The organism is Achromobacter sp. K91, assembly GCF_003576205.1.
Classification (GTDB): domain Bacteria; phylum Pseudomonadota; class Gammaproteobacteria; order Burkholderiales; family Burkholderiaceae_B; genus Achromobacter; species Achromobacter aegrifaciens.
This window is the reverse complement of record NZ_QWFB01000048.1, coordinates 56,072-113,076: the sequence shown is the minus strand read 5'-3', so window position 1 is coordinate 113,076 and position 57,005 is coordinate 56,072. Positions and strand designations below refer to the sequence as shown.

General features: G+C 67.6%; 48 protein-coding genes (2 of these 48 running past the window's edge). 26 read left to right on the top strand and 22 right to left on the bottom strand.

The window, feature by feature from the left end; translation table 11 throughout:
• The 5 genes from DXK93_RS23530 to DXK93_RS23510 all read left to right on the top strand — a co-directional run.
• Nucleotides 1-436: the 3' portion of a hypothetical protein gene (locus DXK93_RS23530; RefSeq protein ID WP_119451278.1), read on the top strand. It extends 116 nt beyond the left edge of the window; the window shows 436 of its 552 coding nt (coding positions 117-552); the start codon falls outside the window, past its left edge; it ends in the stop codon at nt 434-436.
• Nucleotides 437-538: 102 nt separating this feature from the next.
• Nucleotides 539-1,024, top strand: coding sequence for a nucleoside deaminase (locus tag DXK93_RS23525; protein WP_119451324.1), 486 nt, complete (start codon nt 539-541; stop codon nt 1,022-1,024).
• Between the two features lie 96 nt (nt 1,025-1,120).
• Complete coding sequence (locus tag DXK93_RS23520) at nt 1,121-1,609, top strand: hypothetical protein (protein ID WP_119451277.1); 489 nt, start codon at nt 1,121-1,123, stop codon at nt 1,607-1,609.
• Nucleotides 1,610-1,696: 87 nt separating this feature from the next.
• Entirely contained in the window at nt 1,697-2,998 is a 1,302-nt protein-coding gene (locus DXK93_RS23515) for a UDP-N-acetylglucosamine 1-carboxyvinyltransferase (RefSeq protein ID WP_054456262.1), read from the top strand.
• A 205-nt stretch (nt 2,999-3,203) separates the two neighbouring features.
• Nucleotides 3,204-4,595, top strand: coding sequence for an FAD-binding oxidoreductase (locus DXK93_RS23510; protein WP_119451276.1), 1,392 nt, complete (start codon nt 3,204-3,206; stop codon nt 4,593-4,595).
• A 26-nt stretch (nt 4,596-4,621) separates the two neighbouring features.
• Here DXK93_RS23510 and DXK93_RS23505 read toward each other — a convergent pair whose 3' ends face one another.
• Nucleotides 4,622-5,038 carry a DUF1801 domain-containing protein gene (locus DXK93_RS23505; protein WP_119451275.1) on the bottom strand — a complete coding sequence of 139 codons (417 nt, stop codon included), beginning with the start codon at nt 5,036-5,038 and terminating at the stop codon, nt 4,622-4,624.
• A gap of 137 nt (nt 5,039-5,175) precedes the next feature.
• Between DXK93_RS23505 and DXK93_RS23500 the strand changes: the two genes are divergently transcribed.
• Together DXK93_RS23500 and DXK93_RS23495 are read left to right on the top strand one after the other, a co-directional pair.
• Entirely contained in the window at nt 5,176-6,573 is a 1,398-nt protein-coding gene (locus tag DXK93_RS23500; RefSeq protein WP_054456259.1) for an HdeD family acid-resistance protein, read from the top strand.
• Between the two features lie 27 nt (nt 6,574-6,600).
• Complete coding sequence (locus DXK93_RS23495; RefSeq protein ID WP_119451274.1) at nt 6,601-7,650, top strand: DUF4105 domain-containing protein; 1,050 nt, start codon at nt 6,601-6,603, stop codon at nt 7,648-7,650.
• Here the strand turns inward: DXK93_RS23495 and DXK93_RS23490 are convergent.
• Nucleotides 7,599-9,194 (bottom strand): FAD-dependent monooxygenase, encoded by a 1,596-nt coding sequence (locus tag DXK93_RS23490; protein WP_119451273.1) that lies wholly within the window; start codon nt 9,192-9,194, stop codon nt 7,599-7,601. The genes DXK93_RS23495 and DXK93_RS23490 overlap by 52 nt on opposite strands.
• Before the next feature lie 159 nt (nt 9,195-9,353).
• On the bottom strand, nt 9,354-10,259 hold the full coding sequence (locus DXK93_RS23485) for a LysR substrate-binding domain-containing protein (protein WP_119451272.1): 906 nt from the start codon (nt 10,257-10,259) through the stop codon (nt 9,354-9,356).
• Nucleotides 10,260-10,372: 113 nt separating this feature from the next.
• Here DXK93_RS23485 and DXK93_RS23480 point away from each other — a divergent pair, with 113 nt between their 5' ends.
• From DXK93_RS23480 to DXK93_RS23470, 3 genes are read left to right on the top strand one after another with little or no spacing between them, the layout of a single operon-like run.
• Nucleotides 10,373-12,055 (top strand): alkaline phosphatase family protein, encoded by a 1,683-nt coding sequence (locus DXK93_RS23480; RefSeq protein WP_054456255.1) that lies wholly within the window; start codon nt 10,373-10,375, stop codon nt 12,053-12,055.
• Between the two features lie 10 nt (nt 12,056-12,065).
• Entirely contained in the window at nt 12,066-12,518 is a 453-nt protein-coding gene (locus DXK93_RS23475) for a cupin domain-containing protein (protein ID WP_054456254.1), read from the top strand.
• Nucleotides 12,519-12,521: 3 nt separating this feature from the next.
• Complete coding sequence (locus tag DXK93_RS23470; protein ID WP_054456253.1) at nt 12,522-13,493, top strand: tripartite tricarboxylate transporter substrate binding protein; 972 nt, start codon at nt 12,522-12,524, stop codon at nt 13,491-13,493.
• Nucleotides 13,494-13,518: 25 nt separating this feature from the next.
• Here DXK93_RS23470 and DXK93_RS23465 read toward each other — a convergent pair whose 3' ends face one another.
• The 5 genes from DXK93_RS23465 to DXK93_RS23445 form a co-directional block, all read right to left on the bottom strand.
• Nucleotides 13,519-14,817, bottom strand: a complete 1,299-nt coding sequence (locus tag DXK93_RS23465; protein WP_054456252.1) for an acyl-CoA thioester hydrolase/BAAT C-terminal domain-containing protein — start codon at nt 14,815-14,817, stop codon at nt 13,519-13,521.
• A 9-nt stretch (nt 14,818-14,826) separates the two neighbouring features.
• Nucleotides 14,827-15,813: a tripartite tricarboxylate transporter substrate binding protein gene (locus tag DXK93_RS23460; RefSeq protein WP_054456251.1), complete on the bottom strand. Its 987-nt coding sequence runs from the start codon at nt 15,811-15,813 to the stop codon at nt 14,827-14,829.
• Between the two features lie 227 nt (nt 15,814-16,040).
• Nucleotides 16,041-16,598 (bottom strand): DUF1415 domain-containing protein, encoded by a 558-nt coding sequence (locus tag DXK93_RS23455; protein WP_054456250.1) that lies wholly within the window; start codon nt 16,596-16,598, stop codon nt 16,041-16,043.
• 69 nt (nt 16,599-16,667) lie between these two features.
• The gene (locus DXK93_RS23450) at nt 16,668-18,140 is read right to left on the bottom strand and encodes a M20 family metallopeptidase (RefSeq protein ID WP_054456249.1); all 1,473 of its coding nucleotides are present in this window, start codon (nt 18,138-18,140) and stop codon (nt 16,668-16,670) included.
• Between the two features lie 249 nt (nt 18,141-18,389).
• Nucleotides 18,390-20,015: a methyl-accepting chemotaxis protein gene (locus DXK93_RS23445; RefSeq protein ID WP_054456248.1), complete on the bottom strand. Its 1,626-nt coding sequence runs from the start codon at nt 20,013-20,015 to the stop codon at nt 18,390-18,392.
• A 169-nt stretch (nt 20,016-20,184) separates the two neighbouring features.
• Here DXK93_RS23445 and DXK93_RS23440 point away from each other — a divergent pair, with 169 nt between their 5' ends.
• The 3 genes from DXK93_RS23440 to DXK93_RS23430 all read left to right on the top strand — a co-directional run bounded on the left by DXK93_RS23440 (nt 20,185) and on the right by DXK93_RS23430 (nt 24,149).
• Nucleotides 20,185-20,691, top strand: coding sequence for a sigma-70 family RNA polymerase sigma factor (locus DXK93_RS23440; RefSeq protein WP_054456247.1), 507 nt, complete (start codon nt 20,185-20,187; stop codon nt 20,689-20,691).
• Entirely contained in the window at nt 20,688-21,650 is a 963-nt protein-coding gene (locus DXK93_RS23435; RefSeq protein WP_119451271.1) for a FecR domain-containing protein, read from the top strand. The genes DXK93_RS23440 and DXK93_RS23435 overlap by 4 nt, the downstream gene beginning before the upstream one ends.
• Before the next feature lie 102 nt (nt 21,651-21,752).
• Nucleotides 21,753-24,149 carry a TonB-dependent siderophore receptor gene (locus DXK93_RS23430; RefSeq protein WP_119451270.1) on the top strand — a complete coding sequence of 799 codons (2,397 nt, stop codon included), beginning with the start codon at nt 21,753-21,755 and terminating at the stop codon, nt 24,147-24,149.
• Nucleotides 24,150-24,231: 82 nt separating this feature from the next.
• Here DXK93_RS23430 and purL read toward each other — a convergent pair whose 3' ends face one another.
• Together purL and DXK93_RS32020 are read right to left on the bottom strand one after the other, a co-directional pair.
• On the bottom strand, nt 24,232-28,281 hold the full coding sequence (purL, locus tag DXK93_RS23425) for a phosphoribosylformylglycinamidine synthase (RefSeq protein WP_119451269.1): 4,050 nt from the start codon (nt 28,279-28,281) through the stop codon (nt 24,232-24,234).
• A 75-nt stretch (nt 28,282-28,356) separates the two neighbouring features.
• Complete coding sequence (locus DXK93_RS32020) at nt 28,357-28,521, bottom strand: hypothetical protein (RefSeq protein ID WP_158598570.1); 165 nt, start codon at nt 28,519-28,521, stop codon at nt 28,357-28,359.
• A gap of 117 nt (nt 28,522-28,638) precedes the next feature.
• Here DXK93_RS32020 and DXK93_RS23420 point away from each other — a divergent pair, with 117 nt between their 5' ends.
• The 3 genes from DXK93_RS23420 (at nt 28,639) to DXK93_RS23410 (ending at nt 31,605) form a co-directional block, all read left to right on the top strand.
• On the top strand, nt 28,639-29,187 hold the full coding sequence (locus DXK93_RS23420; RefSeq protein ID WP_054456244.1) for a TRAP transporter small permease: 549 nt from the start codon (nt 28,639-28,641) through the stop codon (nt 29,185-29,187).
• Entirely contained in the window at nt 29,184-30,482 is a 1,299-nt protein-coding gene (locus DXK93_RS23415) for a TRAP transporter large permease (RefSeq protein WP_054456243.1), read from the top strand. Before DXK93_RS23420 ends, DXK93_RS23415 begins: the two co-directional genes overlap by 4 nt.
• A gap of 94 nt (nt 30,483-30,576) precedes the next feature.
• Nucleotides 30,577-31,605, top strand: a complete 1,029-nt coding sequence (locus tag DXK93_RS23410) for a DctP family TRAP transporter solute-binding subunit (protein WP_119451268.1) — start codon at nt 30,577-30,579, stop codon at nt 31,603-31,605.
• 118 nt (nt 31,606-31,723) lie between these two features.
• On the opposite strand, the gene greB is transcribed toward DXK93_RS23410, so the two are convergent.
• From greB to DXK93_RS23395, 3 genes are all read right to left on the bottom strand, one after another.
• Nucleotides 31,724-32,275 (bottom strand): transcription elongation factor GreB, encoded by a 552-nt coding sequence (gene greB, locus DXK93_RS23405; RefSeq protein ID WP_119451267.1) that lies wholly within the window; start codon nt 32,273-32,275, stop codon nt 31,724-31,726.
• A gap of 71 nt (nt 32,276-32,346) precedes the next feature.
• Nucleotides 32,347-33,192: a 3',5'-nucleoside bisphosphate phosphatase gene (locus tag DXK93_RS23400; protein ID WP_054456240.1), complete on the bottom strand. Its 846-nt coding sequence runs from the start codon at nt 33,190-33,192 to the stop codon at nt 32,347-32,349.
• A gap of 65 nt (nt 33,193-33,257) precedes the next feature.
• The gene (locus DXK93_RS23395; protein WP_119451266.1) at nt 33,258-34,193 is read right to left on the bottom strand and encodes an alpha/beta fold hydrolase; all 936 of its coding nucleotides are present in this window, start codon (nt 34,191-34,193) and stop codon (nt 33,258-33,260) included.
• Between the two features lie 292 nt (nt 34,194-34,485).
• On the opposite strand from DXK93_RS23395, the gene cfa reads away from it, so the two are divergent.
• On the top strand, nt 34,486-35,667 hold the full coding sequence (cfa, locus tag DXK93_RS23390) for a cyclopropane fatty acyl phospholipid synthase (protein WP_119451265.1): 1,182 nt from the start codon (nt 34,486-34,488) through the stop codon (nt 35,665-35,667).
• A gap of 71 nt (nt 35,668-35,738) precedes the next feature.
• Here the strand turns inward: cfa and DXK93_RS23385 are convergent, their stop codons facing one another.
• Complete coding sequence (locus DXK93_RS23385; RefSeq protein ID WP_054456238.1) at nt 35,739-37,343, bottom strand: GMC family oxidoreductase; 1,605 nt, start codon at nt 37,341-37,343, stop codon at nt 35,739-35,741.
• A gap of 206 nt (nt 37,344-37,549) precedes the next feature.
• On the opposite strand from DXK93_RS23385, the gene DXK93_RS23380 reads away from it, so the two are divergent.
• The 3 genes from DXK93_RS23380 to nirD all read left to right on the top strand — a co-directional run bounded on the left by DXK93_RS23380 (nt 37,550) and on the right by nirD (nt 41,655).
• Nucleotides 37,550-38,437, top strand: a complete 888-nt coding sequence (locus DXK93_RS23380; protein ID WP_054456237.1) for a LysR family transcriptional regulator — start codon at nt 37,550-37,552, stop codon at nt 38,435-38,437.
• A 318-nt stretch (nt 38,438-38,755) separates the two neighbouring features.
• On the top strand, nt 38,756-41,305 hold the full coding sequence (gene nirB, locus DXK93_RS23375) for a nitrite reductase large subunit NirB (protein WP_119451264.1): 2,550 nt from the start codon (nt 38,756-38,758) through the stop codon (nt 41,303-41,305).
• Entirely contained in the window at nt 41,305-41,655 is a 351-nt protein-coding gene (nirD, locus tag DXK93_RS23370; protein ID WP_054456235.1) for a nitrite reductase small subunit NirD, read from the top strand. Before nirB ends, nirD begins: the two co-directional genes overlap by 1 nt.
• Nucleotides 41,656-41,672: 17 nt before the next feature.
• Here the strand turns inward: nirD and DXK93_RS23365 are convergent, their stop codons facing one another.
• On the bottom strand, nt 41,673-43,724 hold the full coding sequence (locus tag DXK93_RS23365; RefSeq protein ID WP_119451263.1) for a transcriptional regulator: 2,052 nt from the start codon (nt 43,722-43,724) through the stop codon (nt 41,673-41,675).
• A 125-nt stretch (nt 43,725-43,849) separates the two neighbouring features.
• Here DXK93_RS23365 and DXK93_RS23360 point away from each other — a divergent pair, with 125 nt between their 5' ends.
• Nucleotides 43,850-44,698 (top strand): class I SAM-dependent methyltransferase, encoded by an 849-nt coding sequence (locus tag DXK93_RS23360; protein WP_054456233.1) that lies wholly within the window; start codon nt 43,850-43,852, stop codon nt 44,696-44,698.
• 219 nt (nt 44,699-44,917) lie between these two features.
• Here DXK93_RS23360 and DXK93_RS23355 read toward each other — a convergent pair whose 3' ends face one another.
• The 7 genes from DXK93_RS23355 to DXK93_RS23325 all read right to left on the bottom strand — a co-directional run bounded on the left by DXK93_RS23355 (nt 44,918) and on the right by DXK93_RS23325 (nt 51,162).
• A complete protein-coding gene (locus tag DXK93_RS23355; RefSeq protein WP_119451262.1) occupies nt 44,918-45,778 on the bottom strand; it encodes a D-amino acid aminotransferase in 861 nt (286 codons plus the stop codon).
• A 24-nt stretch (nt 45,779-45,802) separates the two neighbouring features.
• A complete protein-coding gene (locus tag DXK93_RS23350) occupies nt 45,803-46,531 on the bottom strand; it encodes an amino acid ABC transporter ATP-binding protein (RefSeq protein ID WP_054456231.1) in 729 nt (242 codons plus the stop codon).
• Between the two features lie 27 nt (nt 46,532-46,558).
• A complete protein-coding gene (locus tag DXK93_RS23345) occupies nt 46,559-47,242 on the bottom strand; it encodes an amino acid ABC transporter permease (RefSeq protein ID WP_054456230.1) in 684 nt (227 codons plus the stop codon).
• Nucleotides 47,239-47,994, bottom strand: coding sequence for an amino acid ABC transporter permease (locus tag DXK93_RS23340; RefSeq protein WP_054456483.1), 756 nt, complete (start codon nt 47,992-47,994; stop codon nt 47,239-47,241). The genes DXK93_RS23345 and DXK93_RS23340 overlap by 4 nt, the downstream gene beginning before the upstream one ends.
• A gap of 82 nt (nt 47,995-48,076) precedes the next feature.
• Nucleotides 48,077-48,985: a transporter substrate-binding domain-containing protein gene (locus DXK93_RS23335; RefSeq protein ID WP_119451261.1), complete on the bottom strand. Its 909-nt coding sequence runs from the start codon at nt 48,983-48,985 to the stop codon at nt 48,077-48,079.
• Nucleotides 48,986-49,086: 101 nt separating this feature from the next.
• A complete protein-coding gene (locus tag DXK93_RS23330) occupies nt 49,087-49,986 on the bottom strand; it encodes a LysR family transcriptional regulator (RefSeq protein ID WP_119451260.1) in 900 nt (299 codons plus the stop codon).
• A 114-nt stretch (nt 49,987-50,100) separates the two neighbouring features.
• Nucleotides 50,101-51,162, bottom strand: coding sequence for a LacI family DNA-binding transcriptional regulator (locus DXK93_RS23325; RefSeq protein WP_054456227.1), 1,062 nt, complete (start codon nt 51,160-51,162; stop codon nt 50,101-50,103).
• A 112-nt stretch (nt 51,163-51,274) separates the two neighbouring features.
• Between DXK93_RS23325 and DXK93_RS23320 the strand changes: the two genes are divergently transcribed.
• The 5 genes from DXK93_RS23320 to DXK93_RS23300 form a co-directional block, all read left to right on the top strand.
• Nucleotides 51,275-52,294, top strand: coding sequence for a TRAP transporter substrate-binding protein (locus tag DXK93_RS23320; RefSeq protein WP_054456226.1), 1,020 nt, complete (start codon nt 51,275-51,277; stop codon nt 52,292-52,294).
• Nucleotides 52,295-52,303: 9 nt separating this feature from the next.
• Nucleotides 52,304-54,184 carry a TRAP transporter large permease subunit gene (locus tag DXK93_RS23315; RefSeq protein WP_119451259.1) on the top strand — a complete coding sequence of 627 codons (1,881 nt, stop codon included), beginning with the start codon at nt 52,304-52,306 and terminating at the stop codon, nt 54,182-54,184.
• A gap of 66 nt (nt 54,185-54,250) precedes the next feature.
• Nucleotides 54,251-54,790, top strand: a complete 540-nt coding sequence (locus DXK93_RS23310) for a VOC family protein (RefSeq protein ID WP_054456224.1) — start codon at nt 54,251-54,253, stop codon at nt 54,788-54,790.
• A 23-nt stretch (nt 54,791-54,813) separates the two neighbouring features.
• Entirely contained in the window at nt 54,814-56,091 is a 1,278-nt protein-coding gene (locus DXK93_RS23305; protein ID WP_119451258.1) for a ribulose-bisphosphate carboxylase large subunit family protein, read from the top strand.
• Nucleotides 56,088-57,005: the 5' portion of a four-carbon acid sugar kinase family protein gene (locus DXK93_RS23300; RefSeq protein ID WP_119451257.1), read on the top strand. The gene runs 432 nt beyond the window's last position; only the first 918 of its 1,350 coding nucleotides appear in the window; the start codon lies at nt 56,088-56,090; the stop codon falls past the right edge of the window. Before DXK93_RS23305 ends, DXK93_RS23300 begins: the two co-directional genes overlap by 4 nt.

Below are 57,005 nucleotides of genomic sequence, written 5' to 3'. Positions count from 1 at the left end.
GCCGATCAAGGCGCACGGCGCGCCTGCCGCTGCACCCGCCACGGCAGCGCCCTCGGGTTCAGTGCAGAAGACCGACATCCAGAACCAGGCCGCCTATGAGCGCCTGATGAACAACAGCGGCATCACCCTGCAATGGCTCTGGTCCGCGCAGCGCGGCCACCTGACCGCGACGGATGAAAACGACGTGGTCCGCATCGAGGGCACGCAGGCCAACCACGAAGGCACGCTGAAGATCAAGGGCGATATCGTCTCCATCGCCAGCGACCGCTTTATCTTCCGCGGCACGATCCTGATCCTGGACGCGCCGGACAAAGGCCGCCGCTGCGAACGCAATGGCGAGTTCGAGTTCCGCGCGACCGGCAAGCGCAAGTACTGGCGCCTGCAGCAGATGGAAGCCTGCGGCGGGCTGACGGACTACGTGGACGTGTACTACTGAGCCCAGCCTGCAAGAAGGCTATGCTTGCGCATCGATGCCGGCGGCCTCCTCATGCCGCAGTCCGCCGGCGCCACGGCGCGCGGCATATCTGAGGAGGTTTACATGATCACCGAAGTGGACAAGAAGCACCTGGCGCGCTGCGTCGAGCTGGCGAAACAGGCGCTGGAAGCGGGCGACGAACCCTTCGGCTCGGTGCTGGTTTCACCCGACGGCGTGGTCCTGTTCGAAGACCACAACCATGTCTCCAGCGGCGACCGCACGCGGCATCCGGAATTCGAGATCGCGCGCTGGGCCGCCAGCAATCTGCCGCCGGCCGAGCGCTCGGCCTGCACCGTCTATACCTCGGGCGAGCACTGCTCCATGTGCGCCTCCGCGCATGGCTGGGTGGGCCTGGGCCGGATCGTCTATGCCAGTTCTTCTGCCCAGTACCGGGAATGGCTGCGGGAATGGGGCGTCGCCCCCACGACCAAGGTGCGGCCGCTGGCCATCGCCGAAGTCGTGGACGGCATGCCGGTGGAAGGTCCCGTGCCGGAGTTCGCCGGACAGATCAAACTGCTGCACCAGGAAAGAATGCGCCGCCGCGGCTAGGCGGCGCCCTGCCCGGTTCGCCGTTACCGCCCGTCTCAATCGTCAGCAGCAATCCGCAGTATTCTCGCTGCACCGCACTATGAACAGGACTCCCGCATGCCCTCTGCCCTGACCAAATGGCTCACCAGCATCGCGTTCGGCCTGCTAGTCGCCTGGGCCAGCGGCGGCGTCGTCAATCCGGTCATGCAGCAGGCGCTCGGGCTGGCGGACTTGACTGGGCTTGCCTATATGGCGGCGCTGGACAGAATGCTGATCACGACGGGCGTCGTGTCGCTGCTGATAGGCGTGGCGCTAGTCGCAGCGCTGGTCCGCATTCCAAATTTTCGCCGCCTGATCGGCTGGGGCTGCGCCATGCTCGGCCTGGCCGTCCTGCTGAACCTGCTCGGCGCCGTGCTTGCAATGGAACCCGGCATCTTCAATCCGGCCAGCGGCGGCAAGCAGGCGGCCAACGACGCCTATACGGCGCTGTTTTTCTGGGCGCTGATTTTCGGCCTGCCTTATCTGGGGGCCGGCCTGGCGCTGACCATAGGCGGCTGGGTCCTGATCCGCAAGAATCCCGGCCCGGGCGCGGCCAGGCCGGCATGACACGGCCGCCGTGCGCCCTTAAAGTGTGAAATTAACCGGAGCTCCGCAAGCTCCCATCTCCCTGTTTTTTCTGGCCCTACTCGCTCCATGTCCAACCTCATCGTCCACGGCGGCACCCCTTTGCGCGGCCGCGTCATCCCTTCGGCCAACAAGAACGCGGTCCTGCCTGTGCTGTGCGCCACCCTGCTGACGGACCAGCCGCTGCGGCTGCACGGCGTGCCCGACATCACGGACGTGCGCAAGATCCTGGACATCTTCCGCACGCTGGGCAGCGAGGTGCGGCTGGACGAGTCCACCCGCACCCTGGACCTGCATCACCGCGACACCGCCTTCGACGCCGCCCGCCACCGGCTGCCCGAGGAAATGCGCTCTTCCATCATGCTGGTGCCGCCGCTGCTGGCGCGCTTCGGGGTCGCGCGCCTGGAAGACAACGTCAAGGGCTGCACCCTGGGCGTACGCGAGATCGATCCGCACGTGGACATCTTCCGCTCCTTCGGCGGCGAGGTGGAACGCGCCAGCGGCTCGCTGCTGGTCCGCAGCAGCGGCCCGTTGAAGCCGACCCACCACTGGCTGGACTACGCCTCGGTGACGACCACCGAGAACTTCGTGCTGTGCGCCGCCGCCGCGCAAGGCGAGTCGACGCTGACCAACGCCGCCTCCGAGCCGCACGTGCAGGAGTTCTGCCGCTTCATGGCGATGATGGGCGCGGACATCGACGGCATCGGCACCTCGCGGCTGACGGTGCGCGGCGGCGTCAGCCTGGGCGGCGGCGAATTCACCTTCGAGGAAGACTTCCACGAGATCACCACCTTTCTCGCGCTGGGCGCGATCACGGGCGGCGACGTGGTGGTGCGCAACAGCACGCCCGCGAACTTCCCGCTGATCGACCGCACCTTCGCCAAGTTCGGCGTGCAGATCGTGCACGAGAACGGCTGGTCGCGCGCGCTTCGCTCGGGCCCCTTGAAGGTACAGACGCCCTTCACCAGCAATGTGCTGACCAAGGTCGAAGCGGCGCCATGGCCCTATTTCCCGGTGGACCTGCTGCCCATCTTCATCGCGCTGGGCGTGTGCGCCGAGGGCAACGCCATGTTCTGGAACAAGGTCTACGACGGCGCGCTGGGCTGGACCGGTGAGCTGTCCAAGTTCGGCGCGCACGTGTTTTCGTCCGATCCGCACCGGCTGATCACGTTTGGCGGCCGGCCGCTGACGCCCGCGGTGGTCGAAAGCCCCTACATCATCCGCGTCGCCATCGCGCTCTTCATGATCGCCAGCAGCATCGACGGCCGCTCGGAAATCCGCAACGCCACGCCGATCCGCCGCGCGCATCCCCGCTTCGTCGAAAACCTGCGCAGCCTCGGCGTGCAGGTGGAATGGACCAGCGAGGAGTAAGCTTTCCAGATACGCACGCCACGGCGCGCATAACGGGAGCGGGCCGACCGGCTCCCGGCGCGGCGCGCCGCCCTCCTTAGGTCATGGCCTCTCACGCAGGAGGCGTACTCCATGCCGCGTCCGAACCCATAGGCGGCCAGGGCCTGCTTCGCAGGCCCCAGTTTCAAAGGTTGTTCACGAAGCAGCACCTTCAAGGAGGTGTGTGATGAGCCAACTTTCCGATAGCGCCCTGGATGATCTGAGAGCCTCAGCCCGAGGCCAGGTCCTCTGCCCGGGCGACCCCGGTTACGACGACGCCCGCAAGATCTGGAATGCGATGATAGACCGCCGGCCGGCGGTGATCTTCCGATGCGCCGGCGCCGCCGACGTGCGCCGCGCCGTGGATTTCGCGCGCGACAACGGCCTGGTCCTGTCCGTGCGCGGCGCAGGCCACAACATCGCGGGCACCGCGGTCTGCGAAGGCGGCATGATGATCGACCTGTCGCCGATGAAGTCGGTGCGCGTCGATCCCGTGCGCGCCCGAGCCTATGTGGAGCCCGGCGCGACGCTGGCCGATTTCGACCACGAGGCCCAGGCTTACGGCCTGGCGACGCCGCTGGGCGTGAATTCCACCACCGGCGTGGCCGGGTTGACGCTGGGCGGCGGTTTCGGCTGGCTGACCCGCAGGTTCGGCATGACCATCGACAACCTGCTCTCAGCCGATGTCGTCACCGCGGACGGCAAGCTGCTGCACGCCAGCGAACAGGACAACCCGGATCTGTTCTGGGCAATCCGGGGCGGCGGCGGCAATTTCGGCGTGGTCACCATGTTCGAATTCCAGCTGCATCCGGTCGGACCCGAGGTTTATGGCGGCCTGGTCGTGCTGCCGCTGGAACAGGGTAAAGAAGCGCTGTCGAAGTACCGCGATGCGCTGGCGACCCTGCCCCAGGAACTGACGGTCTGGGCCGTGCTGCGCCTGGCTCCGCCGCTGCCGTTCCTGCCGCAAGCGGTGCACGGCAAGCCCATGGTTGCCTTCGCCATGTGTTATTCGGGCGATCCGGCCAATGGCCCAGCCGCGGTGGAAGTGGTGCGCAGCTTCGGCACGCCTTATGGCGAGCACCTGGGCCCCATGCCCTACGCCGCCTGGCAAAAGGCCTTCGACCCGCTGCTTACACCCGGCGCCCGCAATTACTGGAAGTCGCACAATCTGGGCGGGCTGGAAGACGGGCTGATCGACGCCATAGTGGCGGCGGTGGAAAACATGCCTTCGCCGCAATGCGAGATCTTCCTGGGCTACATCGGCGGCGTAGCGGCGCAGGTGCCGGTGTCCGCCATGGCCTATCCGCACCGCTCGGCGCAATTCGCCATGAACGTGCACGGCCGCTGGGACTTTCCGGAAGAAGACGAGCGCTGCATCGCGTGGGCCCGGACGCTGTTCCGGACCACGGAGCCCTATGCGCAAGGAGGGGTGTACGTGAACTTCCTGACGCAGGACGAACCGGAGCGGCTGGGCGCGGCCTACGGCCCTAACTTCGACCGGCTGGTCCAGGCCAAGACCCGCTACGACCCGCAGAACCTGTTCCGGCATAACCAGAACATCAAGCCGGCGACGCCTTGAACCCTGCGGACGCGGCGGGGATCCGACTAGCGGGCGCCGGACTTCCCCGCCGCGTTCAGGGCCGCGGCCGCTCGGATCAGCGCCGCCAGGGCCGTTTCGTCCAGCGTTTCCCCCTCGCGGATATCGATGGCGCGCCGCGTGTTGCCGTCCAGGCTGGCGTTGAAGAGCCCGGAGGGATCCTCCAGCGCCGCCCCCTTGGCGAAGGTCAGTTTCACGGCGCTTTTGTAGGCTTCGCCGGTACAGATGATGCCGTCGTGCGACCACACCGGCACCCGCCATTTCCATTCCTCGACTACGCCGGGATCGGCCTGCCTGATGATGGCCCTGACCCGCGCGAGCGTCTGGCCGCGCCAGTCGTCCAATTCTCGTATCCTGGCGTCTATCAAGGCGGAGGCCGTCTCTTGCGTTGCCTCTTTGGTTGCGTTGCTCGTCTTGGTGTTCATGCCATGTCCCGGGAAAGATCGCAGACGGATGCGTCAGGAAGAATACCTGCATCGATCCCGGAAAATTTGTTAACTTGGTTAGCAAACCAAAATAGCTAGCACCGTAACGGGGTCACGGAAGAGGAGAATCAAGCGCAATGGCCAATCTGGTTTTGCTGCTGCTGGGCGTGGACTACCTGCGCAAGCGCGCCCGCGGGCTGTATGTCATCGGCGGCCTGCTTTTCATTACAGGCGTCACGCTGTTCATCGACGCGCTCGATAATGCCGTCTATTTCCCGCTGAATTTCTTCGCGGCGCTGCTGGTCCTCGAAGGCCTGGCCACGCTGGTGATCGCCAAGTCCGGCGTGGGGGGGCAGCGGGTGCTGCGCTATGCCAAGGGCGCCATCGTGCTGACGGCGGGCATCCTGGTCCTGATCGGCCACCATCACGGGCATTTCGCGCTGTCCATGCTGTTCGGCCTCATGTTCCTGGTGGACGGCCTGATCCAGTGCACCGCCGCCTACGTGGTGCGCTATGACCGCTGGCGCTATGTCTTTGCCTCGGGCGTGGCCGAAATACTGTTGGCCATCTTCTTTTTCCAGCCCTACCCGACCCATTACGTCGGCACGGTGCCGTACTGCCTGGGCCTGTTCCTGGCGTTTACAGGGCTGCGGCTGCTGTCGCTGGCGCGCCGCGTCCGCCACCTGGACTCCAACCCGGCGCTGGACGTCAATCCGCATCCGGACTTCATGCCCACGCGCGCCGACGCCCATGCGCAAAAGGTGTTCGACGGCCCGCCGCTGGAATCGGAGCGCGCGCTGACCGTGCACGTCTGGACGCCGTCGGGTTCGGCCAAGACCGAGACGCGCAACTATCCCGTGGTGAACCGCTACATCGCCGCCGTCGACATCAACGGCGTGGTGTCGACCGGCCACGCCGCGCTGGAATCACCGGAAGGCGTGTACATCAGCCTGTATCCGGCCCAGGAGATCGACCACTCTCCGGAACAGTTCGGCACCCTGCTGCGCGCCACGGCCGAAAACAACGTGCCCGGCGTGTACCAGCCCGACTACGCGACCGAATCCAAGGCCTGGACCCCGTCCACGATGCGGGTGCGCATCCGCAACTACGACGCAGCCAAGCTGCAGGCCTTCTGGGACGAATACCGCAAGACCGAGATCTACAACCTGACGCACCGCAACTGCTCCAGCTCCGTGTCCAGCGCGCTGGAGGCGGCGCTGGACGGCGTGGTTGGCCGCTTGCACGGCCCGGATGCCGGTTGGCGCGTGCTGCTGCGCCTTTTGCTGACGCCGGAACTGTGGGTGGCGGCGCAGATCCGCAAGCGCGCGCTGACCATGGCCTGGACCCCGGGCCTGACGCTGGACTATGCCCGTGCGCTCAGCATGCTGGCCGACCCGCGCCCGTTCGGCTGGTGGAAGATGTCGCAGGACGCGCTGCGCCAGATCGCGCGCATGCGCGCCGGCTGGCGCAAGCAGGACCGCAAGGCCCAGGCCCGCAATGCGGAGCAGGCCGAGTCCTCGCAAGGGGCGCAATGACGGCCCCGCAACGCGCGTGAAGACGCCATGATTGCGCAGATCGTGAGCGGCGTGGCCATCGTGGCCGGCGCGGCCTGGGGCGCGGCGGCGCTCTGGTTCCAATCGCCGTTCCCCGGCCGCGCGCGCGCCGTCCTGCCGGCGGCCTGGCTCGCGCTCGCGGCCGGCGCACTGATCGGCCTGTCTATCGGACAGCCCTTGATTGCCTGGCTGTTCGGCGCCCTGCTGCTGGCGCTCTTGGCCTGGTGGTGGCTGGGTGTGCGGCCGTCCAACGAGCGCCAGTGGATGCCCGAGGTGGCGCGCCAGACGCAAGGAACGGTCGAGGGCGACATCGTCACCCTGCGCAACGTGCGCAACTTCGACTGGCGGTCGCGCACCGATTACGACATACGCTGGGAGACCCACAGCTACGACCTGTCACGCCTGGAATCGGTAGACCTGGCGTTGTCCTACTGGGGCCGGCCCGCCATCGCGCACGCCTTGGTGTCGTTTGGTTTTGCGGATGGCCAGTACGTGGTGTTCTCGGTGGAAATACGCCGCAAGCTGCACGACGTGTTCTCGGAAATTGGCGGTTTCTTCCGCCAGTACGAGTTGTCGGTGCTGGCCTCGACCGAGGAAGACAGCCTGCGCGTGCGCACCAACGTGCGCGGCGAAGAAGGCTATCTGTACCGCGTGCACATGCCGGACGGCGCGGCCCGCAAGCTGTTCCTGGCCTATGTGGAGACCGCTACCCGGCTGGCGGACAAGCCGCGCTTCTACAACACGCTGACGGGCAACTGCACCACCATCGTGTACCGGCTCGCCGACCAGATCGTGCCGGGGTTGCCGCTGGATTACCGCGTGCTGTTCTCGGGTTATCTGCCCGAGTACCTGTACCGCCTGGATGCTCTGGAAGGAGCGGAGAGTCCGCTGGCGTATCGGCAGGCCGGCCATTACACGCAGCGTGCCCGCGCCACCGCGGACGCGGCCGAATTCTCGCGCAACATCCGGCGCGGCGTGCCAGGCGTGCCGCAGGCGCCCGCCCCCGCTCAGGATGGCGCGGCCGTGCCCGGCGCCGGTGCGCGCAGCCGCGCCAAGTAAGCGCCCAGTGTCTCCAGGTGGCTTTCTTCCGAGCGTAGCCCGACATGGCCATCCGCCCTGACGGCCAGCACGAGGATATGCCGCACGCCGAGCCTTCCGGCCACCGAGGGATCCACATAGCCGTCCACGCCATCGACATCCGCATTCGCCGTCAGCGCGACCACGGCCTCGATGATGGCGCCGTCCGATAGCGGCTCGATCGCGGCGCGAACCTGGGCAAGCGCGTCCGCAGACGTCCGCGGGCCGCCCAGGATGAAGACTGTATGGCCCTTGCGGTGGGCGCTCTCATGCAACATCCCCGCGCCGCCCGCCGCAAGGCGTATCGGGATCTGGTCGGGCAGCCGCTGGCCCGGCGAAACCGGGTCGTGCCGGTCTCCCATGACGATGGGCGAATCGCGGTAATCGATGTCCAGCTCCGCCTCGGCAACGGCCTCGTGGTGCTGCGAGGCGCCATCCTCGAAGGCTTTGCGGATGGCGGCATTGCGCTCGCGCAGCACGTCCGGGTCAGTGGCCAGCTGGGCGCTCTCGGCCTCGTCGCCCGACGCCAGCACGCGCTGCGCGGCCGGCCGGCGCTCCGCCTGGTAGCTGTCCAGCAGACTGTCCGAGCACTGGCCGCCGCAGACCAGCGCAAGCTTCCAGGCCAGGTTGACGGCGTCGTGCAGGCCGCTATTCATGCCATGGCCTTGGGCCGGACTGCAGGTGTGCGCGGCGTCTCCGGCCAGCAGGATGCGACCGGCCCGGAATTGCCGCGCGACTTTGGTGTAGCAACGGAAGCGCGCCGGATGGGCCACGTCCTCGAAATTCGCCTCGGGCAGATAGCGCCGCAGCGTGGACAAGGCATCGGCCACCAGATCGGAGTCTTCGGCAGTAGGCCGCAGATACACGCGCCAGCGCTGGCCCGGCAGCGCCGTCAGGATCACCGGGATCCTGTCCAGGTAGGCGTAATTGGCCTCGAAGATCTCGGGCCAGCCGCTGATCGCGGCGTCAAACACCGCCCAAGGCTGGCTGATGTCGTGGCCGTCCTGCTCGATGCCGGTCAGCTCGCGCACCGTGCTGTGGTGGCCGTCGCAGCCTATCACCCACTCGGCCAGCACTTCGATTGCGCCGCCCGGCTGCTCGATCCTGGCCAGCATGCCGTCCGGCCGTTCCTGCAGACCCACCAGCTTGCTGGCCCGCTGGACGGCGCCGCCGTGGCTGGCCAGATAGTCGGCGAGGATGGACTCCGTGACCTCTTCCGAAATCCCGATGTTGTAGGGGTAGCGGCTGCCGCAAAGGTCCAGATCGATCTCGCCCAGCACCTTGCCGTCGGCATGGATGCGCGCGCCGCGCTGCTTCACGCCCGCGGCCAGCAGCCGCTCGACGATGCCCAGCGAATCGAAGATCTCCAGCGAGTGGGGGTGGACCACCGTTGCGCGGTCCCATTCCAGCGGCCGCTCGTGCGCATCGATCAACAGGCACTGCACGCCGCGCCGTTGCAGCTCGGCGGCGGTGAGCAGGCCCGCCGGACCGGCGCCCACCACTAGGACTGTCGTTGCAATCACCATGATGTCGCCTCGAGAAATTTCGAGGCGACCTGGATTGCGCCTCGGCACGAACCAAAAAAAGTAAGGCCGCGCATCGCTGGCCGTCAAAGATATTGAGGCTTACGCCGCTGGCATGACGCCGCGGACGGACCTCAACCTTTTGGACCGATCCCTGGCGACTCAGCGGTGGCCGGCCAGCTGCGCGGCCTCGCCCAGCAGCGCGTCCAGCAGGCGGCGCGCCGGCACCGTCAGCGGCGCATCGGCGCGGTGCGTCACGTAGATGACGGTCTTGGGCAAGGGATCGATGATGTCCAGCCGCACCAGTCCCAACGCCGGCCCGTAACGGTCCAGGAACCCTTGCGGCATGATGCCGATCAGGTCCAGCTGCGGCATCAGCGCCAGCAGCGTGGAAAAGGACTCGCATTCCAGCTGCAGGTGCAGCGCGCGTGCCTGCGTTTCGTCGCTGTACAGCGCCCTGGGATCGCCGGGCCCCTGCGCCGGCCCGGTCAGCACCCAGGCGGCTCCGGCCAGTTCGCTCAGGCGCCGGGCGCCGGCCAGCGGATGCGACGCCCGCGCAACGATGACCGACTGGCTTTCGAACAGCGGCTGCACGGCCAGGTCGCCTCCCCCGCCCGCTTCGGGCAGCGGCCCCAGCGCCATGTCCAGTTCGCCCGAACGGATGCGCTCCAGCGCCTGCGGATACAGCGTGTCGCGCACCCGCAGCCGCACCTGCGGCCAGCGCGCGCCGTAGCGCGCCACCGCGCCCGGCGCCAGCAGGATGGCGGCGGCGGGCGATACGCCCAGGGTCACCTGGGCTTCGGCGCCGCGCAGGTGCCAAGCCAGGTCTTCATGAGCCTTCTCGATTTCTCGCATGACGACCGCGGCGCGCGCCGCGAGGATCTCGCCGGCCTGCGCCAGCCGCACGCCCTTGGGCGTGCGCACCACGAGTTCGGCGCCGACCTCTTCTTCCAGCTGGCGCAGCGACTTGGTCAGCGCCGGCTGCGACACGTTCAGGACCTGCGCGGCGGCGCGCATGCTGCCAGTCCGGGCCAGGGTGAGCAACAGGTTCAGATGCTGGAGTCGCAAGCCGCCTCTCCGGCCGATTACCTGGGGTAATCGACATCAAAACAATTCAAGGGATGCGCGCGCAGGCCGTCGATAGAATTCCTGCATGCCCCAATCGGAGACAGGAGCCTAGCATGACCCGAGGCGTGAAGAACATTCTCTTCATCATGTGCGACCAGCTGCGCTACGACCATCTTTCCTGTTTCGGCCACCCCAGGCTGAAGACCCCGAATCTGGACGCGCTGGCCGCGCGCGGCGTGATCTTTGACCGCGCCTTCGTGCAGTCGCCCGTTTGCGGCCCGTCGCGCATGAGCTACTACACCGGACGCTACGTGCATGCGCACGGGGCCAGCTGGAACTTCGTGCCGCTGAAGGCCGGCGAGATGACCATCGGCGACCATCTGCGGCCGCTGGGCGTGCGTTCCGTGCTGGTGGGCAAGACCCACATGCGCGCGGACATGGCCGGCATGTCGCGGCTGGGCATAGACCCGGCCTCCGTCATCGGCCGCCGCATTGCCGAATGCGGCTTCGACGCCTACGAGCGCGACGATGGCATCCATCCGTATTCTGGCCACGACCCGGACCCGCGCTACAACGACTATCTGCGCGCGCAGGGCTACGGCGGCGACAATCCCTGGGAAAGCTGGGCCAATTCCGCCGTGGACGCGGACGGCACGGTGCGCTCGGGCTGGTTCCTGAAGTACTCCAACCTGCCCGCGCGCGTGCCCGACGAGCATTCGGAGACGCCGTACATCACGCGCCGCGCGATGGACTTCATCAGCGAGGCGGGCGAGCAGCCCTGGTGCCTGCACCTGTCCTACATCAAGCCGCACTGGCCCTATCTGGCGCCTGCGCCCTACGCCGGCATGTACAACGCGCAGGACGCGCTGCCTGTGGTGCGATCGGAGGCCGAACGCGCCGACCCGCATCCGGTGTACGCCGCGATGATGCAGCATCGCGTGTCGGCGACCTTTTCCGAGCCCGGCGTGCGCGAAGCCGTCATGCCGGGCTACATGGGATTGATCAAGCAGATCGACGACCAGCTCGGCGCGCTGTTCCGCTTCATGGAGGCGCGCGGACTGTTCGACAACACCATGATCGTATTCACGTCCGATCACGGCGACTATCTGGGCGACCACTGGATGGGGGAAAAGGACCTGTTCCATGAACCCGTCATCCGCGCGCCGCTGATCGTCTACGACCCGGATCCGCGGGCTGACGCCGCCCGCGGCACGCGCTGCGCGGCCATGGTCGAAGCAATAGACCTGGCGCCGACCTTCCTGGAGGCCTGTGGCGGCGTGCCGGTGCCGCACATCATGGACGGGCGTTCGCTGCGGCCCCTGCTGTTCGGCCAGACGCCGCCGGATTGGCGTGACCACGTCATCTGCGAGTACGACTACGCCTTCCAGGATTCGCGCATCGCGCTGGGTACGCCCGCGCGCCAGGCCTGGCTGCGCATGGTGCGCGATGAACGCTGGAAGTACGTGCTGGCCGAAGGCTACCGGCCGATGCTGTACGACCTGCAGGAAGACCCGAACGAATTCGTCGACCTGGGCGCCTCGCCCGCGCATGAGGCGGTGCGCAAGCGCATGGAGGAATTGCTGTTCCGCTGGGCGCGCCAGCCGCGCCAACGCGCCACGGTGGCCGACGGCACCATCGAATCGATCGAAGTCCAGCCGCGCATTTCCGAGGGCGGCATCCTGATCGGCTATTGGGACGAAGCCGACCTGGCCCGCGCCAGGCAGACGTTCAAGCCCCGTTTCGCATCATCCAACCCGCTCGTGAAGCCGACGCTGGATCGGCTGTCGCAATCCTGAGGAGTGCAGCATGATTCTCGAAACCCCCGACATCACCCGCGCCCAGGCCGGCCTGGACGGCGTCTCCTGGAACATCCTGGGCCAGGTGTACGTGCCCAAGCAGGTCAGCCTGGACAGCATTTCCTGGCACGCCACGTTTCCGGAAGAGAGCTTCGTGCCGCCGCACGTGCACCCCAACCAGGACGAGTACATCTTCGTGCTGGACGGCCGCATCGACCTGCTGCTGGACGGCAAGAAGACCTCGGCCGGCCCCGGCGACCTCGTGCGCATGCCTCGTGGCGTGCCGCATGCCTTCTTCAACAATTCCGGCGTCGCCGCCACCGCGCTGTTCTGGGCCGCGCCCGCGGGCAAGCTGCTGGAGCTTTACCGGCGCATCCACAACATGTCGAGTCCGGCGGAGGTCGTTGCGGTGGCGCCGGAGTACGACGTGATCTTCATGCCGCCTGTCTCGTCAGCGGCCTGAACCATGCGCCGCCGCACGCTACTGAAGGGCCTGTCCGGCGCCCTGGCCTGTACCCTGCCCTGGGCCGCCCGCGCCGCGTACCCGGACAAGCCCGTACGCATCATCGTGCCGCTGCCGGCGGCCAGCCCGCCCGACGTGCTGGCGCGCGTGATCGGCGAAAGGCTGCAGCGCCTGTGGGGGCAGCCGGTGGTGGTGGAGAACCGGCCCGGCGCGACCGGCATGATAGGGCTGGACGCCGTCGCCCGCAGCGCCCCCGACGGTTACACCGTGGGCATCATGTTCCTGACGCATACCGTGCTGCCGGCGCTGTTCGGCAAGGTGTCGTACCGCACGGATGGCGACTTCGCGCCGATCGCGAACCTGGTCTGGCTGTATAACGCCCTGCTGGTGGCGCCAGGCAGCGAATACGCCGACGTCCGCGGCCTGGTCGAACAGGCGAAGCGCCAGCCCGGCAAGCTCAGCTACGGTTCCGGCGGCAACGGCTCGCCCGCCCATCTGCTGGGCGCGGCCTTCTGCCAGGCGGCCGGCATAGACATGCTGCACGTGCCGTTCAAGGGTCCTGCGGAAGCGGCGCAGGCACTGATGGGCGGCTACGTGCAGACCATGTTCGCCACCGCTTCCGTCGCCGTGCCGCTGGCGCAGTCCGGCAAGCTGCGCGCGCTCGCCGTCACGCGCGATGGCGGCATGGCCGCCTTGCCCGGCGTGCCCACGCTGGCCGAGGCCGGCGTGCCTGCGTTCAACCTGAAAGAATGGGAGGGAATCGTCGCTCCCGCAGGTACGCCGCCGGACCTGATCGCCAAATGGAACGGCGCCATGCAGACCATCCTGGCCGACGCCGAGGTGCGTGACAAACTAGCCGGCCTGGGCATGGAAGCCGCCCAGGCCAACACGCCGGCCGAGTTCGCCGGGCTGATACGCGGCGAGCTGCAACGCTGGTCGGCGTTCGTGTCGGAACAGAAGCTGCGCAACGGATGACGGGCGGGCGGCCAAGCCCGGCCGCCTACTTCGCCACGCCCCCCACCCTGCCCAGGAACTCCAGCACCGCCAGATAGGAGCCTTCGTTGCCCGCCGCGTTGGCGCTGGGCGTGCCGCCCGCGTCCAGCAGCAGGCCGGACATGGCGTGCGGCTTGCTGATCAGGGTCGCGGGCAGGCAGGGATAGTGCACGTGATGGCCGGCGCCCATGCAGACATGGTGGAAGGTGGGCAAGCCATGTTCCTGGCGCCGCCGCATGACGATTTCAGAGTACGCGGTGCTGGGCCAGAAGCCGTCGTCCGACGCGCTGACCAGCAGCACCGGACCAGGATAGTTCTCGACCGGAATGCGGGCGCGCTCGAACGCCGCGCTGTCGCGCGTGGCGCTGAGAAAGGCGTGCGTCTGGCGGTACGGCGGCTGGGACGCGTAGGCGGCGTCCCAATTGGCGCTGGCGTTGTCCTGCCACAGGTGCGGCAGCGGCTCGCCGCCCTTGGTCCAGACCTGCGCGTCGCGGCCGGTGCCGGGCGCGCCAGCGCTGACCACGCCGTGCATCACGGGCGAAGGCACATAGGCGACCACTGCGCTTACCAGGTCCGGGTAATGCGAGGCCACCAGCAGCGAGGTCTCGCCGCCGCGGCTGATGCCGGACAGGGCCACGAAGCCGTCGCGCGGCTTGAGCTCCGCGCGTGCCCAGCGCAGCGCATGCTCGAAATACTCCAGCGGCATGTCGTTCAGATACTTGGGGCGGCCCTCGTAGTTGAAGATGGCCAGCGCCAGGCACTGGTAGCCGCGGGACGCGAACAGCGCCGCGCGCGGCGCGTTGACGCCGCCGGACGAGCCGTTCATGTAGATCACCAGCGGATGCGGGCCCGGTCCGGCGGGGGTGTAAAGCTCGCCCGACAGCGTCATGCCGCCGACTTGCTCGCGCACGCTGCGGTGCGTGACGCCTTCGGCCTGGAATTCCTGCACCAGGGTCGCCGCGGCGGACTGGCGTCCGTCGCTGGCTTCGATGCGGATGACGAGCGGCTCGGTCCGGTCCGGCGGGAACACCACGCTGGCCACGTCCTCGCAGGTCATGGACCAGACGATGCCCATGGCCGCGGGTTCGGCGTAGCTGCCGGACACGGGGCAATCGCGGGACAGGTCCAGGCTGCCGTCATGGCCCGCCACGAATACCGCTTGCGAGCGCCATGGCGCGCCGCACATCGTCATGCTGGCCGTGACCGTGATGAAGGCGTAGGCCGGAAAGCCGCTCACGCGGATCTCGCGCGTCACGTCGATCAGGGCGCGTTCCGGGGTGACGGTGATGCTGGGTTGTTCTGCCACGGTGGCTCCTTAGCTCTTCAGGTCGGTCTTGGGCACGCCGTTGGCCTTGATGACCTGGGCCCACATGGCGGATTCATCGGCGATGACCTTGTCCAGGTCGGCCGACGAGGTGAACTCCACGGTCACGCCCTGGTCCGCGAACTGCTGCACCAGGCTGGGATCGCGCGTGCCTTCGCGCACGGCGTTCTCCAGCGCCGCGACCACGGGCGCCGGCATGGCGGCCGGACCCGAGATCATCATGCGGGTATAGAGCTCGAAGCCGTCCACGCCCGCTTCCTTCATGGTGGGAACGTCGGGCAAGCTGGACAGGCGCTTGTCGGAGGTGACCGCCAGCACCTGCAGCTTGCCAGACTTGATGTTGGGCAGCGCCGAGGTCGGGAAGTCGAAGGTGCTCTGCACCGTGCCTGCCATCAGGTCCAGCAGCGCGGGGCCGCTGCCCTTGTAGGGCACGTCCTGGAACTGCGTGCCGGTCTTGGACTGGAAATGCAGCAGCGCCAGGTGGTTGATCACGCCGCGGCCCGCATGCGCGCAAGTGATGTCGCCGGGCTTCTTCTTGGCCAGCGCAATGAATTCCTGCACGTTCTTCACGCCCAGGTCGGGATGCACGATCAGCAGCATCGGCGACTTGCCCATGGAGCCCAGCTGCTTGAAATCCGACTGCTGGTAAGGCAGGTTGTTGTAGAGCAAGGGATTCAGGATCATGCCGTTGGTGCCGGCGAAACCCAGCGTGTAGCCATCGGGCTCGGCGCGCGCCACCGCCACCGTGGCGATGATGGCCTGGCCGCCGGGACGGTTTTCCACCACTACGCTCTGCTTCAAGGTCTTGCCCATGCGCTCGGCCAGGGCGCGCGCCGCGATATCGGTCAGCCCGCCAGGGGCAAAGCCCACCAGCAGGCGCACGGGACGGGTCGGAAAGGTATTCTGGGCCCAGGCGGGGCGCGAGATCAGGGGCAGCGCGGCGAGCGCGCCCAGGGCATGGCGGCGGGTAAATCGCATACAACTCTCCAGGCAAGGACAACGCCCCCGCGCCCGGGAGAGGCCGCGGGGCAAAGCAATCGAAGGGAAAGGACGCGCGGGCCGCTCACCTTACGGCGAGCTGTCACGGCGTCAGTATGTTGTATGCAATACCACGGACGGGCTATCTAGGGATATCCCGAGGCTCTCCGTGGAGCAAGCGAGCGCTTTATTCCGAACAGCGGTATTTGGTATGCGATCTGAGGGCGCTATGCCTTGGTCATCAGCTTCTTCCAACCTTCCAGCCCCAGCCGCTTCATCGTATCGATGTTCTTCTCGTAGATTTCGGCGGCGTCCGGGAAGGACTCCACCGCGCGGTCGATGCTGTCTTCGCGCAACAGATGCAGGATCGGGTACGGCGACCGGTTGGTGTAGTTCTCGATGTCGTCCGGCTGCGTGTCGGCAAACTGGAACTGCGGATGGAAGGTGGCCACCTGCAGCTCGCCCACCAGACGCATGCGCTTGAGCAGACGGTCGGACAGGTCTTCGAAGTCATTGAAATCAATGAAATCGTCCAGCGCGTCGGGAATGATCAGCAGCGTGGTGTCGATCTTTTCCGGATCGGCTTCGGCCAGCAGCGCCAGTTCGTCCTGCAGGTCGGTCAGAACGCCTTCGGCGTCGGTGGCATCGCTGACGGCAAAGCGGATCTGGTCCTTGACCTGCACCGCCTTGGCGAAGGGACAGAGGTTCAGGCCGATCACGGCCTGGTTCAGCCAGTGCTTGGTCTCAGCGACCACGTTGGCGTAGGCGTCGGAAGTGGAAATCATGGGTGTCCGTCCTGGAAAAAAGAAAAGCGCGGGCGTTGCGGCCCGCGCTTTGAAGAGCGTCGCCGCCGCTTACGCGGTGGGCATGGCGGCCATGGTCTGGGCCACGGCTGCGGTCAGTTTCTTGCCGTAGGGCACGTGCAGGAATTCATTGGGGCCGTGGGCGTTGGACTTGGGGCCCAACACGCCGCAGACCATGAACTGGGCCTTGGGAAAGCCCTTCTGCAGGATGCTCATCAGCGGAATGGTGCCGCCCTGGCCAATGTAGCCGCAGGACGCGCCGTAGTATTGCTGCGAAGCCGCATCCAGCGCCTGGGTCAGCCAGGGCGCCGAGGCCGGGGCGTTCCAGCCGGTGGCGGCGCCTTCGTTGGCCTTGAAGATCACCTTGGCGTTATAGGGCGCGTCGGCTTCCAGCAGGGCCTTGATCTCTTGCGAGGCGGCCACGGCGTCGATCAGCGGCGGCAGGCGCAGCGACAGCTTGAATGCAGTGCGCGGGCGCAGCACGTTGCCGGCGCTGGACAGCGGCGGCAGGCCTTCGGCGCCGGTCACCGACAGCGTCGGACGCCAGGTGCGGTTCAGCAGCGCCTGCTCGGGTTCGGTCGTCATGGGCAGCACGAAGCCGCCGTCGGCACCGCAGCTCCAGGGGAAACGGCGCCAGACTTCGTCGCCCAGGATGCGCGCGGTGGCGTGCACTTGTTCCACGCGTTCGGCGGGGATCTCGCAATGCAGGCTCTGCGGCAGCAGGCGGCCGGTGCTGCTGTCTTCCAGGCGGTCCAGCAGATGGCGCAGGATGCGGAACGAGGACGGCACCACGCCGCTGGAGTCGCCCGAGTGCACGCCTTCGTCCAGCACCTGGACTTCCAGCGTGCCCGACACCATGCCGCGCAGCGAGGTCGTCATCCAGAGCTGGTCGTAGTTGCCGGCGCCGGAGTCCAGGCACACCACCAGGGCCACGTTGCCCAGACGGTCGCGCAGCGCGTCCACATAGGGCAGCAGGTCGTAGCTGCCGGATTCTTCACAGGTTTCGACGATGCCCACGCAGCGCGGACGCGGAATGCCCTGCTTGTCCAGCGCCATGATGGCGGTCAGCGAGGCGTACACGGCATAGCCGTCATCGGCGCCCCCGCGGCCGTAGAGCTTGCCGTCTTCGAGCTTGGGGGTCCAGGGGCCGAGGCCTGCGCGCCAGCCGGAGAATTCGGGCTGCTTGTCCAGGTGACCGTACAGCAGCACGGTGTCGCCGTTGTCGCTGCGGGTGGCGGGCGCGTCAAAGAAGATGACGGGCGTGCGGCCCGGCAGGCGCACCACTTCCAGCTTCAGGCCGGAGACCTTCTGCGCCTCGACCCACTGCGCGGCGTCGCGCACCACGCGCTCGATGAAAGCGTTCTTTTCCCAGTCCGCGTCGAACGCCGGGCTCTTGGCCGGGATGGCGATGTAGTCGGTCAGCGCCGGGATGATCTCGTTGTCCCATTTCTCGTCGACGAAAGCCTGCAGGGCCTTCGGGTCCAGGGTGGGAGGAAGAGCGTCTTCGGGGATGCGTGCGTTCATGGCGCGGGATCCTGTGTGCGGGAGGGGGTAGGCAATCCGCTATTTTATGCCTGTGTGGCGCGGCTGGCACCTTTTGTCCCTGGTTGTCGTCGGCGCCGGGAAATGGTGCCGCCATGTGGTGCCGCCCTGTGGGCCGCAGATCTGGCCCATGAACAAAGCCCCCAAGGCGCAAACACGCAGGGGGCTTTGGTTCAGTTCACGGCCAGCCCTCCGGGCCGGCCGCCTTATGGGCCAAGGTCAGCGACGCAATCAGGCGCCGAGCAAAGCCGGTTCGCCGTTGCGGCCCACGGCCGGCGCGTCGGCGTCGATCACGCGGCCGGTCTGCAGCTTGAACACGGCCACGGCTTCGCGCAGGCGCTGCGCCTGGGTTTCCAGCGAGGCTGCGGACGCCGCGGCCTCTTCGACCAGCGCGGCGTTCTGCTGCGTCACGCTGTCCATCTGCGACACGGCCTGGTTGACCTGCTGGATGCCCTGCGACTGTTCTTCAGATGCGCTGGAAATTTCGTTGATGATGTCCGTCACGCGACGCACCGAGACCACGATTTCCTGCATCGTGGCGCCGGCGGCTTCCACCTGGTCCGAACCGACCGATACCTTCTGCACGGAGTCGTCGATCAGGCCCTTGATTTCCTTGGCGGCGGCGGCGCTGCGCTGCGCCAGGGCGCGCACTTCGCTGGCCACGACGGCGAAGCCCTTGCCCTGCTCGCCGGCGCGCGCCGCTTCCACTGCGGCGTTCAGCGCCAGGATGTTGGTCTGGAAGGCGATGCCGTCGATCACGCCGACGATGTCGGCGATGCGGTTGGAGCTGTCGGCAATGCCGCGCATGGTGCCGACCACGTCGCCCACGGCCTGGCCGCCGCGCGTGGCCACTTCGGACGCCGCCACGGCCAGTTCCGAGGCGCTGCGCGAGCTTTCCGCGTTGTTGCGCACGGTGGAAGACAGTTCATCCATGCTGGCGGCGGTTTCTTCCAGCGAGGCGGCCTGCTGCTCGGTGCGCGAAGACAGGTCGATGTTGCCCGCGGCGATCTCGCGCGCGCCGGTGTGGATCTCTTCCACGCCTAGCCGCACAGCCGACACGGTACGCGCCAGGCTGTCCTGCATGCGCTTGACGGCGGCGTAGAGCACGCCGATTTCGTTGTTGCCGCGTTGCTCGATGCGGTTGGTCAGGTCGCCGCCGGCGATGCGGTCGAACAGGCGTCCGGCTTCATGCAGCGGACGGAACACCGCGCGGCCGAACACCGCGTACAGGCCCACCACCAGCGCGGCCACCACGACCAGCAGGCCGATCAGGACGGCGATCGCGCCGTTGATGCGGGTGGAGGCGTCGCGCGCCACGCGCTGGCCGACTTCGTCGGCGTAATCCACGTACTTCTGGATGGCGGCGGTAAAGGTCAGGCCCAGCGGCGTGACTTTTTCCAGGTTGAGGCGGTTGGAATCCTGTGCGTTGCCGGCACGGATGGCCGCGATCATGGGCACGATGGCGTCGCGGTGATAGACGTCGTAGGCCGCCAGCGCCGCGTCCAGCAGGGGCTTGCCCTGGGGCGAGGTTTCGGGTGTCTTGCGCGCTAGGTCGATCAGCTCGCCGGCCTTCTTGGTGTAGCCGTCCAGGCGCTGCATGCTGGCCAGGTTGTCCAGGCTTTTGCCTTCCATCAGCGCGGTCTGCGCGGCCAGCAGCACCAGGCGGGCGCGCAACAGTTCGGCGCCAGCGCCGTTCACCGCATTGGCGCGGACCAGGTTGGTGTCCAGCAGCACTTCGATGGAATTGCGGTTGGAGGTCAACTGCTGGTGGACGGCGATGCCGGTTAGCAGGAAAAGCGCGAAGAAAACGGCTAAAGCGGTCGTCAAGACCGCGCGAATACTGAGATTCTTGAACATTGGGGTCACTCCGGGTTGCGTGTAGCGGCTACCTATGCTTTACGACAGGTTGCAATGAAAAGTTAAACATCTCATTTGATTGCATGAGGCATTTCGTTCCGCGCCGCGCTTGTCCAACACAATTAACAACGATTATCATTTGCAGTTTTGGACCTGACGGGAACCCATCGTGACGGCGGCCACCCAGCCCACGGCGCACCATGCCTTGAACCTGCTCTACCGCGACCATCACGGATGGCTGGCGGGCTGGCTGCGGCGGCGGCTGGGTTGCGCCCACGATGCCGCGGACCTGTCGCACGACACCTACGAACGGCTGCTGAACTCGGGCCGGCTGCCCGAAGCCGGCCAGGCGCGCGCCTTTCTCACCCAGATCGCCCGGGGCCTGGTGGTGGACCTGTACCGCCGCCGCGCCCTGGAAAGCGCCTACCTGGACGCCCTGGCCAGCCTGCCCGAAGCGCACATGCCTTCGGCCGAGGCGCGCGCGCTGGCGCTGGAAACGCTGATGGCGGTGGACGCCGCGCTGGACGCCCTGCCCGCCCGCGCCCGCCAGGTCTTCATCCTGTCCCGGTTCGAGGGCCGGACCTATTCCGACATCGCGCAAAGCCTGGGCGTGTCGGTGGCGCTGGTGCGCAAGCACATGCTGCGCGCCGCCCAAGCCTGCCTGGCCGCGCTGTGAGCGCCCGGCACGGGGACATCCCCGAACCGATACTGGCTCAAGGACTGGAATGGCTGGTCATCCTGTGGTCCGGCGAAGCCAGCGCCGACGAACGCGCGGCCTGGCAGCGCTGGCGCGCCGCCCATCCGGACCATGAGCGCGCCTGGCAGCAAGTGCAGCGGATCGATACGCGACTGATGGACGTGTCGCCCGAGGCATCGGCCCAGGCTCTGGCCCGCTCGGGCCGGCAGGCGGGACGCCGCAAGGCCCTGCGCTTGATGGGCTGGGCGGTGCTGGGCGCCGGCGCCGCGGGCCTGGCGGCCCAACGCCTGCCTTGGCAGGCCTACGCCGCCGACTACCGCAGCGCCGTAGGCGAACGGCGCGAAATCACGCTGGCCGACGGCACCCGGCTCGTACTCAACGGCGACAGCGCCGTGGACATGGAATACACCGCCGACACACGCCGGCTGGTCCTGCGCCGCGGCGAGATCTACGTGCAAACCGGCCACGGCCCGGCCGCCGCGGGCCGCCCCTTTTTCGTCGCCACCGCCTTTGGCGACGTGCAGGCGCTGGGCACCCGGTTCACGGTGGAGCAGCAGCGCGACCGGATACGGGTCGGCGTCTATGAAGGCGCGGTGGAGATCCAGCCGTTCCGGGGCCGCCCCCTGCGCCTGGACGCGGGCCAATCCGCCGCGTTCACGCCGCTGGCGGCCGAGCCGATGCCGGACGCCTTGCAGCAGGCGCCAGCCTGGCTGCGCGGCCAACTGGTGGCCGAACGCCTGCGCCTGGCCGATTTCCTGGAGCAGGTCGGACGCTACCGGCGCGGCGTGATCCGCTGCGACCCGCGCGTGGCCGACCTGATCGTGTCGGGCGTGTACGCCCTGGACGACACGGACCAGATCCTGGCCTCGCTTGCAAGAGCCCTGCCGCTGCGCGTGTCGCGCTACACGAGCTACTGGGTGGTGGTGGAACCCAGATAGCCCTCCACAAAAAAATTTCGCGAAAACCGTAGCACTTTTTATTTCTCGTTCGGGATACCTGCATATCCGCAGCATTCACGTCCGCAACGAGGAACCCACTACATGCAAGCCCGCTCCACTCCCAAGCCCGCCCGCAGCACGCTGGCGCTGGCCCTGACCGCTTTGGCGCTGGCCGCGCCCCCCGCCGCCATGGCCGCGGAACCGGGCGTCCCCTCGCCCCAGGAGCGGGCCGCCAGAAGCTACGACATTCCCGCCGGCCCGTTGGACCAGGTGCTTAACGCCTATTCGCAGCAAGCGGGCGTGACCATCACCATCGACGGCGCCCTGACCGCGGGCCGGCGCAGTCCCGGCCTGCGCGGCGCCTATGGCCTGAACGCGGGCTATGCCGCGATCCTGGCCGGCAGCGGCCTGGCGGCGCGCCTGGAAGGCGGCGGCTACGTGCTGCGTCCGCTGCCGCCCGGCGCGGCCGGCGTCTCCACGCTGGAGCCGGTCACCGTGCGGGCCTCAAGCGTAGCGCCCGACAGCTACGTGGCCGAGGAAACCCGGGCCGGCACCAAGACCGACACGCCCATCCTGGAAGTCCCGCAGTCGATCTCGGTGGTAACGCGCGCGCAGATGGAAGCGCAGAACGCGCAAAGCGTGACCGAAGTGCTGCGCTACGTGCCTGGCGTAACGGTGGAAACCTACGGCGTGGACCCCAAGGGTTTCGACTGGGTCATGCTGCGCGGCTTCAACGCCCAGGCCACCAGCGACTATAAGGACGGCCTGCGCCAGGCGACCTCCGGCTACACCCTGTTCCGCAGCGAACCTTATGCGCTGGATCGCATCGAGGTGCTGCGCGGCCCCTCTTCCGTGCTGTACGGCCAGGGCGACGCGGGCGGGGTCATCAACCGAGTGAGCAAACTGCCCTCGGCCACGCCGCACTACGAGGCCGAGCTGGAGTACGGCAGCTTCCAGCGCAAGCAGGCGGCGGTCGACCTGACCGGCCCGGCGACCGAAGACGGCACGCTGATGTACCGCGTCATCGGCGTGGCGCGCGACGCCAACACGCAATTCACCTATCCGAACGGCGACCGGATCTCCGACGACCGCCTGTTCCTGGCGCCTTCGCTGACCTGGGCCCCTTCCGCCGCGACCCGCTTCACGCTGCTGACGGAGTACCTGCGCGACCGCTCCGGCGGCACCATCGGCACGGTCACGGTCAACGGCAAGCCCACCAATCTGCGCAACGGCGATCCCAATTTCAACCGCTACGACCAGGACCAGAAGAGCATCGGCTACCTGTTCGAGCACCGCTTCAACGACACGCTGCAGGTACGGCAGAACCTGCGCTACGGGCGGGTCGATTCGATCCTGGACAACATGTTCCTGGCCGGCCTGACGCCCACCGGCATCGCCCGCACAGCCCGGCGCTACGACGAAAGCATGACCGCGCTGGCCTTGGACAACCAGGCTCAGTTCGACCTGCGCACCGGCCCGCTGGCCCATACGCTGCTGCTGGGCCTGGACTTCAACCGCAGCAGCGCCGACGTGTCGCGCACCATGGGGCCGGCGCCCAGCCTGAACCCGTTCGACCCGGTCTATGGCGTGGACGTGCCCACGCCAACCATACCGCTGGCCAACTACCTGGAACGCACGCACCAGACCGGCCTGTATCTGCAGGACCAGGTCCGCTTCGATGAACGCTGGGTGCTGACCCTGGGCGGCCGCTACGACTGGTACAGCCAGAAGACTGAAAACCGCATCCTGAACAACGACACCGACCAGAGCGGCAGTCGCTTCAGCGGCCGCGCCGGCCTGAACTACGTCATGCCCAACGGCGTCGCGCCCTACGTCAGCTTCGCCCAGTCCTTCCTGCCCAATACCGGGACCTCGGCGCCGGCCAATGGCAGTTCTCCGTTCGCGCCCTCGCGCGGACGCCAATGGGAAGGCGGCATCAAGTTCCAGCCGCCCGGGTCGAATGCGCTCTACACGCTGGCGGTCTTCGACATCAAGAAGAGCAACGTGCTGACCAATGACCTGCAGAACCCCGGCTTCCAGGTCGCCTCGGGCGAGGTGCAATCGCGCGGCGTGGAACTGGAAGGCAAGTTCAGCCTGGGCGATGGCTGGGACTTCACCGGTTCCTATACCTATGTGCGTGCCCGGATCACCCGCGCCAACAACGGCACCGAAGGCAACCGTCCGGCCCTGGTGCCCGAGCACAGCGCCTCGGGCTGGCTCAACTACACGGTGCGCAACAGCGCCCTGGCCGGGCTGAGCCTGGGCGCGGGCCTGCGCTACGTGGGCTCGACCTACGGCGACAACGCCAACACGCTGAAGATCGCCGGGCGCACGCTGGTGGACGCGGGCGTGTCCTATGCGGTCGACAAGCACCTGACGCTGTCGGTCAACGCCACCAACCTGTTCGACAAGGAATACCTGGCGACCTGCTCCGACCTGAGCGATTGCTATCCGGGCAGCCGGCGCAGCGTCATCGGCCGGGTGAAGTACCAGTTCTGAACTCCGCAATGAAAACGCCCCGCCAAATAGCGGGGCGTTTCGCGCAGGCGCCGGGAAGCTCATCCCGGCGCGAGCGGTTGGCTTACTTCAGCCAGACGCGCGCGTTGCGGAAGATGCGCATCCAGGGGCTGAACGCGCCGCCCTTGTCCGCCTTGCCCCATTTCTCGGGCGCCCACGACATCATGACGTTGCGCGTCACGCGTTCCGGGTGCGGCATCATGACCGTGAAGCGGCCGTCGGCGGTGGTGACCGAGGTCAGGCCGCCCGGGCTGCCGTTCGGGTTGAACGGGTAGGCTTCGGTGGCCTGGCCGCGGTTGTCGATGTAGCGTGCGGCGGCCAGCAGGCGGCTGGCGTCGCCCTGCTGCGAGAAGTCCGCATAGCCTTCGCCGTGCGCCACGGCCACCGGAATGCGCGCGCCTTCCATGCCGGCGAAGAAGATCGACGGCGACTTGGCCACTTCGACCATCGCCAGGCGGGCTTCGTACTTCTCCGACAGGTTGCGCGTGAAACGCGGCCAGAACTCTGCGCCCGGGATCATCGGCGCCAGCGCAGCCATCATCTGGCAGCCGTTGCAAACGCCCAGCGCGAAGGTGTCGGGACGCGCGAAGTAGGCGGCGAACTGGTCCGACAGCTTGCTGTTGAAGCGGATGGTGCGCGCCCAGCCTTCGCCGGCGCCCAGCACGTCGCCGTAGCTGAAGCCGCCCACGGCCACCAGCCCTTGCACCTGAGCAAGATCCACGCGGCCGGACAACAGGTCGGTCATGTGCACGTCAACGGCTTCAAAGCCGGCGGTGTCGAAGGCCCAGCCCATTTCCACCTGGCTGTTGCAACCCTGCTCGCGCAGGATCGCCACGCGCGGACGCTTGCCGGTGTTGATGAAGGGCGCAGCCACGTCTTCCTGGGGATCGAAGTCCACGTTGGGACTCATGCCCGGGTCCGTGGCGTCGTTCCAGACGTCGAGTTCGGCCTGGGCGCAGGCCGGGTTGTCGCGGCGCGACATGATGCGGTAGGACACTTCGCTCCAGGCGCGGCCGAGTTCGGCGCGCGGCTGGCCCCAGACCTTCTTGCCGTCGCGGTAGAACTCGACTTCGTCGGCGCCGTTCAGGCCGCCGATGACATGCGAGTGCGCCGACAGGCCCGCGCCGCGCAGCACCTGCATGACGGCGTCGCGCTGGGCGGCCGGCACCTGGATGACGGCGCCGGCTTCTTCGGAGAACAGCGCCTTGAGCGTCAGTTCCTCGCGCTGCACCGCCACCTGCTCGGGGCGGATCTTGTAGTCGCCCCAATCCGCCGATTGCGGATCGAAGGTCAGCATGTCCAGGTTGACCGAGATGCCGGTGCGGCCGGCGAAGGCCATTTCGGTCAGGGTCGCGAACAGGCCGCCGTCGGAACGGTCGTGGTAGGCCAGGATGGTGCCGGCCTCGGCCAGGGTGCGGATGGTGACGAAGAAGGCGCGCAGGTCTTGCGGCGCGTCGATGTCCGGCACGGTTTCGCCGACCTGGTTATAGGCCTGCGCCAGGATCGAGCCGCCCATGCGATGGCGGCCGCGGCCCAGGTCGATCAGGATCAGCACGCTGTCGCCAGCGTCGGTGCGCAGCTGCGGGGTCAGGCTGGCGCGCACGTCGGCCACGGGCGCGAATGCCGTGACGATCAGCGACACCGGCGCCACCACCTGGCGCTGTTCGCCGTCCTGTTCCCAGGACGTCTTCATGGACAGGGAATCCTTGCCCACCGGGATCGACAGGCCGGTGGCCTGGCAAAGTTCGCTGACGGCCGACACGGTGTCGTACAGCGCGGCGTCCTGGCCGGCAACGCCGCAGGCGGCCATCCAGTTGGCCGACAGCTTGATGTCTTCCAGGCGCGCCACGTCGGCGGCGGCCAGGTTGGTCAGGGCCTCGGCCACGGCCATGCGGCCGGAGGCCGGCGCGTCCAGCATGGCGATCGGGGTGCGTTCGCCCATGGACATGGCTTCGCCGCGGAAGCCTTCATAGTCCGCCAGGGTCACGGCGCAATCGGCCACCGGCACCTGCCAGGGACCGACCATCTGGTCGCGGCTGGACAGCCCGCCCACGGTGCGGTCGCCGATGGTGATGAGGAAGGATTTGTTGGCCACCGTGGGGTGGCGCAGCACGCGGTAGGCGGCTTCGGTCAGGTCGATGCCGGCCAGGTCCAGCGGCGCGGACACGCCGGGCAGGCGCGTGACGTCGCGGGTCATGCGCGGCGGCTTGCCCAGGATGACGTCGATCGGCACGTCCACCGGACGCACTTCGGCTTCGCCCTGCGGACGGATCGTGTCCAGGCCGGGCAGTCCCTCGCCGTCCACCACGCGCAGTTGGCGCTCCTCGGTGGCCACGCCCACCACCGCGTAGGGGCAGCGTTCGCGGCGGGCGATGGCGTCAAAGCGTTCCAGGTCCTTGGGCAGGATCGACAGGACGTAGCGTTCCTGCGATTCGTTGCTCCAGATTTCGGCGGGCGACAGGCCCGATTCTTCCAGCGGCACGCGCTTCAGGTCGAAGATGGCGCCGCGGCCGGCGTCGTTGACGAGTTCCGGGAAGGCGTTGGACAGGCCGCCCGCGCCCACGTCGTGGATCGCAATGATGGGGTTGTTCTCGGCCTGCTGCCAGCAGCGGTCGATGACCTCCTGGGCGCGGCGCTCGAGTTCAGGGTTGCCGCGCTGGACGGAATCGAAGTCCAGCTCGGCCGAGTTGCTGCCCATGCTGATGCTGGAGGCGGCGCCGCCGCCCATGCCGATGCGGAAACCCGGACCGCCCAGCTGGATCAGCAGCGCGCCCGGAGGAATCACGTCCTTGTGCGTCAGGCCGGCGTCGATGCTGCCCAGGCCGCCCGCGATCATGATGGGCTTGTGGTAGCCCCAGCGCGTGCCGCCGGCGGTCTGCTCGAACGAACGGAAATAGCCCAGCAGGTTGGGACGGCCGAATTCGTTGTTGAACGCCGCACCGCCGATAGGGCCGTCGATCATGATGGACAGCGGCGAGGCGATGCGCTCGGGCAGGCCATGATGGTCGGCTTCCCAGGGTTGCAGCGCGTCGTCAAAGCGCAGGTGCGACACGGTGAAGCCGGTCAGGCCGGCCTTGGGCTTGGAGCCGCGGCCGGTCGCGCCTTCGTCGCGGATCTCGCCGCCCGCGCCCGTCGAGGCGCCGGGGAACGGCGCGATCGCGGTCGGGTGGTTGTGGGTTTCCACCTTCATCAGCGTGTGCACGGTGGTGTCGCGGCGGATGTACCTGGCGCCTTCGACGCCCTCGCCGGTCACGCCCGGCACGCCTGCCTGGAAGCGCTGGGCGGGGCCGCCTTCCATGATGGCGGCGTTGTCCGAATAGGCGACCACGGTGCCTTCGGGCTGCGCCTTGTGGGTGGCGCGGATCATGCCGAACAGCGTGTTGGGCTGTTCCTGGCCGTCGATCACCCACTGGGCGTTGAAGATCTTGTGGCGGCAGTGTTCGCTGTTGGCCTGCGCGAACATCATCAGTTCCACGTCGGTCGGATCGCGGCCCAGGTCGGTGAAGGACTTGGCCAGGTATTCGATTTCGTCGTCCGACAGCGCCAGGCCCAGCGAGACGTTCGCTTCGGCCAGGGCTTGAGCGCCCTGCGCCTGCACGTCAACCGTGCGCATGGGCTTGCCGGCCAGCGGCTGGAACAGCGCCTGGCCGTCGAAGCTGGCGTCCACCACGGTTTCCGTCATGCGGTCGTGCAGGCAGTCGGCCGCGCGCGCCAGCATGGCGTCGTCGAAGGACTTGGTACCCAGCAGGCCGCGCTCGGGAGTGATCACGTAGCGCACGCCGCGTTCGATGCGGTGCACAGACGCCAGGCCACAGTTGTGGGCGATGTCGGTGGCCTTGCTGGCCCAGGGCGAAATCGTGCCCAGGCGCGGAATCACCAGCAGGGACAGGCTCTTGGCCGGCGCGTCGCCGGTGGCGGGAGTGCCGTAGTCCAGCAATTGGGTCAGATGTTGCTGCTGTTCGGCCGTCAGGGCCGCGTCGGTGCTGACGAAGTGCTCGTAGCGGGCGGATATGTCGGCCACCGGCAAGCCGGCTTCCTTCAATTGCGCCAGGAGGCGATCGCGACGGAAGGAGGACAGGACGGAGGAACCAGGCAGATGCTGAACTAGGGACACGATGCGGGCGCCGTATAAAGAGAGGAGAGCAAAAAGAGATTTTACCTGTTTAGGGGGTTTTCCCGGAGCCGTTGTTCAATCGATCCCGAACGCCCCTGTTTCGGCCATTGTTACAAAAGAATTCCGAAGGCCGCGCACCGGGATGGTGCAAAGCAGCATCCGCGCCAACTCCGCGCCGCTGCGAATCTTTCCCAATACCGCCCGGCGCCCTGCCTGCGGTTTTATATTGCGTTGCAACATGTTGCGCTCATCCCGCACCGCGGGAAAACACGAACTTCCGGCCCCACGGCGCGACGGTAGGATGCAGCGACCCCCATTAACGCATGGCGCCTACCCGCGCGCCGGCCGCTGCCTCACATGTCCCGCCCCGAAGCCCCCGCCGAGCCTGTCGAACCGATCATTCCCGCAGAAGCAGATCCCGCAGTCAAAGTACCGCTGGCCATCGAGGACTGGCTGGCCGTGATCCTGCTGGCGACCCTGGCCATCATCACCTTCCTGAACGTGCTGGTGCGCTATTTCACCGACCAGTCCTTCGCCTGGACGGAAGAAATCTCGGTGTTCCTGCTGATCGTGCTGACCATGGCGGGCGGCAGCGTCGCCTTCGTGCGCAACCACCACATACGTATCGAGATCCTGGCGGACTCCGGCTCCCCGCGCCGCCAGCGCATCATGGCGCTGATCTCCAACGGCTGCGTGCTGGCCTTCTTCCTGCTGCTGACCGTGCTGTCGGTGAAGCTGGTTGCCGACGAATATATCTACGAAGAAACCTCGCCCGCCATCGGCGTGCCGACCTGGTGGTATTCGATCTGGCTGCCCGTGATGGCCGCGGCGATCTCGCTGCGCACCATCGGCACGCTGCGCCGCATCGCCAAGAGCGGACGCGCCGCCGGGCAGGATCAGCAATGATCGCCGCCATCCTCTTCATCGTCTTCATCGTCCTGATGCTGATCGGCGTGCCGGTCGGCGTGGCCCTGGGCCTGGGCGGGACCGTGGCCATCGTGCTGTCCAACCTCGACACGCCCTGGTATGGCCTGCTGACCGTGCCGCAGAACTTCTACGCCGGCCTGGCCAAGTATCCGCTGCTGGCCATCCCCATGTTCGTGCTGGTGGGCTCGATCTTCGACCGCTCCGGCGTGGCCAAGCGGCTGGTGGATTTCGCCATTGCGATCGTCGGCCGCGGCCCGGGCATGCTGCCGCTGGTGTCGATCGCGGTGGCCATGTTCCTGGGCGGCATCTCCGGCTCCGGCCCGGCCTGTGCCGCAGCGGTGGGCGCGGTGATGATCACCGCCATGTCGCGCGCCGGCTATCCGGGCTCGTTCTCGGCCGCCGTGGTCGCGGCCGGCGCCGCCACGGACATCCTGATCCCGCCCTCGGTGGCCTTCATCATCTACTCGGTGCTGGTGCCCGGCGCCTCGGTGCCGGCGCTGTTCGCCGCCGGCATGATCCCCGGCATCCTGGCCGGCATCGCCCTTATCGTTCCGGCGGTGTGGCTGGCGCGCAAGCACAAGATGGGCGCGCTCGAAGCCCACCTGCCCCGCCCGCCCTTCTGGGCCAGCCTGCGCGAAGCCTCATGGGGCCTGGCCGCACCCGTCCTGATCCTGGGCGGCATGCGCATGGGCTGGTTCACGCCCACCGAAGCGGCCGTGGTCGCGGTGTTCTATGGCCTGTTCGTGGGCATGTTCATCCACCGCACCATCAAGCTGCGCGACCTGTACACCATCCTGCGCGAAGCCGCCGAGCTTTCCGCCGTCATCATGCTGGTGGTGACGCTGGCCGGCATCTTCGCCTGGGCCCTGTCCACGCTGAGCGTGATCGATCCCATCACCCACGCCATCGTCAACTCCGGCCTGGGCGAATGGGGCGTGCTGGCGCTGCTGATCCTGCTGCTGATGACGGTGGGCATGTTCCTGGACGGCATTTCCATCTTCCTGATCTTCGTGCCGCTGCTCATGCCCATCGCCAACGCCTATGGCTGGGATCCGGTGTGGTTCGGCGTGATCCTGACCTTGAAGGTCGCCCTGGGCCAGTTCACCCCGCCGCTGGCCGTGAACCTGATGGTGTCGTGCCGCATCGCGCGCGTGCCGATGGAGTCCACGGTGCGCTGGGTGGTGTGGCTGCTGGGCGCGATGTTCCTGGTGCTGGTCGCGGTGCTGGTGTTCCCGCAGCTGGCGCTGTGGCTGCCCAAGAAGCTGGGTTATTGAAAGGGCTGAACGGGGCGACCTCAAGGGGCGCCCCCAAGGCCGGCGGTACCGGTATTCATTACAACAACAGACACGCAAAGAGAGGAGACGCAACATGAAATTCCGCAACCTGATCGGAGCAGCCCTGTGCGCGGCTGCCGTCGTCGGCATGGCGCCCGCGCACGCGCAGAACTACAAGTCCGAGTACAAGCTCTCCATCGTGGTCGGCACCACCTTCCCCTGGGGCCAGGGCGCCGAAATCTGGTCCAACCTGGTGCGCGAGCGCACCCAGGGCCGCATCAACATCAAGGTCTATCCCGGCACGTCGCTGGTCCAGGGCGACCAGACGCGCGAGTTCACCGCCATCCGCCAGGGCGTGATCGACATGGCCGTGGGCTCCACCATCAACTGGTCGCCGCAGGTCAAGCAGTTGAACCTGTTCTCCCTGCCCTTCCTGATGCCCGACTATGCCGCCATCGATGCGCTGGTGCAGGGCGACGTGGGCAAGGAGATGTTCAAGCTCATCGAGAAAGCCGGCGTGGTGCCGCTGGCCTGGGGTGAAAACGGCTATCGCCAGCTCAGCAATTCCAAGCACGAGATCAAGAAGCCCGAAGACATGAAGGGCCTGAAGCTGCGCGTGGTGGGCTCGCCGCTGTACATCGACACCTTCACCGCGCTGGGCGCCAACCCCACGCAGATGAGCTGGGCCGATGCCCAGCCGGCGCTGGCCAGCGGCGCAGTGGACGGCCAGGAAAATCCCCTGTCGATCTACACCGGTTCCAAGCTCTACACCGTCGGCCAGAAGTACCTGACGCTGTGGAACTACGTGGCCGACCCGCTGATCTTCGTGGTCAACCGCGAGGTGTGGAATTCCTGGTCCGAGAAGGACCGCGACATCGTGCGCCAGGCCGCGCTGGACGCCGGCAAGCAGCAGATCGTGATCGCGCGCAAGGGCGTGACGCCTGAAGACCCGTCGCTGCTGAAGGAAATCGCCGGCCACGGCGTGACCGTGACCTCGCTGTCGCAGGCGGACCACGAGGCCTTCGTCAAGGTGACCAAGCCGGTCTATGACAAGTGGAAGAAGCAGATCGGCGAAGACCTGGTGAACCTGGCTGAAAAGTCGATCGCCAGCCGCAAGAAGTAAGCCCGCCAGAACAAGCAGCAAGCCCCAGGGGAACGGCGGCGCAAGCCGCCAACCGAGGCAGGGACGTCAGATCCCGCCCACCAACGGGCGCCAGCCACAAGCTGGCGCCCGTTTTCTTTCATGCGGGATAGCTGACTTCCAGGATGTCCAGCTCTTCGATACCGCCGGGCGTGCGCAGCACCACGGTGTCGCCCTCCTTGGCCTTGATCAGCGCGCGCGCCACCGGCGAGATCCAGCTGATCTTGCCCGCCAGCGGCTCGGCCTCGTCGACGCCCACGATGGTCACGTTGTGTTCCTCGCCAGCCTTGTCCGAATACAGCACCGTGGCGCCGAAGAACACCTGGTCGCGGTTGGGTTGCGCGGCCGGATCGACCACTTCGGCGATATCCAGCCGTTTGGTCAAGAAGCGCATGCGGCGGTCGATCTCGCGCAGGCGCTTCTTGCCGTACAGATAGTCGCCGTTCTCGGAACGGTCGCCGTTGGACGCGGCCCACGACACCACCTGCACGACAGAGGGGCGCTCCACGTTCATCAGGTGCGTGAGCTCGCTGCGCAGGCGCTCGTAGCCGCCGGGCGTCATGTAGTTCTTGGTGCCGGCAGGCAGCGCCTGGGCTTGCGGCAGATCGTCGTCGTCCTCGTTGTCCGACTCTTTGACAAAGGCTTTGTTCATGGCGGTTGCGCCGGTCGGGCGCGATTACAGTCGATTGTGTGCAAGGGCTGGCGACATGGCCGCCGCCTGCGTCAGAACCAGTCGTGCCAGACCGGTTTGAGGTCGGGCGGCAGCGCCGGCAAGCGGCCCAGGTCCACCCGGCTTTCCTTCGGACTATGGAAGTCCGAACCGCGCGACGCCAGGAATCCATAGCGGCGCGCCACATCCGCATAATAGCGGGCCTCTTCCGGGGTATGGCTGCCGGTGTTGACCTCGATGCCGAGGCCGCCCAGCTGCAGGAATTCGTCGAACAGCGCGGCGAACTGTAGCGGCGTGTACTTGTAGCGGCCGGGATGCGCGATGACGGCGATGCCGCCCGCGCCGCGGATCCAGCCCACGGCTTCCGCCAGCGTGGCCCACTGCATGGGTACGTGGCCCGGGCGGTCGTCGCCCAGGTGCCTGGTGAACACGGTCTGCACGTCGGGGCAATAGCCGGCTTCGACCAGATAGCGCGCGAAGTGCGTGCGGCTGATGAGTTCGGGGTTGCCTGCGAACGGCAGCGCGCCTTCGTAGGCGCCGGGCATGCCCATTTCCGCCAGGCGTTCGCCGATGCGCTTGGCGCGTTCGGCGCGGCCGGAGCGGGTCTTGCGCAGGCCTTCGGCCAGCGCGGCGTTCTCGGGGTCGAAGCGCAGGCCCACGATGTGCACGGTGACGCCCGCCCAGGTCACGGAGATCTCGACGCCGGTGGCGAAGTCCATGTCCAGCTCGCGCGCCGCGCGGGCCGCTTCGGCCAGGCCGCCGATTTCGTCGTGGTCGGTCAGGGCCCAGACGTCCACGCCGTTGGCATGCGCGCGCTGCGCCACGTCGCGCGGCGCGAGGGCGCCGTCCGAGACGGTGGAATGGCAGTGCAGGTCGATATTCAATGTGCGCGCGTTCATCCAGCTATTGTAGAGAAGGCCCGGCAGCGTGGATAGCGCCGAGCCGTCCCTTGTTTACGGCGCGGTCAGGACAGCAGAAAGGACGCGACCGGATCCACCTGCTCGTCCGAGATCAAGGTGGGCGCATGGCCCACGCCGGCCACTTCATGGGCCTGCGCCCGCGGATTGCGCTTGAGCATTTCCTCGACGGTGGCGCGCGTCAGCAAGTCGGATTCCGCGCCGCGCACGATCAGCACGGGACACGGCAGGGAATCATACGAACGCCACAGGATCTGTTCGCCGGCCGCCAGTTCCTCGGGAGTCTGCGCGGCCAGGGCCTGCGACAGCGCCAGGTCGTAATGCTTGACCCATTTGTCGCCCTGCTGGGGATACAGATAGCGCGCCAGGTCCGCCCACTGCGCGTCGGTATGCGGGCCGAACGTGACGGAGTTGGCGCGCATGGTGGCCACGGCCTCTTCGAAGCTCGCGAACTCGCCCGGCTCGCCCACATACTGGCCGATGCGCGCCAGGGCGCCCGTCTCCAGACGAGGCCCGACGTCGTTGAGCACCAGTTTGTCCAGGTGGAAGCCTTGCTCGGGCGGCAGCATGCCCGCGTGCGGGCGCATGGCCAGCATGGCGCGCGCGAACACGGCCGCGCCCGACAACGCCAGGCCGATGAGCCCCCCCATGGACGTACCCACCCAGGCCAGCCGCGCCGGCTTCAGGCGCGCCAGCAGGGTCACCATGTCCGAGACGTACTGCGGCACCGTGTAAAACGCGGGATTGGCCAGCCAGTCGGAACGGCCGCGTCCCACCACGTCCGGGCAGACCACGCGATAGCGCCCCGCCAGCCGCCGCGCCAGCGTATCGAAGTCCCGCCCGCTGCGGGTCAGCCCATGTACGCAGACCAGCACCTGGTCGTTGCCCGGGTCGCCCCATTCCCAGTAGGCCATGCGGTGCAGGCCCGCCGGGCTGGCGCATGTGACGAAATCCAAACGGGGTTCCAGGCTGGCGTCCACCATCGATACACTCCACGAGTCGTTGCGCGCCATGGCGAAGGCGCGCCAGGCCGGTATCTTATAGGACGGCAGGCTGCGCCGCCGCAACACCCGGCGGTGGGGTTCTGGACTATCGGCCCGGTCGTCGCTACGATCCTTGCATCCGGATCGCCGCCCCCACCTCCACGCACCGCGGGGTGCCTTTGCCTATCGAGGCGATCCAATCATTAAATTGGAGTTGCGGACCTGTTAGGATCAGACTCGGAAGTTTCAAGCATTGCCAGATCAGTCATCCCAAAATTGATATGGAGTCCGTATGCAGCAGAGCAGTCCTTCCTCGCCGTTGGCCGCCGGCCATCAATCCGCCAGTTCCCCTCCCCCCGAACCTCCCAAAGTGCTCCAGGACGTCCTGGCCCGCGCCGATGTCCGCATCAACGGCAACCGCCCCTGGGACATACAGGTTCATGACAAGCACATGTACGAGCGCGTCTTCGCCAGCTGGTCGCTGGGCCTGGGCGAATCCTACATGGACGGCGAATGGGACTGCGACCAGCTCGACGAACTGTTCACCCGCCTGCTGCGCGCCGACATGGGGTCGGCGGCGCTGGGCCTGGCGCGCGTCAAGCTGATCGCCGAGCACCTGCGCCACAAGCTGTTCAACCTGCAGTCCAAGAACCGCGCGTTCGAGGTCGGCGAACAGCATTACGACGCGGGCAACGACGTGTTCGAGGCCATGCTGGACAGCCGCATGATCTACTCCTGCGCCTACTGGGAAAACGCCCAGACGCTGGAAGAAGCGCAACTGGCCAAGCTGGAGATGATCTGCCGCAAGCTGCAGCTGCGCGAAGGCGAGACGCTGCTGGACATCGGCTGCGGCTGGGGCGGACTGGCGCGCTTTGCCGCCGAACGCTATGGCGTCAAGGTCACCGGCGTGACCGTGTCCAAGGAGCAACTGGCCCTGGCGCAGGAAAGGGTCCAGGGCCTGCCCGTGCAACTGCTGCTGCAGGATTACCGCGACCTGCAGGGTAGTTTCGACAAGGTGGTGTCGGTGGGCATGTTCGAGCATGTCGGCCCCAAGAACTACGACACCTACTTCAGCAACGTGCAGCGCCTGATGGCGCCGGACGGCGTGTTCCTGCTGCACACCATCGGTATCGCCTCCACCAGCCAGAGCACCGATCCCTGGATCGACCGCTACGTCTTCCCCAACGGCAAGCTGCCGTCCGCGCGCGAGATCGCCGCCGCCGTGGAAGGCCGCTTCATCATTGAAGACTGGCACAACTTCGGCGCCGATTACGACCGTACCCTGATGGCGTGGTGGGACAACTTCGAACGCGCCTGGCCCGGACTGGAATCGCGCTACGGCAACCGCTTCTACCGCATGTGGAAGTACTACCTGATGTGCTGCGCGGGCTTTTTCCGCTCGCGCGAGGGCCAGCTCTGGCAAGTGATGCTGACCCACCCGCAACGCCAGGAAATGTACCGTTCGCTGCGCTGAACACGGCGACGCCATCGCCAGAAAGCCGCCCTTTAAGGGCGGCTTTCTTTTCTGCCGCGCCCACGGTAGATTCAGCGCCCTGCAGCGTCCTCGCGGATCATGTCGGCGGCCCGCTCCGCGATCATGATGGTCGGCGAATTGGTGTTGCCCGACGTGATCAAAGGCATCACCGAGGCGTCGGCCACACGCAGGCCCTCCAGGCCATGGACGCGCAGCCTCGCGTCCACCACCGCCCCGCCGTCCGCGTCGCGTCCCATCGCGCAGGTCCCTACCGGATGGAAGATGGTGGTGCCGATCTTGCCGGCCGCTTCCCGCAGCTCGGCGTCCGTCTGGAACGCAGGTCCCGGCAGCCACTCCTGCGGCTGGTAGCGCTGCAAGGCCGGCGCCGCCGCGATCCGCCGCACCAGGCGGATCGAGTCCGCCGCCACGCGCAGGTCTTCCTCGGTGCTCAGATACCTGGGCGTGATGGCCGGCGCGCCCTGCGGCCCCTGCGCATGCACGCTGCCGCGCGAGGTCGGCCGCAGATTGCACACGCTGGCGGTGAAGGCGTCAAAGCCATGCAGCGGTTCGCCAAACGCGCCCAGCGACAGCGGCTGCACGTGGAATTCGACGTTGGCGCGCGCCTGGCCCGGATCCGACTTGGCAAACGCGCCCAACTGCGACGGCGCCATGCTCATCGGGCCGCTGCGCTTGAGCAGGTACTCCAGGCCGATGCCGGCCTTGCCCAACCAGGTGGAGGCGATGCGGTTCAGCGTCTTCACGCCCTGCACCTGGATGATGACGCGCAGTTGCAGATGGTCCTGCAGGTTCTCGCCCACGCCCGGCAAGGCGTGCTGCAAGGCGATGCCGCTTTCGCGCAGGCGCGCGGGCTCGCCCACGCCGGAGAGTTCCAGCAGGTGCGGCGTGTTGACCGCGCCAGCCGCCAGCACCACCTCGCGGCGCGCGCGCAAGGTAGCGCTCTGGCCGTTGCGGCGCAGCTGCACGCCGACGCAGCGCTTGCCCTCGAACACCAGTTGCTCGGCATGGGCGCCCGTCATTACGCGCAGGTTCGGACGCTTTTGCACCGGCCGCAGGAATGCCTTGGCGGTATTCCAGCGCCAGCCGCCGCGCTGGTTCACTTCGAAATAGCCGCAGCCGAAATTGTCGCCGCGGTTGAAGTCCTGCACGCGCGGAATGCCCTCCTGCTCGGCCGCGCCGGCAAAGGCTTCCAGGATGTCCCAGCGCAGGCGCTGCGATTCCACGCGCCATTCGCCGCCTGCGCCATGGAATTCGTCCGCGCCGCGGTGATAGTCCTCGCTGCGCTTGAACACCGGCAGCACCTGGTCCCAGCCCCAGGCGGGGTCGCCGGACAGTTCGGCCCAGTCCTCGTAGTCCTGGCGCTGGCCGCGCATGTAGATCATGCCGTTGATCGATGAACTGCCGCCCAGCACGCGGCCGCGCGGGTAGATCAGGGAACGGCCGCCCAGACCGGCTTCCGCCGCGGTGCGGTACATCCAGTCGGTCCTGGGATTGCCGATGCAATGCAGGTAGCCCACGGGGATATGGATCCAGTGGTAGTTGTCGCGGCCACCTGCTTCCAGCAGCAGCACCTGCACGGCAGGGTCGCGGCTCAGGCGGTTGGCCAGCACGCAGCCGGCCGAGCCCGCGCCAACGATGATGTAGTCGTATGTCTCCATAAGCTCTTCTTATCTTCTTGCCGGGGCGGTACGCCTGCGGACTGGGTGAGCCGACCCGGCTCTGGCGACCTTGCGCGCGCCGGGCATCTACCGTGACTCTCGCGCAGCCGGGTGGAACTGTCCAATGAATTGTTGAAAAACGGTTTATAAGCAACTTAAATAATACTCAGCCCCTTTTGCTCGCCGCCTACTCCGGGAATCGCCCCATGGACCTGAAGCACATCCGCACTTTTGCCGCCGTGGCCCGCGAGGGCAACCTGACGCGCGCGGCCGAGCATCTGCACCTGACCCAGCCCGCGCTCAGCCTGCAGTTGAAGAACTTCCAGGAATCGCTGGACCTGACCTTGTTCTCGCGCACCGCCCAAGGCTTGGCGCCCAACGCCGACGGCCGCGCGCTGCTGCCTTCCGCGCAGCGCATCCTGGACGCGCTGGACGACTTCCAGCGCGCCCTGGGCGCCCTGCGCGACACCGTCCAGGGCGATCTGCGCATTGGCACCATCCTCGATCCGGAATTCCTGCGCCTGGGCGCCACGCTGCAATACCTGGTGGAGCACTATCCCAAGATCCGCCCCACCCTGCGCCACGGCATGTCCGGATCGGTGGCGAAACAGGTACGCGCGGGCGAACTGGACGTGGGTTTTTCCCTCGGCCCGCAAGGACGTGACGCGGCGCCCGCCGGGCTTGAAGCAATGCCGCTCGCCTCCTTCGCCTATTTCGTCGTGGCTCCCAAGGGCTGGGGCGCGCAGGTGGCCGGCCGCGACTGGGCCGCGATCGCCGCCCTGCCCTGGATCTGGACGCCGCCGGATTCGGTGCACCACCGGCTGCTGTCGGACAAGTTCGACGCGCTGGGCGTCGCGCCCAACGCCGTGGCTGAAGTGGACCAGGAAGCGTCGATGCTGGACCTGGTGCGCTCGGGCGTGGGCCTGTCGCTGGCGCGCGACTCCGTCGCGCTGCGCGAATCCCAGGCCAGCGGGCTGGTGCTGGTCAAGGGCCTGGCGATCCAGGCTGAACTCGCCTTCATCACCCAGGCCTCCCGCCGCAGCGATCCCCTGGTCGCCGCTGCCTTCGCCGCCGTCCAGGCGGCGTTTGCCTAGACCGCTGCGCTGCGCCAAATGGGTGCGGCGCCGCACAGGAATATGCACCGCCTTGATGCACGCCGGCCGGGGCGGTGCGACGCGCGACGCGGCCGCAAAAGCGATCCTGAGGCCGCTTTCCCTATGAAGCGCCCGGCGCGCCCACTCGCGCCGCTGACCGCCGGCATCCCTGGCATGGACTTTGCTTGATGATTCATGCGCGGGCCGCAAGGCCGGCGAGACAACTAGAGCAGTAACGGCAATGGCGCCCCGACCGCAAGGTCCAGGGCGCCTTTGCGTTTTCTGAAACCCGAATACCCAAGCCCACGGGGACATCCCATGAAAGTAGCGGCCTCATCCGATTCTCTGCAGACCCTCGTCGTCATCGGCAACGGCATGGTGGGCCACCATTGCGTCGAACAACTCATCGCCGGCGGCGCGCTTGCGCGCTACCGCATCCACGTCTACGGCGAGGAAAGCCGCCGCGCCTACGACCGCGTGCACCTGTCCGAATACCTGAACGGACGCGACGCCGAATCGATGGCGCTGGGCGACGCGGCGCTGTATGAACAGGAAGGCGTGACCCTGCACCTGGGCACGCCGGTGCTGGAGATCGACCGCCGCCGGCGCGAGATCGTGACCGCGCGCGGCCGCGGCGCCTACGACAAACTGATACTTGCGACGGGCTCCTACCCCTTCGTGCCGCCGATCACGGGCGCGGAAGGCGCATCGCGCCTGGTGTACCGCACGCTCGACGACCTGGACCTGATCCGCGCGGCTGCGCACGGCGCGCGCCGCGGCGTGGTGGTGGGCGGCGGCCTGCTGGGGCTGGAAGCCGCCCATGCGCTGAAGTCGCTGAAGCTGGAGGCGCACGTGGTCGAATTCGCGCCGCGCCTGATGCCGGTGCAACTGGACGAGCAAGGCGGCGCGGCGCTCAAGGCGCGCATCGAGGCGATGGGCGTGGGCGTGCACCTGTCGCGCGCCACCCAGGACATCAAGCCCGGCACGCAGTACCGCTACCGCATGCGCTTTGCCGAAGGCGCGCCGCTGGAAACCGACCTGATCGTGTTTTCGGCCGGCATCCGGCCGCAGGTGACGCTGGCGCGCAAGGCCGGGCTGACGCTGGCCGAGCGCGGCGGCGTAGCCATCGACGATCAGTGCCGCAGCAGCGATGAGCACATCTACGCCATCGGCGAATGCGCGGCCTGGAACGGCAGCGTGTTCGGGCTGGTGGCGCCCGGCTACCAGATGGCGCGCACGGTGGCGGCGGCGCTGTGCGGCAACGGCCTGCAGACATTCAGCGGCGCCGACATGTCCACCAAGCTCAAGCTGCTGGGCGTGGACGTGGGCTCGATCGGCGACGCCCACGGCGCCACGCCCGGCGCGCGCAGCTACCGCTACATCGACGAAGCCGGCGCCGGCTACCGCCGCCTGGTGGTGTCCGCCGACGGCAAGCGCGTGCTGGGCGCGGTGCTGGTGGGCGACAACAGCTACTACGACACGCTGCTGCAATACGTGCAGAACGGCATCGCGCCGCCCGCGGACCCGGCCAGCCTGATCCTGCCGCAGGGCCAGGGTGCGCCGCTCCTGGGCGTGGATGCGCTGCCCGCCGCCGCCACCATCTGTTCCTGCCATAACGTGAGCAAGGGCGCGGTCTGCGCCGCGATCGACGGCGGCTGTGCCGACCTGGCCGCGGTCAAGGGCTGCACCAAGGCGGCTTCCGGCTGCGGCGGCTGCGCCAGCCTGCTCAAGCAGGTGGTCGAACACGAACTGGCCAGCCGCGGCGTGGCCGTGGACAAGAGCCTGTGCGAACACTTTCCCCACACGCGCCAGGAGCTGTACGCCATCGTGCGCGTCAACGGCATCGAATCCTTCGACGAGCTCCTGGCCAGCCACGGGCGCGGCCAGCAGGGTTGCGACATCTGCAAACCCGCGGTGGGCTCCATCCTGGCCTCGTGCTGGAACCGCCCGATCCAGGATCCCCATCTGGTGCCGCTGCAGGACACCAACGACACCTTCATGGCCAACATGCAGAAGAACGGCACCTATTCGGTGGTGCCGCGCATACCCGCGGGCGAGATCACGCCCGACGGCCTGATCGCCATCGGCGCGGTCGCCAAGAAGTACCAGCTGTACACCAAGATCACCGGCGGCCAACGCATCGACCTGTTCGGCGCGCAACTGCACGAGCTGCCGGACATATGGGCGGAACTGATCGCCGCCGGGTTTGAAACCGGCCATGCCTACGGCAAGTCCACCCGCACGGTGAAGTCCTGCGTGGGCAGCACCTGGTGCCGCTATGGCGTGCAGGACAGCGTCAAGATGGCGCTGGACATCGAACACCGCTACAAGGGCCTGCGCTCGCCGCACAAGCTGAAGTTCGCAGTATCCGGCTGCACCCGCGAATGCGCCGAGGCGCAAAGCAAGGACATCGGCGTCATCGCCACCGAAAACGGCTGGAACCTCTACGTCTGCGGCAACGGCGGCATGCGCCCGCGGCACGCGGAGCTGTTCGCCACCGACCTGGACGACGCCGCCCTCATCCGCACCATAGACCGCCTCTTGATGTTCTACATCCGCACCGCCGACAAGCTGCAGCGCACCTCGGTCTGGCGCGAATCGCTGGAGGGCGGCCTGGACTACCTGAAGCAGGTGGTGCTGGAGGACAGCCTGGGCCTGTGCGCGGAGCTGGAAGCGCAGATGCAGCTGGTGGTCGACCGCTACGAATGCGAATGGGCCAACGCGCTGAACGATCCGGAAAAGCTCAAGCGCTTCCGCACCTTCGTCAACGACGCCAGCGCCGACCCCGGCATCCGGTTCGTGCAGGAACGCGGCCAGCCCCGACCCGCTCCCGCGCGCGTCATCGCCATTACCGAGGAGATTGCCTGATGGACGCCCTGATCCACGAATCCCAAGACTGGCGACCGGTTTGCCGGCGCCAGGATCTGGTGCCAAATTCCGGCGTGGTGGCGCTGGTGGATGGCGCGCAGATTGCCTTGTTCTACGTGCCGCAAGCCGCGGGCGACGGCGTTTATGCGATCGATAACCGCGACCCCAAGTCCGGCGCCAACGTCATCGGCCGCGGCATCGTCGGCCACGTAGGCGGCGAACTCGTCGTGGCCTCGCCGCTCTACAAGCAACACTTCCGGCTCGCCGACGGCGCGTGCGTGCAGTACCCGGAGCAACGGCTGCGGACCTGGCGGGCGCGCTTGAACGGCGATGCGGTGGAGATCGCCTGAAACGCAACGCCGCCGGCTCAGCCCAGCCCGATGCGCCGGGCGCCCGTCCTGAACAGCGCCTCGGCATCTCCGGCCAGGCGGAAGGCCGCCAGGAAGTCGTCCACGCAGTATGAGGGATGCGTCTTGCGGATCGCGGCCAGCAGGCCGGCGGTCTCATCGTCCTTGCCGGCTATCGCCAGGCAGCAGGCCGCGATCGCCAGGATGTGCACATGGGCGTTGGGGCGGGCCGCCGCCTTCAGCGCCCAGCCGGCGGCTTCCTCGAACCGGCCCAGGCGTACCAACGCCAATGCGCGCACGGCCAGCATGCCGAACAGCAGCGGGTCGTACGGGCTCAGGTCGCGCGAATGGTCGGACGAGCCTATCGCGGCCTCGGCGTCGCCCGACTGGCAATGGACGAAGCCCAGGGTGTAGTGCGCCAAGGCGAAATTCGGGCTCAAATCCACGGCGCGCGTCAACTCGGCCAGCGATTGATCCTGGCTGCCGCGCAGCCATAGCGCCCGGCCCATGGCCCAATGCGCCGCCGGGTCGCGGTCATCGGCGATCAGGCCCTGGCCGGCGGCTTCGAACGCCATGTCGATGGCCGGCGCCTGCTCGCCCCAACGCTGGAACGCGTCCTGCCAATGGGTGAATGACAAGCCCGCGTAGGCCCGCGAGAACGTCGGATCGAGCCTCAAGGCCATCTCGAAAAAGTGCCGCGCCTGCTCGTTGTCGGCGCGGTTGAAGCGATACATATGCCACAGGCCGCGATGATGGGCCTGCCAGGCGTCCAGGGAGTTCGGCGGCTTCAGAATGGCCCGGTTGCGCTCGGCGGCCTCGATTTCGATGTCGATGGCGGCCACGATCCGGTTGCCGATTTCGTCCAGGGCCAACAGGGCATCGTCCAGCTGCCGGTCGTAGACGTCCGCCCACACGATGCGCGCGGTCCGGGCTTCTATGAGTTCAACGGCTACGGCGATGCGGTCTTGCCGACGCTGCAGCCACCCGCTCACGACATAGTCCACATTGAGCGTACGGCCGGCCTCGTCGGGTCCCACGTTGCGCTGGTCCAGCGCGAACACCGTGCCTTGCGCTATGACGAACAGGCTGCGCAGCTTGGCCAGCCGGGTGATGATGTCATAGGCCAGGCCATCGGCCAGCCCGCCGCGCACGCCGGCCTGCGCCGAGCGGTCCACGAAGGGCATCACCGCGATCGACGCGCGGCCCGCGCGCTCCGCGGACGCCGCCTCTGACGCCGCTCCTGGCGCCGCCTCGAGCCGCGGCGTCTCGCTTGCCCGCCCCCTCAGATTCCGCCACGTATCGCGCAAGGGCCGCCAGTCCAGCCCGTCCGCCTCGAAGGCGCGGACCGCCGCGGCCAGATGCTCCTCGCCTTCGCGCCATTGACCGCGCTGCGCCAGCAAGCCCAGCAGCAGCTCATGCGCACGCCGGTCGAAGGGCGCGAGCTGCAGCCACTTATCCAGGCAGGCGAAGGTATCGCCCGACCCTGCCGGAAGGCTGGCCGCCAGATGTTCCAGGACCGCGGCATGGCACGCCCTCAAACGCCGGCGCTGCGCGGTCAGCCAGTTGTTGAAAAAGGGGTTGCGGTCGATCTCCAGCCCCTCGAGGAAATCGCCCGAAAACAGCGCGGCCAGCGCTTGCAGCCGCCCGCAGTCCAGCTGGGCGATGCCCTGCTGCATCGCGCTGCCGATTTCGATGGCGTCGACGTGGCAGTCGACGAGGCCCAGCCTCACCGTGTCCTGCACGGTCTCCACCCTGCGCCGGCCGGGCTCGTCCAGCAGAGTCCTGGCCTTGCTGAGACACCAGCGCAGCTCGCCGCGCGGATCGTTCGGAACGTCCCACAGCAGTTCGCACAGATGCGCGCGTTGCACGGGATGCGGGGCCAACGCCAGATAGGCAATGAGCGCGCGCAGCTTGCGCGACGGCGGCAGCGCCAGGGCCGTGCCCGCCCGGCTGATCGCCATGGGTCCGAGCAGGCGCAACCGGACCTCGCCGCCGGGGACGGAACCGGACGGCTGCGCGGGGCCGGCCGAACCCTCGGCCGATTCCACGCCGGCTACCACGCTCGCCTCCATGGCCCGCTCTTAACTTGGATTCCGGGAAGCACGGCACACGCAAACCCGCGCGGCGCCGGTTGCGGTTCCCCGGCAGGCCCGCATCGTGCACTGCCGCATACACAGAGCCTTAACGGAGACAGACCATGTCCATTTCCTCCCTCGCCACCAGCCCCGTGCGCGATTCCGCGCAGCCCGACCTGGCCGCCTTGAAGACACGCCAGCAGGGCACCTGGGCTTCCGGGGACTATGCCGTAGTCGGCACCACGCTGCAGATCGTAGGAGAACAGCTGTGCGAATCGCTGGACGTCCGCGCCGGACAGAAGGTGCTTGATGTCGCCGCCGGCAACGGCAATGCCTCGCTGGCCGCCGCCCGCCGCTGGTGCGATGTCGTTTCGACCGACTATGTGCCCGCGCTGCTGGGACGCGGCCGCGAACGCGCCGCCGCCGAGCACTTGAAGATCGAATTCCAGGAAGCCGACGCCGAGGCCCTGCCGTTCCCGGATGGCGGATTCGACGCGGTCGTCTCGACCTTCGGGGTGATGTTCACCCCCGACCAGGACCAGGCGGCCGCCGAAATGGTCCGCGTCTGCCGCGCTGGCGGCAAGATCGGCCTGGCCAACTGGACGCCTGACGGTTTCATCGGCCAGGTCTTCAAGACCATCGGCAAGCATCTGCCGCCGCCCGCCGGGGTCAAGTCGCCGGCGCTGTGGGGCACCCGGGCGCGCATCGACGAAATGTTCGGTCCGCATGCCTCGTCGATCCAGGCCGAGCCCCGCCACTTCGTGTTCCGCTACCGCTCCCCGGAACACTGGCTGCAGGTCTTCAAGACCTACTACGGCCCCCTGCTCAAGGCGTTCGGCGCATTGGACCCGGCGGCGCAAGCCACGCTGACCAGCGACCTCATGGTGCAAATAGACCGGTATAACCGCTCTGGCGATGGCACGATGGTCGTACCCAGCGAATACCTGGAGATCGTGGTGACGCGCCGGTGACCGGACCTTGATGCCTGGCTTGGGCCGGTCCGGGCCATCCACGCGGACAGCGGACGGGAAGCGATCCATGGCGCAACGCCTTCACGGCCGCCCGCGGAATGGCCCGGGCGGCCGATGTAGAGCAACCATACGATGAGGTAGGCAATGGCGTGCCGGCCATTGCCGGACGGGGTGCGAGCCCTTATGCGGAATCATACGCCCGCCATGGCTCGCGCGCCGCTATAGCGCCGAGGCCAGCGCGTACTCCATATACAGCTGCCGCAGCTCGCGGCACACGGGTCCGGGCCGGCCCGTGCCGATGGGCTGGCCGTCCAGCTCGATGACCGGCAGCACGAAGTGCAATGCCGACGTCAACACCAGCTCCGTCGCCCGCCGGCATTCGTCCAGCGTGAACTTGCGTTCTTCCACCGCCACCCCGCGCTTGGCGGCCAACGCCAGCACCGCGGCGCGCGTGCAGCCCGGCAGTATCTCGCGCGACAAGGGCCGCACCACGATCCGTCCTTGCGCATCCACCAGCAGCGCGCTCGACGACGAGCCTTCCGTCACCACGCCGTCGGCATCGACCATCAACGCCTCGAACGTGCCCGCGCCCTGCGCGGCCTGCTTGGCCAGCACCTGAGCGATCAGCGACACGCTCTTGATGTCGCGCCGCTGCCAGCGCATGTCCGGCACGCTTGCCACCCGCACGCCAGATTCCGCCAGCGGATTCACGCGCAAGGACTTCTCGCTGACGTACATCATCACGGTGGGCTCGACGTCGGCGGGAAAAGCGAAGTCGCGCTTGCTGTCCGCGCCGCGCGTCACCTGCACATAGACGGACCCTTCGCGCAAGCCGTTGCGCACCACCAGTTCGCGGCAACGCGCCAGCAGCGTGTCGCGCGGCAGTGGATTGCGGATGCCGACTTCGGCCAGGCTGCGCGCCAGGCGGGCGGCGTGCCGCTCGAACTCCAGCAGCAGGCCGTCGATCACCGCGATTACCTCATAGACGCCGTCGCCAAAAAGAAAGCCCCGGTCCAGCGCCGGGATGACGGCCTGCTCGGCAGGAACAAGACTGCCGTTGATATGGAAAATGGAGGACATGGAAGTTCTTGTGGGTAAGGGAAATCAGTGGCTGATGATGCGGGACAGGAAGGCGCGCGAGCGCGCCGACGCGGCGTTGCCGAAGAACGCCTCGGCGCTGGCGTCGTCGACGATCTCTCCGGACTCCATGAACACGACGCGGTCGGCGACGCGGCGCGCGAATCCCATTTCGTGCGTGACGACCATCATGGTCATGCCGTCGCGCGCCAGCCCCGTCATCACATCCAGCACTTCGCCGATCATTTCCGGATCCAGCGCCGAAGTCGGCTCGTCGAACAGCATCACCACCGGGTCCATGGCCAGCGCCCGCGCAATCGCGACCCGCTGCTGCTGGCCGCCCGAAAGCTGTCCCGGATGCTTGCCGCCATGCGCCGCCACGCCGACGCGCTCCAATAGCGCGGCCGCCTTCTCCAAAGCCTGCGCGCGGCTGCGGCCCAGCACGCTGACCTGCCCCAGGCAGACGTTCTCCAGCACCGTCAGATGCGGGAACAGCTCGAAATGCTGGAACACCATGCCGACGCGGGCGCGCAGCTTGGGCAGGTCCGTGCCGGGCGCGCCGACGTCGGTGCCGTCGACCACGATGCGGCCCGCATCGAAGGGTTCCAGCCGGTTCACGCATTTGATCAGCGTGGACTTGCCCGACCCGGACGGCCCGCAGACCACCACGACCTCGCCGCGCCGCACGCGCAGCGAACATTGCTTGAGCACCGGCAGATCGCCGTAGCGCTTGCCGACCTGTTCGATCTCGATCATGTATGTAGACTCCTCATGGAAACAGCTTCAGGCCCCGATCCGGGCGCGCAGCGCCCGCACGCCGCGCGAAGCGGTGAACGAGATCACGAAAAACACCAGCGCCACCAGCATGTACATCTCCACCAGGCGGTTGTCGCGCTGCGCGATCTTGGTCGCGGCTCCAAGGAAATCCGTGAGCGACAGGACATAGACCAGCGCCGTTTCCTGGAAGATGACGATCACCTGCGTCAGCAGCACCGGCAGCATGTTGCGGAACGCCTGCGGCAGGATCACCTTGCGCAGCACCTGTCCGTGGGTGAGGCCCAGGGCGCTGCCCGCCGCATACTGGCCGTGCCCCACGCTGCCCACGCCTGCCCGGATGATCTCGGAGAAATACGCGGCCTCGAACAGGATGAAGGTAATGAAGGCCGACCCCATGGCGCCCAGCACGATGGGCCGCTCAGCCCCCGTAACCGCCTGCAATGCGTAAGGCAGGATGAAATAGATCAGGAAGATCACCAGCACCAGCGGCAGCGAGCGGAACAGGTTCACATACACCGTGGCGGGCCAGGCCAGCAGACGACCGCCGTACAGCCGCGCAATCGCCAGCAAGGTGCCCAGCAGCAGGCCACCCACGGTCGACGTGAAGGTCAGCAGCAGGGTAAAGCGCAGGCCCGACAGGATCAGGTACGGCAGCGCGTCGACGATGGCTTGCAGGTCGAAATCCGTCATGCCCTGCCCCCTTTCGCCGCACGCCCGCCGACTGCGCGCCCCGGAATGCGCAACTTGTATTCGAGCGCCCGCATCACCACGATCACAATCAGGTTGAGCGCCAGATAGGCCATGGTCGCGGTCAGGAACGCCTCGAATACCTGGAACGAAAACTCCTGCATCGCATGGGCCTGGGCGGTCAGTTCCGCCAGCCCGATGGTCAGCGCCACCGAAGTGTTCTTGATGGTGTTCAGGCAATCCGAAGTCATGGTGGGCAGGACCGTGCGCAGCGCATTCGGCAACAGCACGTGCCAGTACAGCTGGGGCAAGGTCAGTCCCAGCGCCAGGCCCGCGTTGCGCTGCCCTTTGGGCAGGGCCTCGATCCCGGCGCGCAGCTGTTCGCCGATGCGCGCCGACATGTACATGCCGATGGCCAGCGCCGCCGTGTAGAAGGACGCGTCGGGCAACTGCTTGATCCAGTCTCCGGCCGCGGCAGGCAGCAGCTCCGGCAAGACGAAGTACCACAGGAACATCTGCACGATCAGCGGGATGTTCCGGAACACTTCCACATAGACGGCCCCCGCCGCGCGCACCCCGCGGTAGGGCAGCGTGCGCGCGACGCCAACCGCCAGGCCCAGCGCCAGCGCGATCAGCCACGCCAGCGCCGCGGTCTTGACCGTCACGCTCAACCCGTCCAGCAGGGTTTGCAGATAGGTTTGCCCGCCATCGGGCGACGGGGCCAGCAGCACGCCCCAATTCCATTGATATGCCATGCTTTTCTCGATGATCAGGCCGCGCGCGGTCCCGGCCCCCGGGGCGGGGCCGCGCATCGGCGTATTGCGGCAGGTTCCGGGCCTAGCGGTAGGCGGCGGGATCGCCCGAATCGGTGGGCGTGGCGACCACGCGCTTGAGCGCCTCGCTCATCGCCACGTTCAGGTTGATGCCCTTGGGCGGCAGCGGGCTGCGGTACCAGCGGTCATACAGCGCCTGGAACTCGCCGCTGGCATAGAGCGTCTTGATGGTGTCGTCCACCAGCGCCTTGAACTGCGGATCGTCGCGGCGCAGCATGATGGCGTAGGGTTCGATCGACAGAGACTCGTCGGACACCTCGTAGCGGTCCGGCTGCTTGGCGTTGGCGATCAGGCCGTAGAGCAGGATGTCGTCCATGACGAAAGCGGCGGCGCGGCCGGTCTCGACCATCAGAAAGCCTTCCGCGTGTTCCTTCACGGGCACGATCCTCATGCCCAGCCCGCGCTTTTCGTTCAGCTCGTTGATCTGGCGGATGTTCGCGGTCCCGGAGGTAGAGGCCACGACCTTGCCCTTCAGATCGTCGACGCTGCGCAACTTGGAGGACTTCTGGCTGAGGAACCGGTTGCCGGTGACGAAGGTCGTGACCGAGAACGCCACCTGCTGCTGGCGGTCCAGGGTGTTGGAAGTCGAGGCGCATTCCAGGTCTATGGTGCCGTTGCCCATCAGCGGAATGCGCGTGGCGGAGGTGACGGGCAGATACTTCACCTGGATGTCGCTGCGCTTCAGACGGGCCTGCACCGCGCTGACGATGCGATTGCAGATGTCGATCGAGTAGCCGACAGGCTTCTGGTTGCCGTCGTAATAGGAAAACGGAATCGAGGTCTCGCGATGGCCGATGGTGATCGCGCCGGTGTCCGCGACCTTCTTCAGCGTGCCGTCCAGCTGCTGGGCCGCGACGGGGCCTGCCATTGCAACCGTCAATGCCGCGATCAATGCCTTGATGGAAAGTGCCATGCTTTTCTCCTTGGGATTCATGTACTTGTGGGGTGCTGCGCAGGACTCGCCGCCGAGCGCGCCCGTCTCCCGGCCGTGGCGGGAGCTTCGGGCGCGGCCAGTCAACGTTGGGTATAGAGGTTGAACACGCGCTCCACCGGCTCTTGGGCTGGTCCCTGGCGGCGCGCATACATGCAGATCTGCATCGGGACGGCGCAGCGCCGGTCCTTGATCGCCACGATCTCTCCCGCGTCCACCGACACCCGGGCGCTGGACTCGGGCAGCCACGCCAAACCCACGCCGGCGCTGACCAGCGTGCGGGCGCCGTCCACGAAATCGGTTTCGCAGACGCGCTGCAGGACGGGGCGTTGCAAGAGGTCGCCGCAAGACAGGTCGACCAGCCGCCGGAAATAGGCGCCCTGGGCGTGCGACACATAGGGGTAACGCGCGGCAGAATCGGCGTCGTACAGCGCGGTCTCGTCCACCGGCATCGAGGCGGGGCGGAACAGTCGCAGGAAGTCGGGCTCCATGCCGGTCCGCATATAGGCTTGCGGATCCAGCTGTATGTCTTCCGCGGCGTGGCGAAAGCACACCAGCAGGTCCACCACGCCGGCCGCCAGCCACTCGACCGAATCATGCACATTGCCCACATGCAGGCGCAGCGACTCGACCCCGCTCTCTTCCTTCCAGCGCACGCACCAGCCCGGGAAGTGCGAGGTTGCCAGGCAATGGGGCATGGCCACCCTGAGGACCGCGCCGTCATGGCCGGTGACGCCGGCCTCGCCGCGCGCATCCACCACCTTGCGCACGATTTCGGCGGCGTTGGAACGGAACTGTTCGCCCGCCGCCGTCAGACGCAAGGGAAAGCAGCCGCGGTCGATCAGCGCGGCGCCTGCCCAGGTTTCCAGGGACTGGATGCGGCGGCTGAACGCCGACTGCGATACATGCCGCAGCTCAGCCGCCGTGGTGAACTGTCCGCATTCCGCCAAGGTCAGGAAATCCTGGAACCAACGTAGATCCATTGCAACCGCCGCGCCGTCAGAGTGAATGCGAGGCAGTATAGGGACCGCGCCCGGCGGGCTTATGCATAGTTTGCATAACGCCCCCGCAGTCAGGGTTACTCCCGACTTTTCCGTCTAGGGCAGGTTTTCCCGGAAGATCACCTGGCTGCGCGCCAGCTCCACCCCGTTCATCGGACTGCGCTTGTCGCGCAGGTTGCAGAAGATGCGCACGCAGCTCATCAGCGCCTCCATCGGGCTTTGCGTGATGACGGCGTCCATGGTGCCGTCGATCAGCAGCGCGCGGGTGTCGGGCGTGAGGCCGTGGCCGATGAAGACCACCCGGTGTTGCTGCCCGGCTTCCTTCAGCGCGCGCGCCACGCCGTCGGACGCGCCGCCGATGTTGTAGATGCCGGCCAGCTGCGGATACTGCTCCAGCAGCTGGCGGGTCTGTTCGTAATTGCGCTGCGCGTCGTCGTAGCCTTCGCGCAGGTCCACCACCTGCATGGCCTGGAACTGTTCGGCGTACAGCTGCAGGAAGCCGCCTTCCCGCTCTTCGTGGGCGCGGTAGTGACGCGACCCGGCGATCAGCGCCACGTGCGCCGCGCGCGACCCGATGAAGCGTGCGATCAGGTAGCCCGCGGTGCGCCCGGCCGCGCGGTTGTCCAGGCCCACATAGGCCACGCGGGCGCTGTTGGCCAGATCGGAGATCAGCGTCACCGCAGGCACGCCCTGCTGCGCCAGCAGGTTGACGGCCTCACGCACCGCCGGGTGTTCCAGCGCCATGAAGGCGATGCCGTCGGCGCGCTTGCCGTGCTTGGCCAGGGCCTGCGCCAGCGCGTCCGGATTGAAGCTCTCCACGTACTCGACCTGGCACCTGGCGTTGAGCGGCCCGAAGTGCTCCTGCGCATAGCTGACGGTATCGCCCAGCATGCGCAGGTAGCGGTTGCTGCCGCGCGGCAGCAGGAACACCAGCCGCAGGGGCTCGGGCGCGGCCGCCGCGCGGACCTCCTGTTCGGGCAGGTAGTCGAGTTCGATGGCCGCCTTGAAGACTTTCTGGGCGGTGCTGGCGCGCACGCCGGGCCTGCGGTTCAGGACCCGGTCGGCCGTGGCGGTGGACACTCCTGCGCGCTCCGCCACATCGGCCAGACGCGCGAGCTTGCGTTCGGGAGGCATGCGATTCACATCAAAATCCATCATTAATCAGGTTTGACGATATTGGCAACGATTCACTATTGTCCACTCTGCCGCATGGTACTGGCGCTGTTGTGGCACATCAAAAAACATCATAACCAAGATTATGGAGACAACCATGAAGCTGCTGACACGCCGTAGCGCCCTGCGCCGCCTTTGCGCGGTTCCCGCCGTCGCCCTGACCTCGGGCTTCCCGCTGATCGCCCGCGCCGCCGACTACACGCTCAAGTACGGCAACAACCTGCCGGTCACGCACCCGCTGAACATCCGCGCCCAGGAAGCCGCCGAACGCATTCTCAAGGAAAGCAACGGCCGCGTGGACATCAAGATCTTCCCGAACAACCAGTTGGGCGGGGACACCGACATGCTGGCCCAGGTGCGCTCGGGCGGCATCGACTTCTTCACCCCTTCCGCACTGGTCATCGCGACCCTGGTGCCGGTGGCGGCGATCAATGCCGTGGGCTTCGCCTTCAAGGACTACAACCAGGTCTGGAGCGCCATGGACGGCGCGCTGGGCGCCCACGTGCGCGCCGCCATCGCACAGCGCCGCCTCTACGCCTTCGAAAAGATGTGGGACAACGGCTTTCGCCAGACCACCAGCAGCAAGGCGCCGGTCAAGTCCGCCGCGGACATGGAAGGGCTGAAGATCCGCGTGCCGGTCAGCTCGCTGCCGATCTCCATGTTCAAGGGCCTGGGCGCCGCCCCCGCCAGCCTGCAGTTCAGCGAGGTCTATTCCTCGCTGCAGACCAAGGTGGTGGACGCGCAGGAGAACCCCTTGCCCATCATCCAGGTGGCCAAGCTGTACGAAGTGCAGAAATACTGCTCGCTCACCAACCACATCTGGGACGGCTACTGGTTCATCGCCAACGGCCGCATGTGGGAAGGCCTGCCGCAGGACCTGAAGACGGTGGTGGCGCGCGGCATCAACGAGGCCGGCCTCGCCCAGCGCGAAGACATCAAGAAGCTCAACGCCTCGGTGCAGTCGGACCTGGAGGGCAAGGGCCTGCTGTTCAACCAGCCGTCGGCCGACAGCTTCCGCGAGCAATTGCGCGCGGCCGGCTTCTACAAGGAATGGCAGGGCCGCTTCGGCAACGAAGCCTGGACCCTGCTGGAGCAGGCCGTCGGCAAGCTGGCCTGAGGACGCGCCATGTCCTCCCTGTCCGCTCCCCACGCCGCGCCGCAGGCGCTGCCGGCCCATCCGCTGCGCCGCGCCGCCGGCGCCCTAGACGCGCTGCTGGGCAGCGTGGTCGAACACGTGGCCGCGGCCATCGTGCTGATCGAGATCGCCGTGTTGTTCGCGGGCGTCGTCGCGCGCTACGCCTTCCACAGTCCGCTGGTCTGGTCCGACGAGCTGGCGTCCATCCTGTTCCTGTGGCTGTCGATGCTGGGCGCGGTGGTCGCCCTGCGGCGCGGCGAACACATGCGGATGACGGCGCTGGTCAACAACGTCAGCCCCGCGCGCCGCGCCCAGCTGGAAACGCTGGCGCTGGCCGCATCGCTGGCCTTCCTGGCGCTGATCCTGGCACCCGCCGTGGAGTACGCGCATGAAGAACACTTCATCATCACGCCCGCGCTGGAGCTGAGCAACGCCTGGCGCGCCGCCGCGATTCCGGTGGGCATGGGACTGATGGCGGTGGTGGCGCTGCTGCGCCTCCTGCGCACCCAGACCGCGCCGCAAATGCTGGCGGCGCTGGCGGGAGCCGCGGCGGTGGTCGCGCTGTTCTGGGTGGCGCAGCCCATCTTCGCCACGCTGGGCAAACTGAACCTGCTGATTTTCTTCGTGGGCATCGTCGCCGCCACAGTGTTCTCGGGCGTGCCCATCGCGTTCTCGTTCGCGCTGGCCACGTTCTCCTACCTGGCTCTGACCACCAACACGCCCATGGTGGTGATGGTGGGCCGGCTGGACGAGGGCATGTCGCACCTGATGTTGCTGGCGGTGCCGCTTTTCATCTTCCTGGGATCGCTGATCGAGATGACCGGCATGGCGCGCGCCATGATCCAGTTCCTGGCCAGCCTGCTGGGCCACGTGCGCGGCGGGCTGTCCTACGTGCTGATCGGCGCCATGTATCTGGTGTCCGGCATCTCGGGTTCCAAGATCGCCGACATGGCGGCCATCGCCCCCGTGCTGTTCCCCGAAATGCAGAAGCGCGGCGCCAAGCCCGGCGACCTGGTGGCGCTGCTGTCGGCCACCGGCGCGCAGACCGAGACCATTCCGCCGTCGATCGTGCTCATCACCATCGGCTCGGTGACGGGCGTTTCCATCGCCGCGCTGTTCACGGGCGGGCTGCTGCCGGCCGTGGTGCTGGGCCTGGCCTTGTGCTCGGTGGTGTGGTGGCGCTACCGCAAGGAAGACCTGAGCCTGGCGCAGCGCTTCAGCGCCCGCGAGATCGGACGCTTCTTCGTCATCGCCCTGCCCGCCGTGGCCCTGCCCTTCGTGATCCGCGCCGCGGTGGTCGAAGGCGTGGCCACCGCCACCGAGGTCTCGACCATCGGCATCGTGTATTCGGCCGTGGTCGGCCTGCTGATCTACCGGCGCTTCGACTGGGCCCGCTTGAAGCCCATGCTGATCGAGACCGCCTCGTTGTCGGGCGCCATCATGCTGATCGTGGGCTGCGCCACGGCCATGGCCTGGGCGCTTACGCAGTCCGGCTTCTCCGGCGACCTGGCCAAGCTGATGGCCGGCATGCCCGGCGGCAGCTACGGCTTCCTGGCCGTGTCCATCGTGGCCTTCATCATCCTGGGCAGCGTGCTGGAAGGCATACCCGCCATCGTGCTGTTCGGCCCGCTGCTGTTCCCGATCGCGGCGCAGGCCGGCGTGCACGAGGTGCACTACGCCATGGTCGTGATCTTCGCCATGGGCATAGGCCTGTTCGCGCCGCCCTTCGGCGTGGGCTACTACGGCGCCTGCGCCATCAGCCGCGTCGATCCCAACGAAGGCATAGGCCCGATCTGGGGCTACGTCGCCGCGCTGCTGGTGGGCCTGGTGATCGTCGCTGCCTTCCCCTGGTTCTCCATCGGTTTCCTGTGAGGTCCGCGGCCCGCACCGGGCCGCATCCTCCCGACATCCTCAAACCTCTCCCGCAAAGAATCCATCATGAGTCGTTTCCTGGGCGAAATCCGCCAACTCGGTTATGTGGTGCACGACATCGAAGCCGCCATGGACTACTGGAGCAACACGCTGGGCGTGGGCCCCTGGTACTACAACCCGCGCGTGCCCATCGTCAACTACCAGTACGACGGCGCCAGCCACGAACCGCACAACTCGGTGGCGCTGGCCAACTCCGGCTTCGTCCAGGTCGAGCTGATCCAGACCCGCAACGACGTGCCCTCCATGTACCGCGACTTCCTGCAGGCCGGCCGCACCGGGCTGCAGCACGTGGCCTATTGGACCGAAAGCTACGACGCCGACCTGGAGCGCCTGCTGGCGCAGGGCTTCAAGCCCAAGATGAGCGGCGAAGTAGGCGAGAAAGGCCGCTTCATCTACTTCGACACCGAGTACCACCCCGGCACCGTGATCGAGCTGTCCGAAGTGGCCGGTCCCAAGGGCCGCCTGTTCGACCTGATCCGCGACAGCGCCCGGGATTGGGACGGCAGGGACCCCGTGCGCCCCTTCCCCGATCTGAACCGGATCTGATCCCCTTACCTGCCACCTCCGCCATGAATTCCCAATCGTTTACCGCCACCTACCTGATCGAAACCCCGCTGGACCCCGGCAAGGTCGCGGAGATCATGGCTGGCGAGCAATCCTGCGGCACCTTCACGCGGGTGCAGGGCGAAACCGACGAACTGCGCGCCCGCGCCCGGGCGCGGATCGAGTCCATCGAACCCCTGGAGTCCGCATCCGCGCCCAGCCTGCCCAACGCCTGGCTGGCGCGGCAGCCGGGCGGCATGCCTGGCCGCTGCCAGCGCGCCCGCGTGCGCATCGCCTTTCCCGTCGCCAACGTCGGCGCCAACCTGCCGACGCTGGCAGCCACGGTAGGCGGCAACCTGTACGACCTGGGCGAAGTCACGGGGCTGCGCCTGGAAAGCATGGAACTGCCGGCCAACTACCGCGCCCAGTTCGACATGCCGCGCGCGGGCATTGCCGGCACGCGGCAACTGACCGGCGTGGCGCACGGTCCGCTGGTAGGCACCATCATCAAGCCCAACGTCGGCCTGTCGCCCGAGCAGACCGCGCATCTGGCGGCGCAGCTGTGCAATGCAGGCGTGGACTTCATCAAGGACGACGAGGTCTGCGCCAACCCTGCCCACGCGCCGCTGGCGCAACGCGTCGCCGCCGTCATGGCGGTGGTGCGCGCACACCGCGAGCGCACCGGACGGCAGGTCATGGTGGCGTTCAACATCAGCGACGAGACCGACGCCATGCGCCGCCACGCCGACCTGATCGAACGCGAAGGCGGCTCCTGCGTCATGGCCAGCCTGAACCATTGCGGCTACTCGGCCATCCAGACCTTGCGCCGCAGCACCCCGCTGGCGTTGCACGGCCACCGCAATGGTTACGGCGCGCTGTCGCGCCACCCCATGCTGGGCGTGGGCTTCCAGGCTTACCAGACGCTATGGCGGCTGGCCGGCGTGGACCATATGCACGTGCACGGCCTGCAAGGCAAGTTCGCCCAGGAAGACGCCGAAGTCGTCGAGTCCGCGCGCGACTGCCTGGCCTCGCTGACTCCCGGGATCGATGACCCCGTCATGCCGGCGTTTTCGTCCGGCCAATGGGCTGGCACCGTGCCCGCCACCTGGGCCGCCGTGCGCAGCGACGATCTGCTGTTCATGTCCGGCGGCGGCATCCTCGCCCACCCGGACGGACCCGCCGCAGGCGTGCTCAGCATCCGCCAAGCCTGGCAGGCCATGCGCGACGGCGAGCGCCTGGAAGACTACGCGCGCAACGCCCCGGAACTGCGGCGCGCCATCGAGTTCTTCGGCAGCCGCGCATGAGTTCAGCGGCGCAAGACGCAACGCGGCCGCGGCTGGGCTGGTACGGCGACGACTTCACCGGCGCCACGGATACGCTGGCCGAAACCGCGCGCGCCGGCCTGCGCAGCCTGCTGTTCCTGGGCGTGCCGACGCCGGACCAGCTGCGCCGCGCCGGACCGCTGGACGCCATTGGCATCGCCGGCGCGGCGCGCGGCATGGCGCCAGCGGAAATGCAGGCCGAACTGCAGGCCGTGGGCCGCTACATGGCGGGTGCGGGCGTGCGCGTGCTGCATTACAAGTGCTGCTCCACCTTCGACAGCGCGCCGCACGTGGGCAGCATCGGCGCCGCCGTGCGCGAACTGCACCGCCACATGCCCAACCCGCTGGTGCCTATCGTGGGCGGGCAGCCCAGCATCGGCCGCTATTGCAGCTTCGCCCAGCTGTTCGCGCGCGCGGGGTCCGCGCCCGAGATCCATCGCATCGACCGCCATCCGGTCATGAGCGCGCATCCGGTCACTCCCATGCACGAAGCCGACCTGCGCCTGCACCTGGCGGCGCAAGGCTTGGCGGACATCCGCTCCTTGCCGCACACGGCCTACCCGCGGCTGCGGCGGGCGGCGGATGCGCCGCTGCTGGACGACTGGGTGGACCAGGTCATCGAGAGCAGCGACGGACCGCTGCTGCTGGACCTGGTCGACGAGGAACAGCTTGCCATCATCGGCCGCCTCATCTGGCGCGCGGCGGCCTGCCTGCCCCTGCTGGCGGTCGGCCCCAGCAGCGTGCAGCAGGCGCTGGCCCGCGCCATGCCGGTCGGCAGTTCCAGCGCCACGGCCACGCCGCTGCCGGCCGCCTCGGGCCCCGTGCTGGTCGTGGCCGGCAGCCTGTCCCCCGTGACCGCCCGGCAGATCGCGGCGTGCCGGCAATACCAGCGCCAG

Coding starts and splice junctions, on each gene's coding strand:
- DXK93_RS23525 (WP_119451324.1), top strand. CDS start 539: ATGATCACCGAAGTGGACAAGAAGCACCTGGCGCGCTGCGTCGAGCTG.
- DXK93_RS23520 (WP_119451277.1), top strand. CDS start 1,121: ATGCCCTCTGCCCTGACCAAATGGCTCACCAGCATCGCGTTCGGCCTG.
- DXK93_RS23515 (WP_054456262.1), top strand. CDS start 1,697: ATGTCCAACCTCATCGTCCACGGCGGCACCCCTTTGCGCGGCCGCGTC.
- DXK93_RS23510 (WP_119451276.1), top strand. CDS start 3,204: ATGAGCCAACTTTCCGATAGCGCCCTGGATGATCTGAGAGCCTCAGCC.
- DXK93_RS23505 (WP_119451275.1), bottom strand. CDS start 5,038: ATGAACACCAAGACGAGCAACGCAACCAAAGAGGCAACGCAAGAGACG.
- DXK93_RS23500 (WP_054456259.1), top strand. CDS start 5,176: ATGGCCAATCTGGTTTTGCTGCTGCTGGGCGTGGACTACCTGCGCAAG.
- DXK93_RS23495 (WP_119451274.1), top strand. CDS start 6,601: ATGATTGCGCAGATCGTGAGCGGCGTGGCCATCGTGGCCGGCGCGGCC.
- DXK93_RS23490 (WP_119451273.1), bottom strand. CDS start 9,194: ATGGTGATTGCAACGACAGTCCTAGTGGTGGGCGCCGGTCCGGCGGGC.
- DXK93_RS23480 (WP_054456255.1), top strand. CDS start 10,373: ATGACCCGAGGCGTGAAGAACATTCTCTTCATCATGTGCGACCAGCTG.
- DXK93_RS23475 (WP_054456254.1), top strand. CDS start 12,066: ATGATTCTCGAAACCCCCGACATCACCCGCGCCCAGGCCGGCCTGGAC.
- DXK93_RS23470 (WP_054456253.1), top strand. CDS start 12,522: ATGCGCCGCCGCACGCTACTGAAGGGCCTGTCCGGCGCCCTGGCCTGT.
- DXK93_RS23460 (WP_054456251.1), bottom strand. CDS start 15,813: ATGCGATTTACCCGCCGCCATGCCCTGGGCGCGCTCGCCGCGCTGCCC.
- DXK93_RS23455 (WP_054456250.1), bottom strand. CDS start 16,598: ATGATTTCCACTTCCGACGCCTACGCCAACGTGGTCGCTGAGACCAAG.
- DXK93_RS23450 (WP_054456249.1), bottom strand. CDS start 18,140: ATGAACGCACGCATCCCCGAAGACGCTCTTCCTCCCACCCTGGACCCG.
- DXK93_RS23445 (WP_054456248.1), bottom strand. CDS start 20,015: ATGTTCAAGAATCTCAGTATTCGCGCGGTCTTGACGACCGCTTTAGCC.
- DXK93_RS23430 (WP_119451270.1), top strand. CDS start 21,753: ATGCAAGCCCGCTCCACTCCCAAGCCCGCCCGCAGCACGCTGGCGCTG.
- DXK93_RS32020 (WP_158598570.1), bottom strand. CDS start 28,521: ATGTTGCAACGCAATATAAAACCGCAGGCAGGGCGCCGGGCGGTATTG.
- DXK93_RS23420 (WP_054456244.1), top strand. CDS start 28,639: ATGTCCCGCCCCGAAGCCCCCGCCGAGCCTGTCGAACCGATCATTCCC.
- DXK93_RS23415 (WP_054456243.1), top strand. CDS start 29,184: ATGATCGCCGCCATCCTCTTCATCGTCTTCATCGTCCTGATGCTGATC.
- DXK93_RS23410 (WP_119451268.1), top strand. CDS start 30,577: ATGAAATTCCGCAACCTGATCGGAGCAGCCCTGTGCGCGGCTGCCGTC.
- greB (WP_119451267.1), bottom strand. CDS start 32,275: ATGAACAAAGCCTTTGTCAAAGAGTCGGACAACGAGGACGACGACGAT.
- DXK93_RS23400 (WP_054456240.1), bottom strand. CDS start 33,192: ATGAACGCGCGCACATTGAATATCGACCTGCACTGCCATTCCACCGTC.
- DXK93_RS23395 (WP_119451266.1), bottom strand. CDS start 34,193: ATGGTGGACGCCAGCCTGGAACCCCGTTTGGATTTCGTCACATGCGCC.
- cfa (WP_119451265.1), top strand. CDS start 34,486: ATGCAGCAGAGCAGTCCTTCCTCGCCGTTGGCCGCCGGCCATCAATCC.
- DXK93_RS23385 (WP_054456238.1), bottom strand. CDS start 37,343: ATGGAGACATACGACTACATCATCGTTGGCGCGGGCTCGGCCGGCTGC.
- DXK93_RS23380 (WP_054456237.1), top strand. CDS start 37,550: ATGGACCTGAAGCACATCCGCACTTTTGCCGCCGTGGCCCGCGAGGGC.
- nirB (WP_119451264.1), top strand. CDS start 38,756: ATGAAAGTAGCGGCCTCATCCGATTCTCTGCAGACCCTCGTCGTCATC.
- nirD (WP_054456235.1), top strand. CDS start 41,305: ATGGACGCCCTGATCCACGAATCCCAAGACTGGCGACCGGTTTGCCGG.
- DXK93_RS23365 (WP_119451263.1), bottom strand. CDS start 43,724: ATGGAGGCGAGCGTGGTAGCCGGCGTGGAATCGGCCGAGGGTTCGGCC.
- DXK93_RS23360 (WP_054456233.1), top strand. CDS start 43,850: ATGTCCATTTCCTCCCTCGCCACCAGCCCCGTGCGCGATTCCGCGCAG.
- DXK93_RS23355 (WP_119451262.1), bottom strand. CDS start 45,778: ATGTCCTCCATTTTCCATATCAACGGCAGTCTTGTTCCTGCCGAGCAG.
- DXK93_RS23350 (WP_054456231.1), bottom strand. CDS start 46,531: ATGATCGAGATCGAACAGGTCGGCAAGCGCTACGGCGATCTGCCGGTG.
- DXK93_RS23345 (WP_054456230.1), bottom strand. CDS start 47,242: ATGACGGATTTCGACCTGCAAGCCATCGTCGACGCGCTGCCGTACCTG.
- DXK93_RS23340 (WP_054456483.1), bottom strand. CDS start 47,994: ATGGCATATCAATGGAATTGGGGCGTGCTGCTGGCCCCGTCGCCCGAT.
- DXK93_RS23335 (WP_119451261.1), bottom strand. CDS start 48,985: ATGGCACTTTCCATCAAGGCATTGATCGCGGCATTGACGGTTGCAATG.
- DXK93_RS23330 (WP_119451260.1), bottom strand. CDS start 49,986: ATGGATCTACGTTGGTTCCAGGATTTCCTGACCTTGGCGGAATGCGGA.
- DXK93_RS23325 (WP_054456227.1), bottom strand. CDS start 51,162: ATGATGGATTTTGATGTGAATCGCATGCCTCCCGAACGCAAGCTCGCG.
- DXK93_RS23320 (WP_054456226.1), top strand. CDS start 51,275: ATGAAGCTGCTGACACGCCGTAGCGCCCTGCGCCGCCTTTGCGCGGTT.
- DXK93_RS23315 (WP_119451259.1), top strand. CDS start 52,304: ATGTCCTCCCTGTCCGCTCCCCACGCCGCGCCGCAGGCGCTGCCGGCC.
- DXK93_RS23310 (WP_054456224.1), top strand. CDS start 54,251: ATGAGTCGTTTCCTGGGCGAAATCCGCCAACTCGGTTATGTGGTGCAC.
- DXK93_RS23305 (WP_119451258.1), top strand. CDS start 54,814: ATGAATTCCCAATCGTTTACCGCCACCTACCTGATCGAAACCCCGCTG.